Annotated in this window: 57 protein-coding genes, 1 tRNA gene, 1 pseudogene and 1 other annotated feature (1 of these 60 running past the window's edge); of the genes and pseudogenes, 29 read left to right on the forward strand and 30 right to left on the reverse strand. The window is 63.7% G+C overall.

What is annotated here, in order from left to right:
- Window positions 1-81: 81 nt before the first annotated feature.
- A complete protein-coding gene (locus tag B4F07_RS02375) occupies window positions 82-483 on the reverse strand; it encodes a MerR family DNA-binding protein (protein WP_293699488.1) in 402 nt (133 codons plus the stop codon).
- 41 nt (window positions 484-524) lie between these two features.
- On the opposite strand from B4F07_RS02375, the gene B4F07_RS02380 reads away from it, so the two are divergent.
- From B4F07_RS02380 to B4F07_RS02395, 4 genes are read left to right on the forward strand one after another with little or no spacing between them, the layout of a single operon-like run.
- Window positions 525-1,262, forward strand: a complete 738-nt coding sequence (locus tag B4F07_RS02380; protein ID WP_414711690.1) for a MauE/DoxX family redox-associated membrane protein — start codon at window positions 525-527, stop codon at window positions 1,260-1,262.
- A gap of 2 nt (window positions 1,263-1,264) precedes the next feature.
- Window positions 1,265-1,573 carry a hypothetical protein gene (locus tag B4F07_RS02385; RefSeq protein WP_293699494.1) on the forward strand — a complete coding sequence of 103 codons (309 nt, stop codon included), beginning with the start codon at window positions 1,265-1,267 and terminating at the stop codon, window positions 1,571-1,573.
- A gap of 48 nt (window positions 1,574-1,621) precedes the next feature.
- Window positions 1,622-2,959: a hypothetical protein gene (locus B4F07_RS02390; RefSeq protein ID WP_293699496.1), complete on the forward strand. Its 1,338-nt coding sequence runs from the start codon at window positions 1,622-1,624 to the stop codon at window positions 2,957-2,959.
- A gap of 56 nt (window positions 2,960-3,015) precedes the next feature.
- Window positions 3,016-4,581: an alkaline phosphatase D family protein gene (locus B4F07_RS02395; RefSeq protein ID WP_293699498.1), complete on the forward strand. Its 1,566-nt coding sequence runs from the start codon at window positions 3,016-3,018 to the stop codon at window positions 4,579-4,581.
- Here B4F07_RS02395 and B4F07_RS02400 read toward each other — a convergent pair.
- Both B4F07_RS02400 and mutL read right to left on the reverse strand, forming a co-directional pair.
- Window positions 4,578-5,375 carry a DUF1206 domain-containing protein gene (locus tag B4F07_RS02400; RefSeq protein WP_293699500.1) on the reverse strand — a complete coding sequence of 266 codons (798 nt, stop codon included), beginning with the start codon at window positions 5,373-5,375 and terminating at the stop codon, window positions 4,578-4,580. The genes B4F07_RS02395 and B4F07_RS02400 overlap by 4 nt on opposite strands.
- 65 nt (window positions 5,376-5,440) lie before the next feature.
- Window positions 5,441-7,258, reverse strand: a complete 1,818-nt coding sequence (gene mutL, locus B4F07_RS02405) for a DNA mismatch repair endonuclease MutL (RefSeq protein WP_293699502.1) — start codon at window positions 7,256-7,258, stop codon at window positions 5,441-5,443.
- A gap of 195 nt (window positions 7,259-7,453) precedes the next feature.
- Between mutL and B4F07_RS02410 the strand changes: the two genes are divergently transcribed.
- From B4F07_RS02410 to B4F07_RS02435, 6 genes are all read left to right on the forward strand, one after another.
- Complete coding sequence (locus B4F07_RS02410) at window positions 7,454-8,500, forward strand: rod shape-determining protein (protein WP_088441978.1); 1,047 nt, start codon at window positions 7,454-7,456, stop codon at window positions 8,498-8,500.
- Between the two features lie 282 nt (window positions 8,501-8,782).
- Complete coding sequence (gene mreC, locus B4F07_RS02415) at window positions 8,783-9,688, forward strand: rod shape-determining protein MreC (protein ID WP_293699509.1); 906 nt, start codon at window positions 8,783-8,785, stop codon at window positions 9,686-9,688.
- On the forward strand, window positions 9,685-10,209 hold the full coding sequence (locus B4F07_RS02420) for a rod shape-determining protein MreD (RefSeq protein ID WP_293699512.1): 525 nt from the start codon (window positions 9,685-9,687) through the stop codon (window positions 10,207-10,209). The genes mreC and B4F07_RS02420 overlap by 4 nt, the downstream gene beginning before the upstream one ends.
- 6 nt (window positions 10,210-10,215) lie before the next feature.
- Entirely contained in the window at window positions 10,216-12,126 is a 1,911-nt protein-coding gene (gene mrdA / locus B4F07_RS02425) for a penicillin-binding protein 2 (protein ID WP_293699515.1), read from the forward strand.
- Complete coding sequence (gene rodA, locus B4F07_RS02430; protein WP_293699518.1) at window positions 12,123-13,229, forward strand: rod shape-determining protein RodA; 1,107 nt, start codon at window positions 12,123-12,125, stop codon at window positions 13,227-13,229. Before mrdA ends, rodA begins: the two co-directional genes overlap by 4 nt.
- A 112-nt stretch (window positions 13,230-13,341) precedes the next feature.
- A tRNA-Lys gene (locus B4F07_RS02435) sits at window positions 13,342-13,417 on the forward strand.
- Between the two features lie 17 nt (window positions 13,418-13,434).
- Here B4F07_RS02435 and B4F07_RS02440 read toward each other — a convergent pair.
- The 14 genes and pseudogenes from B4F07_RS02440 to B4F07_RS02500 all read right to left on the reverse strand — a co-directional run bounded on the left by B4F07_RS02440 (window position 13,435) and on the right by B4F07_RS02500 (window position 26,641).
- Complete coding sequence (locus B4F07_RS02440) at window positions 13,435-14,538, reverse strand: tyrosine-type recombinase/integrase (RefSeq protein WP_293699521.1); 1,104 nt, start codon at window positions 14,536-14,538, stop codon at window positions 13,435-13,437.
- A 65-nt stretch (window positions 14,539-14,603) separates the two neighbouring features.
- A pseudogene (locus B4F07_RS17420) lies at window positions 14,604-14,753 on the reverse strand (helix-turn-helix domain-containing protein); the annotation flags it as partial.
- A 5-nt stretch (window positions 14,754-14,758) separates the two neighbouring features.
- On the reverse strand, window positions 14,759-14,983 hold the full coding sequence (locus B4F07_RS02445) for a DUF2274 domain-containing protein (RefSeq protein WP_293699524.1): 225 nt from the start codon (window positions 14,981-14,983) through the stop codon (window positions 14,759-14,761).
- Between the two features lies 1 nt (window position 14,984).
- The gene (locus tag B4F07_RS02450) at window positions 14,985-16,211 is read right to left on the reverse strand and encodes a TrbI/VirB10 family protein (RefSeq protein ID WP_293699527.1); all 1,227 of its coding nucleotides are present in this window, start codon (window positions 16,209-16,211) and stop codon (window positions 14,985-14,987) included.
- Window positions 16,208-17,035 (reverse strand): P-type conjugative transfer protein TrbG, encoded by an 828-nt coding sequence (trbG, locus tag B4F07_RS02455; RefSeq protein WP_293699530.1) that lies wholly within the window; start codon window positions 17,033-17,035, stop codon window positions 16,208-16,210. The genes B4F07_RS02450 and trbG overlap by 4 nt, the downstream gene beginning before the upstream one ends.
- Entirely contained in the window at window positions 17,032-17,883 is an 852-nt protein-coding gene (gene trbF, locus B4F07_RS02460; RefSeq protein WP_293699533.1) for a conjugal transfer protein TrbF, read from the reverse strand. The genes trbG and trbF overlap by 4 nt, the downstream gene beginning before the upstream one ends.
- A gap of 2 nt (window positions 17,884-17,885) precedes the next feature.
- Window positions 17,886-19,205 carry a P-type conjugative transfer protein TrbL gene (gene trbL / locus B4F07_RS02465; RefSeq protein WP_293699536.1) on the reverse strand — a complete coding sequence of 440 codons (1,320 nt, stop codon included), beginning with the start codon at window positions 19,203-19,205 and terminating at the stop codon, window positions 17,886-17,888.
- A 129-nt stretch (window positions 19,206-19,334) separates the two neighbouring features.
- A complete protein-coding gene (gene trbJ, locus B4F07_RS02470; protein WP_293699539.1) occupies window positions 19,335-20,054 on the reverse strand; it encodes a P-type conjugative transfer protein TrbJ in 720 nt (239 codons plus the stop codon).
- A complete protein-coding gene (gene trbE, locus B4F07_RS02475; RefSeq protein WP_293699543.1) occupies window positions 20,051-22,555 on the reverse strand; it encodes a conjugal transfer protein TrbE in 2,505 nt (834 codons plus the stop codon). The genes trbJ and trbE overlap by 4 nt, the downstream gene beginning before the upstream one ends.
- Window positions 22,549-22,818, reverse strand: a complete 270-nt coding sequence (locus B4F07_RS02480; RefSeq protein WP_293704490.1) for a VirB3 family type IV secretion system protein — start codon at window positions 22,816-22,818, stop codon at window positions 22,549-22,551. The genes trbE and B4F07_RS02480 overlap by 7 nt, the downstream gene beginning before the upstream one ends.
- A complete protein-coding gene (locus tag B4F07_RS02485) occupies window positions 22,815-23,183 on the reverse strand; it encodes a TrbC/VirB2 family protein (protein ID WP_293699546.1) in 369 nt (122 codons plus the stop codon). The genes B4F07_RS02480 and B4F07_RS02485 overlap by 4 nt, the downstream gene beginning before the upstream one ends.
- 1 nt (window position 23,184) lies before the next feature.
- Window positions 23,185-24,189: a P-type conjugative transfer ATPase TrbB gene (gene trbB / locus B4F07_RS02490; RefSeq protein ID WP_293699549.1), complete on the reverse strand. Its 1,005-nt coding sequence runs from the start codon at window positions 24,187-24,189 to the stop codon at window positions 23,185-23,187.
- The gene (locus B4F07_RS02495; protein WP_293699551.1) at window positions 24,186-24,608 is read right to left on the reverse strand and encodes a CopG family transcriptional regulator; all 423 of its coding nucleotides are present in this window, start codon (window positions 24,606-24,608) and stop codon (window positions 24,186-24,188) included. Before B4F07_RS02495 ends, trbB begins: the two co-directional genes overlap by 4 nt.
- Before the next feature lie 2 nt (window positions 24,609-24,610).
- A complete protein-coding gene (locus B4F07_RS02500; protein WP_293699553.1) occupies window positions 24,611-26,641 on the reverse strand; it encodes a conjugal transfer protein TraG in 2,031 nt (676 codons plus the stop codon).
- Window positions 26,642-26,953: 312 nt separating this feature from the next.
- Between B4F07_RS02500 and B4F07_RS02505 the strand changes: the two genes are divergently transcribed.
- Entirely contained in the window at window positions 26,954-27,514 is a 561-nt protein-coding gene (locus B4F07_RS02505; RefSeq protein ID WP_293699555.1) for a type 1 glutamine amidotransferase domain-containing protein, read from the forward strand.
- A gap of 326 nt (window positions 27,515-27,840) precedes the next feature.
- Here the strand turns inward: B4F07_RS02505 and B4F07_RS02510 are convergent, their stop codons facing one another.
- Window positions 27,841-28,494 (reverse strand): SOS response-associated peptidase, encoded by a 654-nt coding sequence (locus tag B4F07_RS02510; RefSeq protein ID WP_293699559.1) that lies wholly within the window; start codon window positions 28,492-28,494, stop codon window positions 27,841-27,843.
- 84 nt (window positions 28,495-28,578) lie between these two features.
- On the opposite strand from B4F07_RS02510, the gene B4F07_RS02515 reads away from it, so the two are divergent.
- Window positions 28,579-28,848, forward strand: coding sequence for a hypothetical protein (locus B4F07_RS02515; protein WP_293699561.1), 270 nt, complete (start codon window positions 28,579-28,581; stop codon window positions 28,846-28,848).
- Between the two features lie 8 nt (window positions 28,849-28,856).
- Here B4F07_RS02515 and B4F07_RS02520 read toward each other — a convergent pair whose 3' ends face one another.
- On the reverse strand, window positions 28,857-29,168 hold the full coding sequence (locus B4F07_RS02520) for a hypothetical protein (RefSeq protein WP_293699564.1): 312 nt from the start codon (window positions 29,166-29,168) through the stop codon (window positions 28,857-28,859).
- 63 nt (window positions 29,169-29,231) lie between these two features.
- Between B4F07_RS02520 and B4F07_RS02525 the strand changes: the two genes are divergently transcribed.
- From B4F07_RS02525 to B4F07_RS02570, 10 genes are all read left to right on the forward strand, one after another.
- Entirely contained in the window at window positions 29,232-29,606 is a 375-nt protein-coding gene (locus B4F07_RS02525) for a hypothetical protein (protein WP_293699566.1), read from the forward strand.
- Window positions 29,607-29,629: 23 nt separating this feature from the next.
- Window positions 29,630-29,779, forward strand: a complete 150-nt coding sequence (locus B4F07_RS02530) for a hypothetical protein (protein WP_293699568.1) — start codon at window positions 29,630-29,632, stop codon at window positions 29,777-29,779.
- A gap of 1 nt (window position 29,780) precedes the next feature.
- A complete protein-coding gene (locus B4F07_RS02535) occupies window positions 29,781-30,062 on the forward strand; it encodes a hypothetical protein (protein WP_293699570.1) in 282 nt (93 codons plus the stop codon).
- Window positions 30,059-30,490: a hypothetical protein gene (locus tag B4F07_RS02540; protein WP_293699573.1), complete on the forward strand. Its 432-nt coding sequence runs from the start codon at window positions 30,059-30,061 to the stop codon at window positions 30,488-30,490. Before B4F07_RS02535 ends, B4F07_RS02540 begins: the two co-directional genes overlap by 4 nt.
- Window positions 30,491-31,108: 618 nt before the next feature.
- Entirely contained in the window at window positions 31,109-33,805 is a 2,697-nt protein-coding gene (locus tag B4F07_RS02545; RefSeq protein ID WP_293699576.1) for a TrlF family AAA-like ATPase, read from the forward strand.
- A gap of 40 nt (window positions 33,806-33,845) precedes the next feature.
- Complete coding sequence (locus tag B4F07_RS02550; protein ID WP_293699579.1) at window positions 33,846-34,490, forward strand: hypothetical protein; 645 nt, start codon at window positions 33,846-33,848, stop codon at window positions 34,488-34,490.
- A gap of 48 nt (window positions 34,491-34,538) precedes the next feature.
- A complete protein-coding gene (locus B4F07_RS02555; RefSeq protein ID WP_293704494.1) occupies window positions 34,539-35,276 on the forward strand; it encodes a Shedu immune nuclease family protein in 738 nt (245 codons plus the stop codon).
- A 423-nt stretch (window positions 35,277-35,699) separates the two neighbouring features.
- Entirely contained in the window at window positions 35,700-37,526 is a 1,827-nt protein-coding gene (locus B4F07_RS02560) for an ATP-dependent nuclease (protein WP_293699584.1), read from the forward strand.
- Between the two features lie 9 nt (window positions 37,527-37,535).
- Window positions 37,536-38,192, forward strand: a complete 657-nt coding sequence (locus tag B4F07_RS02565) for a DUF2971 domain-containing protein (RefSeq protein ID WP_293699587.1) — start codon at window positions 37,536-37,538, stop codon at window positions 38,190-38,192.
- Entirely contained in the window at window positions 38,155-39,060 is a 906-nt protein-coding gene (locus B4F07_RS02570; RefSeq protein ID WP_293704496.1) for a DUF2726 domain-containing protein, read from the forward strand. Before B4F07_RS02565 ends, B4F07_RS02570 begins: the two co-directional genes overlap by 38 nt.
- Window positions 39,061-39,228: 168 nt before the next feature.
- On the opposite strand, the gene B4F07_RS02575 is transcribed toward B4F07_RS02570, so the two are convergent.
- From B4F07_RS02575 to B4F07_RS02585, 3 genes are all read right to left on the reverse strand, one after another.
- Window positions 39,229-40,725 carry a SulP family inorganic anion transporter gene (locus tag B4F07_RS02575; protein WP_293699593.1) on the reverse strand — a complete coding sequence of 499 codons (1,497 nt, stop codon included), beginning with the start codon at window positions 40,723-40,725 and terminating at the stop codon, window positions 39,229-39,231.
- A 60-nt stretch (window positions 40,726-40,785) separates the two neighbouring features.
- Window positions 40,786-40,841: a sequence feature (sul1 is cis-regulatory element that is thought to sense ions involved in sulfur or methionine metabolism; They are found in Alphaproteobacteria), on the reverse strand.
- A 20-nt stretch (window positions 40,842-40,861) separates the two neighbouring features.
- On the reverse strand, window positions 40,862-41,026 hold the full coding sequence (locus tag B4F07_RS02580; protein ID WP_293704497.1) for a hypothetical protein: 165 nt from the start codon (window positions 41,024-41,026) through the stop codon (window positions 40,862-40,864).
- A gap of 105 nt (window positions 41,027-41,131) precedes the next feature.
- Window positions 41,132-41,887 (reverse strand): SDR family oxidoreductase, encoded by a 756-nt coding sequence (locus tag B4F07_RS02585; RefSeq protein ID WP_293699596.1) that lies wholly within the window; start codon window positions 41,885-41,887, stop codon window positions 41,132-41,134.
- 137 nt (window positions 41,888-42,024) lie between these two features.
- Here B4F07_RS02585 and B4F07_RS02590 point away from each other — a divergent pair, with 137 nt between their 5' ends.
- Together B4F07_RS02590 and B4F07_RS02595 are read left to right on the forward strand one after the other, a co-directional pair.
- A complete protein-coding gene (locus B4F07_RS02590; RefSeq protein WP_293699599.1) occupies window positions 42,025-42,912 on the forward strand; it encodes an AraC family transcriptional regulator in 888 nt (295 codons plus the stop codon).
- Between the two features lie 617 nt (window positions 42,913-43,529).
- A complete protein-coding gene (locus tag B4F07_RS02595; protein ID WP_293699602.1) occupies window positions 43,530-43,706 on the forward strand; it encodes a hypothetical protein in 177 nt (58 codons plus the stop codon).
- Between the two features lie 114 nt (window positions 43,707-43,820).
- Here the strand turns inward: B4F07_RS02595 and B4F07_RS02600 are convergent, their stop codons facing one another.
- Window positions 43,821-44,897, reverse strand: coding sequence for a winged helix-turn-helix domain-containing protein (locus B4F07_RS02600; protein WP_293699605.1), 1,077 nt, complete (start codon window positions 44,895-44,897; stop codon window positions 43,821-43,823).
- A 77-nt stretch (window positions 44,898-44,974) separates the two neighbouring features.
- On the opposite strand from B4F07_RS02600, the gene B4F07_RS02605 reads away from it, so the two are divergent.
- Both B4F07_RS02605 and B4F07_RS02610 read left to right on the forward strand, forming a co-directional pair.
- On the forward strand, window positions 44,975-45,526 hold the full coding sequence (locus B4F07_RS02605) for a hypothetical protein (RefSeq protein ID WP_293704499.1): 552 nt from the start codon (window positions 44,975-44,977) through the stop codon (window positions 45,524-45,526).
- Between the two features lie 812 nt (window positions 45,527-46,338).
- Window positions 46,339-46,623 (forward strand): hypothetical protein, encoded by a 285-nt coding sequence (locus B4F07_RS02610; protein ID WP_293699610.1) that lies wholly within the window; start codon window positions 46,339-46,341, stop codon window positions 46,621-46,623.
- Window positions 46,624-46,939: 316 nt separating this feature from the next.
- Here the strand turns inward: B4F07_RS02610 and B4F07_RS02615 are convergent, their stop codons facing one another.
- From B4F07_RS02615 to B4F07_RS02625, 3 genes are all read right to left on the reverse strand, one after another.
- A complete protein-coding gene (locus B4F07_RS02615) occupies window positions 46,940-47,386 on the reverse strand; it encodes a hypothetical protein (protein ID WP_293699613.1) in 447 nt (148 codons plus the stop codon).
- Between the two features lie 193 nt (window positions 47,387-47,579).
- Complete coding sequence (locus B4F07_RS02620) at window positions 47,580-47,957, reverse strand: VOC family protein (protein WP_293699616.1); 378 nt, start codon at window positions 47,955-47,957, stop codon at window positions 47,580-47,582.
- Between the two features lie 447 nt (window positions 47,958-48,404).
- Window positions 48,405-48,710, reverse strand: a complete 306-nt coding sequence (locus B4F07_RS02625; protein WP_293699618.1) for a hypothetical protein — start codon at window positions 48,708-48,710, stop codon at window positions 48,405-48,407.
- Window positions 48,711-49,875: 1,165 nt separating this feature from the next.
- Between B4F07_RS02625 and B4F07_RS02630 the strand changes: the two genes are divergently transcribed.
- From B4F07_RS02630 to B4F07_RS02640, 3 genes are all read left to right on the forward strand, one after another.
- Window positions 49,876-50,763, forward strand: coding sequence for an ROK family protein (locus B4F07_RS02630; protein ID WP_293699621.1), 888 nt, complete (start codon window positions 49,876-49,878; stop codon window positions 50,761-50,763).
- A 144-nt stretch (window positions 50,764-50,907) separates the two neighbouring features.
- Window positions 50,908-51,285: a nuclear transport factor 2 family protein gene (locus tag B4F07_RS02635; protein ID WP_293699624.1), complete on the forward strand. Its 378-nt coding sequence runs from the start codon at window positions 50,908-50,910 to the stop codon at window positions 51,283-51,285.
- Between the two features lie 114 nt (window positions 51,286-51,399).
- Window positions 51,400-52,059 carry an alpha/beta hydrolase gene (locus tag B4F07_RS02640; RefSeq protein ID WP_293699626.1) on the forward strand — a complete coding sequence of 220 codons (660 nt, stop codon included), beginning with the start codon at window positions 51,400-51,402 and terminating at the stop codon, window positions 52,057-52,059.
- Between the two features lie 52 nt (window positions 52,060-52,111).
- Here B4F07_RS02640 and rlxS read toward each other — a convergent pair whose 3' ends face one another.
- From rlxS to B4F07_RS02660, 4 genes are all read right to left on the reverse strand, one after another.
- Complete coding sequence (rlxS, locus tag B4F07_RS02645; RefSeq protein WP_293699629.1) at window positions 52,112-54,079, reverse strand: relaxase/mobilization nuclease RlxS; 1,968 nt, start codon at window positions 54,077-54,079, stop codon at window positions 52,112-52,114.
- 343 nt (window positions 54,080-54,422) lie between these two features.
- Window positions 54,423-54,779 carry a hypothetical protein gene (locus tag B4F07_RS02650; RefSeq protein WP_293699632.1) on the reverse strand — a complete coding sequence of 119 codons (357 nt, stop codon included), beginning with the start codon at window positions 54,777-54,779 and terminating at the stop codon, window positions 54,423-54,425.
- 212 nt (window positions 54,780-54,991) lie between these two features.
- Window positions 54,992-55,558 carry a lytic transglycosylase domain-containing protein gene (locus tag B4F07_RS02655; RefSeq protein ID WP_293699997.1) on the reverse strand — a complete coding sequence of 189 codons (567 nt, stop codon included), beginning with the start codon at window positions 55,556-55,558 and terminating at the stop codon, window positions 54,992-54,994.
- Between the two features lie 26 nt (window positions 55,559-55,584).
- On the reverse strand, window positions 55,585-55,836 hold the final stretch of the coding sequence (locus tag B4F07_RS02660) for a S26 family signal peptidase (protein ID WP_293699634.1). The gene runs 255 nt beyond the window's last position; the window shows 252 of its 507 coding nt (coding positions 256-507); its start codon lies off the right edge, out of view; the stop codon is at window positions 55,585-55,587.

Here is a 55,836-nt window from a genome sequence, read left to right on the forward strand (position 1 = left end):
CACCTCCCCATGGCTTCGCCACAGCGAGGATCATACAGCCGCGGTCGTTCGCTGCTGCCGTTACGATGAACAGACGCGCCGCTAAGGCTCGAACGCCGCCAGGATCGGACACGGCCCCTTGTCGCTCGCCGCGCACTGGTCCGCCAGCCGCGCCAAGGCAGCCCGGGCCTCGGTCATTTGCGCGATCTTGGCGTCCAGCGCATCGATCCGCTGACGCGCCAGCGCCCGGACCCGCGCGCGGTCGTCGCTGTCTTCCAGCGCCAGCAGTTCGCCGATTTCTTCGAGGGTGAAGCCGGACGCCTGCGCCGACCGAATGAATTTCAGGCGGCGCAGATCATTCTCGTCATAGCGGCGCACCCCGCCGCCCCAGCCGTCGCCGCCGCTGCGTGCGGGCGTCGCCATCAGGCCGCGGCGCTGATAATAGCGGATCGTTTCGACGCCGACGTCGCCTGCGACGGCTAATTTTCCGATGGTCAATTGCATCGCTTGACTCCGTACCATGGTACGGAGCCTATATGGGTTGCATGACAAGCCAAGCAACCCTCCATCGCATGGTCATGCCGGGGCACACCTGCCCCTATGGCCTCAAGGCAAAACATCTCCTGAAACGGCGCGGCTTTGCGGTCGACGACCGCTGGCTGACGACGCGCGCCGAAGTGGATGCGTTCAAGGCCGAGCATGGCGTCCAGACGACGCCGCAGGTCTTTATCGATGGCGTCCGCATCGGCGGCTATGACGATCTGCGCCGCCATTTCGGGCTGACGGTCGCCGATCCCGATGCGGTAAGCTATCGCCCAGTCATCGCCTTGTTCGCGATGACCGCGCTGATGGCACTGGCGGCGAGCTTTGCGGCGTTCGGCGACGCGTTCACGGTGCAGGCGAGCGAATGGTTCATTTCGTTCAGCATGATCGTCCTCGCGCTGCTCAAGCTGCAGGACATCGATAAGTTCGCGACGATGTTCCTCAATTACGACCTGCTGGCGCGCCGCTGGGTGCCTTATGCGACGATCTACCTATTCGCCGAGGGGCTGGCGGGGGTGTTGATGACCGCCCACGCGCTGCCGTGGCTGTCGATCCCCGTCGCGCTGGTCATCGGCGGCATCGGCGCGGTGTCGGTGTTCAAGGCGGTCTATATCGACAAGCGCGAGCTGAAATGCGCCTGCGTCGGGGGCAGCAGCCGGGTGCCGCTGGGCTTTGTGTCGCTGACCGAAAATCTGGCGATGGTCGGCATGGCATTTTGGATGCTATGGATGCTGGTGTGACGATGATCCGCCATCTTTTGCTTGCCCTGTTCCTGATCGGCCTGTCACTGCCGTCGGTGACGGCGCCGGTGCAGGCAGAGGCCATGGTGACCGACTGCCATGGCGCGATGCCGATCGAACCGTCGCACCACCAACCCGATGCCGACGGCGGCAAAGCCGCCGCGCATGTCTGCATCGGTTGCGTCGCCAGCACTCCGGCGGTCGCGGCTGCTGCACCAATGCCGCTGCCCGCACTCTTGCCGCCGATTCGACCTATGGCGACACTAACGGGCGCCAACGCGCCGCCCAGCGTCCCCCCGCCCCGACACTGACAGCCGCCAAACCGAACCCCGATTTTCCGATCCTGTCAGGACGATATTATGTTGAAAACGCCTTTGCTGGCGGGCGCCGCTGCGCTCGCCCTCCTCCCGCTGTCCGTCGCGGCGCAAGACCATAGCGGGCATGATCCGCACGCGGGGCATGTGATGCCCGCCGCCGAACCCAAAGTCGCCGACCCCGTCGATCATAGCGCGATGGGTCATGGCACCATGGACCATGGCGCGATGGACCACAGCAGCCCGGCCACTCCCGCCGAAGGCTCAGGCACCGCGCGCCTGCCCGGCAACGAGGGCGGCCACTCCGGCCTGCACATCGACGCGGGCGACGACTGGATGGTGATGACCCACGGCTTTGCCTGGGGCGTCTATACCGACCAGTCGGGGCCGCGCGGCGACGACAAGGCCTATATCCAGTCGATGCTGATGCTGTCGGGCGAAAAGCAGACCGAATGGGGCCGCATCCAGCTGAAATCGATGATGAGCCTTGAGCCGCTGATGTCGAATTTCGGCTATCCCAATCTGTTCGCGACCGGCGAGACGGCGGGCGGTGAACCGCTCGTCGATCGCCAGCATCCGCATGACCTGTTCATGGAGCTGGCGGCGCGGATCGACGTCAACGTCGGCGATAATGCGCGGCTGTTCGTCTATGGCGGCCCGGTCGGCGAACCCGCGATCGGCCCCAGCGCCTTCATGCACCGCAGCAGCGCGCGCTATAATCCCGAGGCACCGGTCACGCATCACTGGTTCGATTCGACGCACATCACCTATGGCGTCGCGACACTGGGTTACACGACCCCGCAGTTCCAGGTCGAAGGATCGGTCTTTACCGGCCGCGAGCCCAATGAGGAACGGTGGGGCATCGAAACGCCGCGCTTCGACAGCTGGTCGCTGCGCGGCACCTGGACACCGTCGCGGGCGCTGGCGATGCAGGTTAGCCACGGCTTTCTGAAAGAACCTGAGGCGATCCATCCTGGCGAGAACGAGCATCGCACCACCGCCAGCATTCATTGGAACAACGGCGGCGGTCTGTCGGCGACCGCCGCGTTCAGTGCCAAGAACCGCGACCCCGGCGCCACGCTGACCGCATGGCTGGCCGAGGTGAACTGGGACATCGACGATCATCACACGCTGTTCGGGCGGATCGAAAATGTGAAGAATGACGAGCTGTTCCCCGATCATGACGACCCGCTGCACGACGTGCCGTTCCGGGTGTCGAAATTTCAGGCGGGCTATGCCTATCGTCTGCCGATCAGCGGGCCGCTGAACCTTGCGCTGGGCGGCAGCATCGCGGCATTCGACAAGCCGCTGGCGCTCGACGCCGCCTATGGCAGGAACCCGATCGGCGCGACGGTCTTTGCCCGATTGAGCATCGGTCATTGATGTAACTTATGGCTGGGCTATCGAAGGTTAGCGATTCGCGCCAACGGAGCCCAGCCATGTACAACCGCCGCCACTTCCTTGCCGGGGCGACCCTTGCCGGGCTCGCCGCGCCCGCCATCGTCCGCGCGCAGGGCATTTTGCGCGACTTTCCGTTCAAGCTGGGCGTCGCGGCGGGCGATCCGGCGAGCGACGGTTTCGTCATCTGGACCCGGCTGGCACCCGAGCCGATGGAGCGTCACGGCGGGATGCCGCTGACCAATGTGCCGGTCGAGTGGGAGGTCGCGAGCGACACGGGGTTTCGCGACGTGGTGGCCAAGGGCACCGAATTGGCGCGGCCCGAACTGGCGCACAGTATCCATGTCGAAGTGGCGGGGCTGCAGCCCGATCGCCCCTATTATTACCGCTTTACCGCCGCGGGCGAGCGCAGCCTGCGCGGCCGCGCGCGCACCCTGCCCGCCCCCGGCGCCAGGGTCGATGCGCTGAAATTCGGCGTCGCCGGGTGCCAGCATTTCGAGTCCGGCTTTTATGGCGCCTATCGGCACATGGCGCGCGAAGACCTGGCCTTCGTGTATCACTACGGCGACTTCATCTACGAGTATCAGCAGAATTATCTGTTTGACGACGGCCTGCCGATCCGTCCGGTGCGCCGCTACGAACAGCGCGCGCTGATCGACGTCACCGACTTCCGCGCCGCCTATGCGCAGACGCTGATGGACATCGACCAGCAAGCGGTGCGCTCGGTCCACGCGCATCTGTCGAGCTTCGACGATCACGAGATCATCAACAATTGGGTATCGGATGCTGCCAACTGGAAAATGGACCTGCCGGGCAATGATCCCGATGCCGCACCGGCCGACGTGTTCATGCTGAAAAAACAGGCGGCGCTTCAGGCGTGGTATGAACATATGCCGGTGCGCAAGGCGTTGCTGCCGCGCGGCGGCATGGTCGCGATGAACCGCGAGTTCCGCTATGGCGACCTGATGGCGATGCAGTTGCTGGACACCCGCCAGTACCGGACCGACCAGCCCTGCGGCGACGGATTCAAACCCGCCTGCCCCGACGTGTTCGCGAAAGACCGGCAGGTGCTGGGCAAGGCGCAGGAAGAATGGCTGGGCCGTAACCTGGCGCGCGGCGGCGCGACGTGGAACACGCTGGCGCAGCAAGTGACGATGATGTCGCTCGACCGGCGCCGTCGCCCCGAGGAAACGCAAAAGATCGTGAACATCGACAGCTGGGCGGGCTATGAGGAACCGCGCCAGCGCATATTGTCGCGTTTTGCGGGGCTGGAAAACTGCATCGTGCTGACCGGCGACGAGCACCAGAATTTCTGCGGCGACCTAGTGTTGAAGGACAAGGTCGTCGGTGCCGAATTTGTCGCCACCTCGATCTCGAGCGGCGGCGACGGCAGCGACAAGCGCAGCGGTACCGACGAGTGGTTGGCGCGCAACCCCGAACTGAAATTCTCTAACGACCAGCGCGGTTATCTGGTGTGCGAGGTCGGGCGCGAAGCGTGGCAGACGCATTTCATGGTCGTCGACAAGGTGACGACGCCGGTGAACACGCTGTCGAAACGCGCGACCGCGGTGGTGGAGAATGGCGTCGCCGGGATCAAGATGACCTAACGCGCGGCGGCTTTCAGCCGCGCGACGACATCCTCGTCGCGGATGCGCCTCCACTTCGCTTCAACAAAGCTGTGGACGCCGAACAGGAACAGGCCGGCGGCGACGAGCAGATACAGTTCGGCATGTTCGGTCAGCGCCGAGAGCGCGTCGCCAAGCCCTTTGACCTCGCCTGCCGAGTCGAACCAGCCCGCACGGATCAGCGACACACCGATGACGGCGAACACCACCGCGCGCGCAGCGAGACCGGCGCGGCCGACGGGGACGACCCATGCCGGCGCATCGGCGGCAACGCCCTGCATAAACTCGGTGGTCCAGGCCTTCATCGCCTGATGCGCGGCCGCGGCGAGAAAGCATAGTCCAATGGCGCCGAGCAGCGTGCCGCCCAGCGGCATGTCGAGCAACATCCCGGCGGCGGCTTGTTCCTGCTCGCCGTTAGCGGCTGCGGCATGGCCCGAGGCGAGCCGGACGGCCGCCCATGCGAGGATGAAATGCGCGATGCCGCTCGCCGCATAGCCGATGCGGATCGCAATGCCCTTGGCATCGTCGCCCTTGCCCTCGCTGTCGAGTGCGGCGCCATAGAGGCGATAGGCACCGTAAAGCGCAAGGCCGATCGCCAGCAGCGCGAGAAGATAGGGCCCCCCCGACATCTCTTTCACCGCACGAAACACGCCTTGCGGGCTGGCGTCGGACGCGTTGGCGCTGGTCAGCGCAAAAAAGGCAAGCAGGCAATAGACGACGCCCCGCGCACACCAGCCGGCACGGGCAAAGGTTTCGAGGCGGCGCAGTCGGTTCATCGGGGTAGGCTCCTGTCGGGATGTCGTCAGGCAACGTCCCGGCGCGAGCGCAGTTCCCTGGGCGGCTATTTCCGGCCGAACAGCCGCTCGACATCGTCCATCGCCAATTTGACCCAGGTCGGGCGGCCATGGTTGCACTGGCCGCTGTGGGGGGTGACCTCCATCGTGCGGAGCAGCGCGTTCATTTCGGCGACGCTGAGCGTGCGACCCGCGCGGACCGAGCCGTGGCAGGCCATGGTCGCGGCGACGAGTTCGAGCTTTTCGTTGAGGCCCAGCGCGGCGTCATAGCCCGCCAGATCATCGGCAATGTCGGTGACCAGTTTGCGGCAGTCGATCGCGCCGAGCATCGCCGGGGTCGCACGGACCATCACCGCGGCGGGGCCGAAGCGTTCGAGTTCGACCCCGAGCGTCGCGAGCTGCGCCGAGGCGGCTTCGAGGCGGTCGCAGGCGGGCTCGTCGAGTTCGACGACTTCGGGGAGGAGCAGGCCTTGCGACGGCACCGCCTGCCCGCTCATCCCGCGCCGCAGTTGTTCGAGCACGAGGCGTTCGTGCGCGGCGTGCTGATCGACGATCACCAGCCCGTCCTCGGCCTCCGCAACGATATAGGTGCGCGCAATCTGGCCGCGCGCGATACCCAGCGGGTGGGCATCACCCTGCGGTACCGGCGCGGTCGCCGCTTCGGCGCGGCCCATCGGCAGCGCGTCGCGCGGCGGCGCAAAATCGACGACGCGGTCGCGGAGCAACGCATGGGTGGCGGAATCGCCATCGGCGCCGAACAAATGCGTCGCCGGGGCGTGCGGATAGGGCAGATGCGCCGCGAACAGTGTTTGCGCGGGCGGCGCCACGGGTTCCTGCTGCCACGCCGCCAGCGCCGCCTCTGCCGGGCGCTGGACGCTGCGAAAGCCATGCTCGTCGAGCGCACGCCGCAAGCCCCCCACGATCATGCCGCGGATCAGCTGCGGGTCGCGAAAGCGCACCTCGGTCTTCGCCGGATGGACGTTCACATCGACCTCGCCGCCGGGAATGTCGAGGAACAATGCGACGACGGGATGACGATCGCGCGCCAGCAAATCGGCATAGGCACCGCGCAGCGCGCCGACGAGCAGCCGGTCCTTCACCGGGCGGCCGTTAACGAACAGATATTGATGGTCGGCGATGCCGCGATTGTAGGTCGGCAGGCTGATCACCCCGCCGATATGGACGTCGCCGCGATCGAGATCGATCCCGATGCTGTTCGCGGCCAGATCGCGCTGGGTCAGCGCCGCGACGCGGCTGAGTTGATCCTGCCCGCCCTGCACGTCGAGCGCGCGGCGCCCGTCGTGCTCGACGATGAAACCGACGTCGGGCCGCGCCATCGCCAGCCGCTTCACCACATCGAGGCACGCGGCATATTCGCTGCGCGCGCTGCGCAGGAATTTGCGGCGGGCGGGGATGCGCGCGAACAGATGTTCGACGACGACGCGGGTGCCGTTCGCCAGCGCCGCCGGGCCTTCGGCGGCCACCACACCATTGTCGACGACCCGCCGCCAGCCGTCGCCGCCCGCGACGCGGCTTTCCAGCGTCAGCCGCGCGACGCTGGCAATCGATGGTAGCGCTTCGCCCCGAAAACCGAGCGTTGTGACATCCTCGATCGCGTCATCGGGCAGCTTCGACGTCGCATGGCGTTCGAGCGCCAGTGCCATGTCGGCGGGGGTCATCCCGCAGCCGTCGTCCTCGACCTCGAGCCGTGAAATTCCACCGTCAGCGATTCGCACCGAGATGCGCGTCGCACCGGCGTCGACGGCGTTTTCGACCAGTTCTTTGAGCGCTGCGGCGGGTCTTTCGACCACTTCACCGGCTGCGATCCGATTTACGAGCGTTTCAGGCAGGCGACGTATTGACATGGGGGCTGTCCTAGCGCAGTCGAGCGCAAATCGCGACCCACCCGCACAGCCTTATCATATTGTCCAGCCCGCCCCCGTCGGCCGAGCCGGAATCTCTCCCTGATTGGTCCTGTCGCCGGCCGGGCGCGCAGGTGTAACGACGCGGCGGCGTGGTCCTTCCCCAGGACCGGCGCCGAGGACAGGGAAGCAGTATCGATGTCATTCTTTTCTCGCTGGTTCAAATTCAACTCCCAGGACATGGCGATCGATCTCGGCACCGCCAATACGGTCGTCTATGTGCGCGGCAAGGGCATCGTCCTGAACGAACCGTCGGTCGTTGCGGTCGAAACGATCAACGGGATCAAGCGGGTCAAGGCGGTCGGCGACGACGCGAAGCTGATGATGGGCAAGACCCCCGACAGCATCGAGGCGATCCGCCCGCTGCGTGACGGCGTCATCGCCGACATCGATGTCGCCGAACAGATGATCAAGCATTTCATCACCAAGGTCCACGGCGGAAAGCCGAACGCGTTCCGCAGCCCCGAAATCGTCATCTGCGTCCCCTCGGGCTCGACCAGCGTCGAACGCCGCGCGATCCGCGACGCCGCATCGAACGCGGGCGCCAGCGAAGTGTGGCTGATCGAGGAACCGATGGCCGCCGCGATCGGCGCCGACATGCCGGTGACCGAACCGATCGGGTCGATGGTCGTCGACATCGGTGGCGGCACCACCGAAGTCGCGGTGCTGTCGCTCCGCGGCCTCGCCTACACCACCTCGGTGCGCGCCGGCGGCGACAAGATGGACGAAGCGATCGTCTCTTATGTGCGCCGACACCATAATCTGCTGATCGGCGAAGCAACCGCCGAGCGGATCAAGAAGGACTTCGGCATCGCGCGCATTCCTGCGGATGGCGTCGGGCTGACGATCCACATCAAGGGCCGCGACCTCGTCAACGGGGTCCCCAAGGAAATCTCGATCAACCAGGCGCAGATCGCCGAAGCTTTGTCCGAACCGATCGGCACGATCGTCGAGGGCGTGCGTATCGCGCTGGAAAACACCGCGCCTGAACTGGCTGCCGACATTGTCGATCAGGGTATCGTCCTGACCGGTGGCGGCGCGCTGATCGCCGAGCTGGACGAATTGCTCAAGGAAGCGACCGGACTGCCGGTGACGGTTGCCGACGATCCGCTGACCTGCGTCGCGATCGGCACCGGCCGCGCGATGGAAGATCCCGCGTTCCGCGGCGTACTCCAGCAAGCCTGAGCGAGCGTATCTGCAAGGCCGAAAACCCCTGACTGACGCGCTCGAGGTTTGAAGCGATTTTGTTCAGGGCTAGAAGGCGAGGCGCAGGCATATGATAACATTCCAAGGCTCGCCGACGCAGCCATGGACAAAATCGGTCAAATCCCGAAGGGACGTCGAAATGGCTTCGATCTCGCCGCCGCGCGGCCTTGCAGATAGAACCACTATCCGCAGCGGCCACGCGACCGCGACATCTTTGCCATTTCGACGCCTCGAGCGTGTCAGTCAGGGGTTCTCGGCCTGATGGTCCGCCCGGTACATCGACGTCCGGGGCAATCCCGAAAGGCCCAATACAGCCTGTTCGCGGCCTATGTCATTGCGGTGACGGGCGCCGTCGCCGGGCTGATGCTGGCGATCCTGTCGGTCGTTGACCCCGTCGGCTTTGCCCAGCTTCGCGTGGCAAGCCAGGAAATCACCGCGCCCGTCGCGCGCGTGTCGCGGTCGGTCATCGGATCGATTTCGGGGATCGACGATACGGTCGGTGCCTATGTCCGCGCCGGGTCGCAGAACCGGCGGCTGCGCAGCGAGCTGGCCGACACGCGCCGCGAACTGGTCGCGACCAGCACCTTGCAGGAAGAAAACCGCCAGCTGAAAGCGCTGCTCAAGCTACAGGAAACCGACAAGACCGCGCTCGCCAACGGCTATCTGCTCACGTCGACCTCGACCAGCAGCAAGCGCATCGCGCTGCTCAGCATCGGGCGCAATTTGGGAGTTGCTGCGGGCCAGCCCGTGCGCGGTGCCGACGGCCTGATTGGGCGCGTCCTTGGCTCCGGACCTTCGGTGTCGCAGGTGCTGTTGCTGACCGACGTCGACAATATCGTTCCCGTCCGCCGCGCGCGCGACGGCCTGCCCGCGCTCGCCTATGGCCGCGGCAATGGCGATCTCGACATTCGTACCCTCAACATAGCCAACAATCCGTTCAAGCCCGGCGACATATTGGTGACGTCCGGCACTGGCGGCCTCTATCCGCCGAACATTCCGGTCGCGATCGTCGTGCGGCGACAGGATGACGGCGCCCTCGCCCGCCCCCTCGCCGACCCGGGCAAGGTCGATGCGGTGTCGGTGCTGCGGCCGTACACGCCCGACAATATCGAGGCGCAGCCCGCCCCCGCGCCGCCGCCGCTGGCACCGGCAGGCGCCACCCCATGAACAATCGCGCCGCGCCGCGCCTCGGCGAACCGGCCTCGCTGTGGCGAATGCGGATCGTGCCGGTGGCAACGGTGATGGTCGCCTCGGCGCTCCCCCTGATGCTGCCGCTGGTCGCCAATTCGCCGGTGCTGCCGCCGCTCGGCCTGCTGTTCTTTTTGTGCTGGCAATTGCTGCGCACCGAAATGTGGCCGGTGTGGATCGGCCTGCCGCTCGGGCTATGGGACGATTTGTTCAGCGGCCAGCCGATCGGCACCGCGGTCGGGCTGTGGACGCTGGCCAGCATCGCAATTCATTATTCGTCGCAGCGCATCTATTGGCGCGGTTTCCTGCACGACTGGGTGATCGCTGCCTTGCTGATCGCAATCATTCAATCGCTCGCCGCGCTGATCGCCCACCCCGACGCTGCGACCGACCGCGTTCTTGGTCTGGTGGTGCCGCAGATCGTCATGTCCATCCTGCTGGTCCCATTGTTCATGCGCTTGACCGGCAAGTTTGACAATTTCCGACTGAAACGCCGATAGTTCCTCATGGCACGCGGCAAAAGCCCCCCCATTACCGAAGCCTGGAGGGGCATCACCTTCACCCGCCGCGCGCTCGTCGTCGGCGGTGCCCAAGCCGCGGTCGGCGTCGCCCTCGCGGCGCGCATGGCCTATATTTCGGTGGTCGATAATGACCGCTATGTTCTGGAATCCGAAAGCAACCGCGTCAATCTGACGCTTATACCGCCCCGCCGCGGCTGGATCGTCGATCGCAATGGCAAGGCTTTGGCGAACAACCGTGTGTCGCTCCGGATCGACATCATCCCCGACCGATTGCACAATCGCGACGTCGTGCTCGGACAATTGCGCACCCTGTTGCAGCTAGACGGCGACGCGATGGAGCGGATCAACCGGGACCTGAAGGCCGCCTCGGGCTTCCAGCCCGTCGCGGTCGCCGAGGACATGAGCGAGGCCGAATATGCCTCGATCCTCGTTCGCCTGCCCGAAATGCCCGGCATCGCCCCGCAACGCGGCTTTGCCCGCAATTATCCAACCGGCGCTGCGGTCGGCCACCTGATCGGCTATGTCGGGGCGCCCAACGCCGAAGAATATCAAAAGGCCAAGGATCCGCTGTACATCACGCCGGGGTACAAGATCGGCAAGGATGGGCTGGAGAAGTATTTCCAGCCGATGTTGAAGGGCAAACCCGGCGCGCGGCGCGTCGAGGTCACGGCGCGCGGCAAAATCGTGCGCGATCTCGACACGCAGCCTGACGTCCAGGGCAAGACCGTTCATCTGACGATCGATGCCGACCTGCAAGAATTTGCCGCGCGTCGCATGGGCCGCGAATCGGGAGCGATCATCGTGATCGACTGCCTGAACGGCGACATCTTGTCGTTCGTCTCGATGCCAAGTTTCGATCCCAACAGCTTTTCGGACGGGATCAGCAATAATGAATATAGCTGGCTGCGCGCCGACGATCACCAACCGCTGATCAACAAGGCGACGCGTGGGCTTTACCCTCCCGGTTCGACGCTAAAGCCGATGGTCGCGATCGCCGCGGTCGAGCATGGCGTCGATCCAAGTGAGCGCCACACCTGCATCGGCGGTTACCGGCTCGGCAACCGCTTCTTTCGCTGTCTCGGCACGCACGGCAGCGTCGACATGCCGACCGCGATCGAAAAAAGCTGCAACAGCTATTTCTACTGGCTCGCCCATCGGCTCGGCTATGATGCGATAGCTCCGACGGCCAAACTATTGGGTCTAGGCGAGGAATTTCAGCTGGCGGGCAGCAACCAGCGGTACGGGACAATTCCCGACAGCGCGTGGAAGATGCGCCGATACGACCAGAAATGGTCAGCGTCGGATTCGCTGAACGCGGTGATCGGACAAGGCTATGTCAGCGTCAATCCGCTGCAACTGGCGGTGATGACGGCGCGGATTGCATCAGGACGGCGGCTGTACCCGCGCCTGATCAACCGCGAATTTCGCAACGAGCCGCTGCCCTTTTCGGCCGAGGCGCTGGCCGTCGCACGCGCCGGGATGGACCGCGTCGTCAATGGCGCGGGGACAGCGGTACGCAGCCGCCTGCCGCTCGACGGAATCACCATGGGCGGCAAGACCGGGACAGCACAGGTGCGCGGCCTCGCCTCGGGCTCGCGCGGGCAAAGCGGAGCGTGGAAATATCGCGACCATGGCCTGTTCGTCTGCTTCGCGCCGGTCGAAAATCCGCGCTATGCTGCATCGGTGGTGATCGAGCATGGCATGGGCGGATCGCGCGCCGCCGCGCCGATCGCCAAGGACATCTTCACCTTTCTCTACGACCGCGAAAAAGCGATGGAAGCGCTTGAGATGTTCGAGGCGGGCTGGGGCGGCACGATCAAGGAACGCATGGACCGTGACTATGCCGCCTGGAAAGCAGGGGCGTCGAGCGACCCCAATCCGGAGCTGCCGCAATGATCGTCGTGCCGCCCGCTATCCAGCGCATTCCGTGGAAACTGATCGCGCTGCTGACCGCCATCACCGGCTTTGGCATCCTCGTGCTCTATTCGGCGGCGGGCGGCAGTTTCACGCCGTGGGCGATGCAACAGACTATTCGCTTCCTTGTGTTTCTGACCGTGGCGATGGTCATCGGGCGCTTTCCGCTCCGGATTTTCGAGGATTTCTCGTACATCGCCTACATCGGCGTATTGGTGCTGCTGATCGCGGTCGAGCTACTCGGCTTTGTCGGTGGGGGCAGCCAGCGCTGGCTCAATCTCGGCTTTATGAACCTCCAGCCGTCCGAGCTGATGAAGGTCACGATCGTCGTCGCGCTCGCGCGCTTCTATGCGCAATTGCCGCCGGGCAACACGCATAGCTGGACGGCGCTATGGCCAGCGCTGGTGATGATCGGGATTCCCGCCGCGCTCGTCATGCTGCAACCCGACCTTGGCACCGCGCTGTCGATCTGTATTGGCGGTGTGGTGGTGATGTTCGTCGCTGGCCTGCCCTTCTGGTGGTTCGGCAGCACCGCTATCGCCGGGGCCGCCGCGCTGCCCGTGCTCTTCTCGTTCCTACACGATTATCAGCAAAAGCGTGTGCTCATCTTTCTCGACCCGGAAAGCGATCCGCTTGGTGCCGGTTATCACATCAGCCAGTCGAAAATCGCGATCGGATCGGGCGGCATCGGCGGCAAAGGCTTCCTCAACGGGTCGCAAAGCCACCTCGACTATCTGCCCGAAGGCCACACCGACTTCATCTTCGCGACCATGGCCGAGGAATGGGGACTGATCGGCGGGCTGGCGCTGCTCTTTGCCTTCTTCCTGCTGCTGCGTTGGGGGACGCGCGTCGCGCTGAAGGCGCGCACCCGCTTTGGCCAGCTCACCGCCGCGGGGCTGACGATGACAATCTTTTTCTACATCGCGATCAACCTGATGATGGTGATGGGGCTGGCGCCCGTCGTCGGCATTCCCCTGCCCCTCTTCTCATACGGCGGGTCGTCGATGCTGACGATCATGACCTGCGTCGGCATCATCCTGGCGATCGAAAACGACAGCAAAACCGGAACGCGCCGCCTGCATTGAGAAAAATCTTCGGTGCAAGCATTGCGTTCCCGAGATTGGCATGATAGCGGGCCGCTCGCTTCGCAGCAAAGAGGACAACTCGCCGCAACGAAGCGCGCCGCAAACCGGCAGTGGACGCATAGCTCAGTTGGTAGAGCAGCTGACTCTTAATCAGCGGGTCCTAGGTTCGAGCCCTAGTGCGTCCACCATTTCTTTTCCTTCATACTCAATGACTTATGTCGGTACCGGCCACGAGTTTGAGCCGCGGGCGGCTCTCACTGTGACCATTTTTGTGACCTTCGGCTAAAACCGCGAATGGCGGTTGTCCGCCATTCCCGAGTGTGACCGAAAAAGTCAGCTGGTCGGCATAGGGCGCCAGATGCTTCGTCGACATATGCGCGTAGCGGCGCACCATCGTCTCGGACTTCCATCCGCCCAGCTCCTGAAGCACCCAGGTGGGCACATCATTCTGCCTAAGCCAGCTCGCCCAGGTGTGGCGAAGATCGTGCCAACGAAAGTCGGTGATCCCTGCCCGCTTGAGCGCGTCCCGCCATGTCTTCGTGTTCACCTGGCCGAGGGGTCTGCCCTTGAAGGTGAACACATGTTCGTGCTGGATCCCCATGCGCCGCCGGAGAACCGAGACAGCAAGGTCATTGAGCGGAACGCCCAGTGCCTCGTCATTCTTGGTCTCGCCGTGCCCGATCGTGACGATACGGCGGGAAAGGTCGACCTGCTCCCAGGTCAGCCGCTTGATATTTCCCTGCCGCAGGCCCGTGGCGAGCGCGAACAGCATCATGTCCTGCTGGTGTGCCGGTAGTTCCTGCAAGAGACGCTCGGCCTGTGCGTGGGTCAACCAGCGCACGCGCGGCTTCGCTTTCCTCACATAGGTCTTGAACGCAGGGATATGCTCGAGCCACTCCCACTCGCGCATCGCTTTTCGGAAAATGGCGCGAATGAGCGCCACATAAAGATCCTTGGTGCGATCGCTACGGCGGGCAAGCTGGCGCGAGACGATCCCGTCGATCATGTCCCGGCTCACCTGATCCAGCATCTTGCCGCGCAGATACTTCGTAAACCATCGGATCCGGCTTACATCGTCCCGGTAGGACTTCTTGTGCGCCATTTCCTGAAGCCAGCGAAGCGCCGCTTCGTCCCAGCTACGCCGGGGCTTTTGCTTCAAGCGGGCAAGATCCCACAGCTCGGCCTTCAGTCTGTCGTGATATTCCTGGGCCTTTTTCCTGTCGGACGTTCCAGTAGAGCGTCTAATGAGACTTCCGTCAGGCGCTGTGATCTTGACATAGTATATTCTTGCACGTTTCCAGAGTGCCATAGTGCCTCCTTATTGTCGGCACCCAGATGCATCCGCGCGCACTCAGAATACCGAAGGCGCAGCCACGCGACAAGATCCTCGTCGACGAAGCGCCAGTCGCGTCCGATCTTGGCGCCGGGCACGATCCCCCGCCTGACGTGGGTTCGCAGCGTGTTCGGATGGATGCCCAGCCGGGCGGCGGCCTGCTTTAGCGTCAGCAGCCGGGAGTCCGCCACGGTGCCTAGGACGCCGGATCGCCGCGGCGGGTGCGCGCAAAGGCGCGGTCGCTGTCGAGAAAGACAGTCAGCATCGCGGGAATGAGTTCGGCGATGGGTTCGGCCGTCCCATAAGCGTCGGCATAGGCGGCCGCATAGGCCTCGAGCCGGTCGTGAAGCTCGGGCAGGACCGCGATGCCGATCTTGATCGGCGTGCGATCGGGCAGCTTGGACAGTTTGAGCGCGGCCATGTCAGTTCTCCACAGACCGCCAGGGCCGCAGGACGATATCCTTGTGGACGATGATCCGCAGCGGCCAGCCCGGACGCACGCGGAGCGTCGGCTGCACATCGAGACTGCGGCCAACCAGCTGATCGCCCGTCCGGGCGCCGTTTTGCTGCGCCGATTCCCGCACCGCGCGCACCAGATCGCTTTCGCTGCTGCCCCACCCCAGTTCGCTACCGACCCCAAGCAGCGTCGAGAGCGCGACCCCCTTCAGCAATTGCCAGGTGTGGCGATCGATCCGATCGGAGAGCCCCGCATAGCCCTGAGTGTCGCTCGCGGGCGCATTGTCGATCCGGATCGACGAACCGTCGGGCAGGATGATCCGCTGCCAGACCACGAGCGCCCGGCTTTGGCCGAAGGCGACGACATTGTCGTAGCTCCCGATCAGGCGCGAGCCCTGCGGGATCAGCAGGTGGCGCCCGGTGACGCTGTCGTGCACATGGGCGGTGACCTGCGCCGTCACCAGCCCCGGAAGATCCGAGTTCAGCCCGGTTATCAGGCTCGCCGCGATCACGCTCCCGGCTTGCACTGTCCATGGCGACGTCGGCGGCGCAAGGCGATGCGGGCTGACATCGTCGCCCGTGTTCGCTTGCATGGCCAAGGCATTCTGCCGGGGCTGCGCACTTGGGTCGCGGTTCGCGACGGGGCCGTCGACGGGCGCGTCCACATGGGCCGCAGCCGCGGCACCATTCACCGCGGGCGCAGCGCGCGCCGCGGGGTTCGTCAGCTGGAGCATCACCGCGGACTCGCGGGCCGCGCGCTGTTCGGCAGCGATGCGCTGGCGCTCGGCCGCAGCGGCCTCGACCGCGCTCGCCTGTTCGTCGCCGCTCGCGCTGGCCGGCGGCGCCAATGCCATGTCGCGCTGCTGATTGAGGATCGGCCGGCCTAGATCGCCGGGCAGCGGCGGACCGAGCCGGGGGACATCGTCATAGCCGGTTGGCGCATCGGCAAAAACATCGGCCTGTCCCCTGGCCGCAAGCGGCGCGCGCTCCCCGGGGAGCGCGATCGGCCCCGTGCTGCCGCGTCCGAGCGCCAGCCAGGCGGTACCGGCAAGGGCCAACGCGCCGACGCCGCTGACGGCGATGACGACGCTGCGGCGGAACCGGGTGGCGCGCCCGGGACTGCCGCGCAGCACGAGGGTTTCGGGATCGACCTTGCGGGCGGGCGTTTCGGTCTGGTCAGCGGCTTCGGTCATTCGCCCTGCCCCGGCTGAGCGACGGCAGCGCCAAGCCGCGTGATCCGGACGATCTTCTGCTTCTTCGCGCCGAGCCGAAGCTCGGCGGCGCCAAACAGCCGATCGACGATATAATAGCGGCCCGACACCCGGTAGTTCACGAGTTCGGCCTCGCCATTATCGCCGAGGATGAACAGCGGCGGCGCCTCGCCGACCGCGAGCGTCGGCGAGAATTCGATCCAGGTCTGGCGGCCGTCGTCGAAGGCGCGCAGCGGCCGCCAGGTCGGCTTGTCCCCCGAAATCCGGTAGTGAAAGTTCAACCGGTCGACCGCCACCGCGGCCGAGACCGGTGCCGCTGCCGCGGCGGCGGCGCGCTCGCGCGCTAGCGCCTGCATCTCGTCGGCGGGATAGGTCCAGCTGATCGCGCTCATCGCCGCGCTCGCGCGGCTGGCGAGCTGGATCCGATAGACGCGGCGGTCGGTAGTGATGACGAGGTTGGTCGCCAGACCGGCACTGAACGGCTTGACCAGGATATGGGTGCGCTTGCCTTCCCCACTGCCGCTGGTCGTGTCGCCAACCGTCCAGCGAACCGTATCGCCGGCGGCGACCGAGATCAGCGCCTCGCCGGGTTGCAGCGCGATATCGCTGATCCGCTCGGGTGCCGTATAGAGCCGGTAGAGCACCCCGTCGGCAAAAGGATAGACCTGAACCGCGTTGACGAAGGCCGCGGCCGCCGGTTCGCGCAGTGCGGCCTTGTTCGCCGCTGCAATGCCGCCGGGCGGCTGGGCCAGTGCCGACGGCGCGAGCGCCGCAAGACTCCAGGTCAGAATCCATGTCCGGATCATCGTGCATCTCCTTGTAAAGCTTGGTTCGCAGGTCCGCCGTCGCCGAGACCCGGATCGAGCGGCGACCCCAGCGGCAGGTTGGCGGGGGCCGACCAGGCTGACTGGTCCGGCGCGGCGGGAGGCGCAGCGCGCGGCGACGACTGCGCGATCGCCGGCAGTGCCGGCGTGTCAAGTTCGCGGCTCCAGTCGAGGGCGTCGACATAAAGCCCCAGCGGGTTCTTGCGCAGGATATCGGCCGAGCGCGGCGGCTGCAGCTTGATCGTCGCCACCGCCGTCCAGCGCGACGTGCCGGTGAGGCTGCCGCGCTCATAAGCTTGTTCGGTCCAGTTGATCCGGAACGAACTGTCCGAAGCGCGCACGACGCTCGTGACCTGCACTGCCACCGTGCGCCGCCCGACTTCGGCGAACGGATTGGCGCTGCGCGCATATTCGCCGAGGAACAGGGCGCCGCGCGCGGTCGCGAAATCATAAGCGGCGAGCCAGTTCTCGCGCATCAGCACCGCGTCGAGCGAGCGGGCGCGAACATTGGTGATGAAGCGCGCGAGGTGCCAGGCAATCTGGGCGTCGGTCGGCCGATATTCGGCGACCGCGGGCGTGACAGCCTGCGCTGCGCCGAGCTTGTCGACCTCGACGACATAGGGGACGACGCGGCTCTGCATCGACTGCCAGACGAGCGCCGACGCCAGACCGATCGTCAGGGCTAGCCCGCCGAACGCCATCAGCCGCCAGTTCTTCGCCTGCACGCGCGCTTCGCCGATGCGCAGATCCCACTGCTGACCGGCGCGTTGATAGGGGGTCTCGGGTTCGGGCGTCCGCCCATAGCGCTGCACGGCACGTCTAAATCGCATGATCAGTCCCTTTCCTTGATATCGGGGGCGGCACCTGCTCCGCCGCGGTCGCCGTCCTTGATGATGTGCATCGCGCTCTGGCGGCGATGGCGGGCGGTTTGCTGGTCCTGGAGGCGCTGTGCCCACACTGGCGGCGCCGCGGCTGCCAAAGCGGTGTCAGCGGCCGCCAGCGGCGGCGCCGCAGTGCCTGGGCCGCGCGTCGTTCCCGCATTCCATGCCGCGGTGCGCCCGCGCTCGGCGGCAGCGCCGAGCCCGGCAGCCGAACGCAAGCGGCGACCCGATGCGCCCTTGGCAGCGGTGGCGATGCCGCTGAGCCCGGCGCCGACGCTCGCCGAGCCCGCGGTTTCCTGGCCGAGCTGGTAGGACGTCGATGCGGCGCTCCCCATGGCGGTACCCGCGCGGATTGCGCCCATCCCCGCCCCGCCCAGGCCGCGTGCGGCAGCGACCGCGCCAGCGCCGCCCATCGCGAGGCCGCCTGCGGCAAGCGCCGTCGTCGCCACGACCGAACCGGCGCCAAGCTGCGGCGCACCGGCGACGAGCCCCGAGGCAATGCCGGGACCGAAAATGGCCAGCCCGAACAGGGCCAGGCTCGCCAGCATCAGCGACACCGCCTGCTCGATCGTCACCGCCTCTCCAGTGAGCGCGCTGGTGAAGTCCGCGAAATAGTTGGAGCCGATGCCGACGATCACCGCGAGCACCATCAACTTGATCCCCGACGAGACCACATTGCCGAGCACGCGCTCGGCAAGAAAGGCGGTGCGGTTCCACAGCGCAAAGGGCACGAGCACGAAGCCCGCGAGGCTGGTCAGCTTGAACTCGAGGATGGTGATGAACAGCTGGATCGCGAGGATGAAAAAAGCGGCGATCACGATCAGCCAGGCGATCACCAGCACTGCGATTTCGATGAAATTGTCGAAGAAGGCGATCGGCCCGACCAGTTCTTTCGCCTGCTCGAGCAAGGGCCAGGCGGCCTCGAAGCCGGTGCCGGCGAGACGGCCCGGCATCAACAGATCCTGCGGCCCAATCGCGCTGCCGCCCGCGGTCAGCCCGAGGCCCGCAAAGGAGCGGAAAATGATATCGGAGAGCGTCTGGAAGCTGTTGAGGATCAGCGCAAATACACCGACGTAAAGGATCTTCTTCAGAAACTTGGCGATGACATCATCCTCGCCGCCCAGCGCCCAGAACAGCCCGGCGAGGGTGATGTCGATGCCGATCAGGATGGTGGTGAGGAAGGCGACATCACCGCCCAGCAGCCCGAACCCGCTGTCGATATAGGCAACAAAGGCCTGCATGAACTGGTCGATGACGTTGAGATCGTCCATGGCGCACATCCTCGGTAAGTTTGTCGCGGGGGCCGGCAGCCAGGATATGGTGGCCGCGGCCCCCGCAACGGGGCAGCCTTGGGCTCGGGTCAGCGGTTGCGGCCCGTCCTGCCCCAATCGGTACGGCGGCTATCGGCGGGGCGGCGTCCAGGCGCTGCCGTCGCCAAGGAAACGGCGCGTCGATTCGCGCGCTTCGCGCGCGATCTGCCCGCGCGCCGCCCGTTCGCGCGTTTCCTCGCGGAACTGCGCCGCCATCAACTGCTGGATCTGGAATTGCTGCTTGGCCGCCAGCGCAAGCAGCTGGTTGGTCGCTTGCTGCGCCTGCAAACCGCCCTGGGCGCCCTGGCTCCGCTCGACGATAGCCCCCAGCGCCTCGGCGTCGCTGCGGACATTTTCGACAATCCCGCTCTGGACGCCCATCGCATGCCGAAAGGCGGTCATTTCGGCCTCGAGCCGCGCCCGAGCCGCCGCGATGCGCGCGTCGCGCCGGGCCAGATGATCGAACTGGCTGGGAAACGCGCTGCGGAACTGGTCGTCGAGACGGTCGACCCGAAAATCGATGCCTTGTGCCTGCCCCATCAGCCGGTCGATCTGCTGGAGCCGCTGCTCGAGCGCCGCCAGCTGCGGAAAATCGATCGTCGCAAGATTGCGCTGCTGGTTGACGAGCATCTGCGCTTCGTTCTGGAGCGACTGGATCTGCTGGTTGATCTGCTGGAGGGTGCGCGCCGCGGTCAGCAAATTCTGCGAATAGTTGGCGCTGTCGAATACCGGCATGGCGGCGGCCGCGCCGGCGCTCCCCGCGAGCGGGGCGAGCGCGGTGGCCAGCAAGGCGATAGCAATTCTTTTCATCTGACGTCTCCTTCGGGGGTGGGGGTTTCGGGCGGGGCGGCGCCAGGAAATCCGGCGAGCAGGTCGGCGGCCCAATCCAGGTCGGCGTCGCGCAGGAACTCGGCCGCAAACGCTGCCGCGCCATGCTGGGCGACGAGCGCGTCGATGCGCTTTTGCGCCTCGGCGCCGGAGGCACCGCACAGCGCCAGCGCAATGGGGCCGAGGCCAAGCTCGAACAGCCGGTTGCCGCGGGCCGATTGCAGGTAATAATGGCGCTTGGGGGTGGCGCGCGCGATCAGCTCGATCTGCCGGTGGTTGAGTCCGAAGCGCGCATAGGCCGCCGCCGACTGCGGCTCGATCGCGCGATCGTTGGGCAGCAGGATGCGCTGCGGGCAGCTCTCGATGATCGCGGGGGCAATCCGGCTGTCGGCGATGTCGGCGAGACTCTGCGTCGCGAACACCACCGACACATTCTTCTTGCGCAGCACTTTCAGCCATTCGCGGATGCGCGCGGCGAACAGCGGATGATCGAGGAAGACCCAGGCTTCGTCGAGGATGAGCAGGGTCGGTCGCCCATCGAACCGGTCTTCGAGCCGGTGAAACAAATAGGTGAGGACGGGCTGGACGGCGCCCGCCTGCCCCATCAGCGTCTCGGTCTCGAAACATTGCACGTCGGCGATCGCGAGCTCGTCGTCGGCGGCGTCGAGCATCTGTCCGAACGGGCCTTCGAGCGTGTAGGGCGCGAGCGCGCGGCGCAGCGCCGCCGACTGGAGCAGCAGCGACAAACCGGTAAGTGTGCGCTCCTCGGCGGGGGCGGTCGCCAGATTGCCGAGCGCCGACCACACCGCCTCTTTGACATCGGGGGTGGGATCCACCCGCTCATTGGCGAGCAGCCCCGTCACCCATTCGGCGGCCCAGGCGCGCTCGGCCGCGCGATCGATATGGCGCAGCGGCTGGAAGGCCAGACCCCTGCCCCGCGCCGCGGCGGCACCGCCCGCGGCTTCACCGACGTCGGCCTCGCCGCCAAGGCCGAGCGCGTGGTGGGCGCCGCCGCACGCGAGCACCGCCGCGCGCGCCGAATAACCCTTGTCGAAAATATAGACCTGCGCCCCGGGATAGCGGCGAAACTGCAGCGCGAGCAGGCCGAGCAGGACCGACTTGCCGGCGCCCGTCGGCCCGACGATCATCATGTGCCCGACATCGCCGACGTGGGTCGACAGCCGAAACGGCGTCGCGCCGCCGGTTTCGGCGATCATGAGCGGCGGTCCGCCGAGATGATCGTTGCGCGGCGGCCCGGCCCAGACCGACGACAGCGGCATCAGGTGGGCGAGGTTGAGCGTGTGGACGAGTGGCTGGCGGACATTGGCATAGACATGCGCGGGCAAGGATCCGAGCCAGGCTTCGACCGCATTGACGCTTTCGCGGATCGCCGAGAAGCCAAGCCCGGTCACGATCCGCTCGACGCCGCGCAGCTTTTCGTCGACCCGCGCCCGGTCGCGATCGGCAACCGTGATCGTCGTCGTCAGATGGCCGAACGCGACGTCATCGCCGCCGAGCGCCTGCAAGGCGAGATCGGCGTCGTGCATCTTGTTGTCGGCATCGCTGTCGAGGAGCTGCGCTGGCTGGTTGTACATGACTTCGCGCAGCAGCGCGGTGATCGATTTGCGCTTGTTGAACCACTGGCGGCGCAGCCGGGTCAGCGCCTTGGTCGCGTCGGTCTTGTCGAGGGTTATGAAGCGCGTCACCCAACGATAGGAAAAGCCTTGATGATTGAGCGCGTCGAGCAGCCCGGGCCGACTGAGATTGGGAAAACCGATAAGCGTGAGGGTGCGCAGATGCGTCTGCCCGAGCATCGGCTCGAGACCACCGACCAGCGGCGTGTCGGCGAGCAGCGCGTCGAGATAGAGCGGCGTCTCGGGCACCGCGACATCATGGTGTCGCTCGGAGATCGTGCCGTGCAGATAGGTCAGCATTTCGCCGTCGCCGAGCGCGCGCACCGCGGGCATGAACCCCGCCATCAGGTCGAGCGCGCGATCGGTCTCGGCGATGAAGCCGGCCAGCGCCTGCCGCCAGTCGCGCCCTTCGCCCGCTGCGCTCCGCTCGACCAGGAACCGGCCCGCGCGGTCGGTGCGGTCGGCATCGGCAAGATAGGTGAGCGTCAGATAATGACGGCTCTCATAATGCGCCTCGGCGCTTTCGAAAGCAGCGCGGCGCTCCTGATCGACGAGCCAGCTGGCCGCGTCGGGGAAGTCGCTCGCGGGATAGCCGAGCGCTTCGCGGCGCGCGGCCTCGATATGAAGCGCCCATCCCGATCCGAACCGCTTGAGCATATTGTTGGCGCGCGCGGCGACCGACACGAGCTCGGCCTCGGTCGCCGATTCCAGATCGGGACCGCGAAACGCCAGCACCCGGCTGAAACTGCCGTCCTTGTTGAGAATGACCCCGGGCGCGACGAGCGCCGCCCACGGCAGGTGGTCAGCAAGCCGGTCGGCGCTGGCCCGATATTCGCGCAGGTTCAGCATGCCAGATAGCCTCGCTGTTTGAGATGTCGCAGCAGCACCGGCGCAAAGTCAGGGTCGCGCCGTGCCGCCATGACGGCTGCCGTGTGGCCGAGCGCCCAGAGACCGAGACCGGCGACCCATTGCTGGAGCCCGAGCCCGAGCGCCGCGGCGAGCGTGCCGTTGAGGATGGCGAGCGCCCGCGGCGCGCCGCCGAGCAGGATCGGCTCGGCGAGCGCGCGATGCACGGGAACCTCGAAGCCTTCGATCGGAGCGGACCCGGTCATGCGATCAGCGCTCCGCCGCCGAAGCTGAAGAAGGTCAGAAAGAAGCTGGAGGCCGCAAAGGCGATCGACAGACCGAAGACGACCTGAATCATCCGCCGAAAGCCGCCGGCGGTGTCGCCGAACGCCAGCGTCAGGCCGGTGGTGATGATGATGATCACCGCGACGATCTTGGCGACCGGACCCTGCACCGATTCCAACACGCGCTGCAGCGGTTGTTCCCAGGGCATGCCCGAGCCGGCGGCGTGCGCGGCAGCGCTCCAGCCAAGGACAAGTCCAACCGCGACGCTGGCCGCGGCGATGGTCAGCAGCGCCGGCGCGCGCGAGCGCGCCTTGGCAAATGGCAGGTGGACGGCAGGCACATTCATATCAGGCTCCTTCAGAGGCAGGGGGTTGGGACATGAGCGCGTCGACCAGGTAGCCGCCCGCCGGATCGAGGCCCGCGACGCGCACCACCGTCTCGATGCGCCGCGCGAGCCCGCGACCCGAGAGGAAGACGATGCAGTCGATCGCCTCGGCAATGAGGCGCTGCGGCACGGTGACCACGGCTTCCTGGATGAGCTGTTCGAGCCGGTAGAGCGCCGCGAGCGCGCTGTTGGCGTGGACGGTCGCAATGCCGCCGGGGTGCCCGGTGTTCCACGCCTTGAGCATGTCGAGCGCCTCGCGCCCGCGCACCTCGCCGACGATGATGCGGTCGGGCCGCAAGCGCAGCGTCGAGCGCACAAGGTCGGCCATGCTCACCGCCCCCTCGCCCGCGCCGCTCGCCGCCCGCGTCCGTAGCGCGACGACGTCGCGCGCGGCGCATTGCAGCTCGCGGGTATCCTCGATCAGGATCACCCGCTGATCGAGATCGGCCATCTCGGCGAGCAGCGCATTGGCAAGCGTCGTTTTGCCCGACGACGTCCCGCCGGCGACAAGGATGTTCTGCCGCGCACGGACTGCGGCGGCGAGCTGCGTCGCGGTCGCGGTCGGCATGATACGGTCAGCGACATAATCGCGCAGCGTGTAGATCTTTGCCGCCGGCTTGCGGATCGACAAACAGGGCGCGCGCGATACCGGCGGCAATATGCCCTCGAAGCGTTCGCCTGCCCCCTGCCCGTGCGGCGGCAGTTCGGCCGAGACGATCGGCGCCAGCGCATGCGCCTCGCTGCGGGCATGCGAGGCCACCAGGCGGATGATCCGCTCGACCTTGGCGGGATCGAACATGACGCCGCTGTCGCGGCGGCCCTCGCCGAGCCGGTCGATCCACAGGCGCCCATCGGGGTTGATCATGATTTCGGCGACCTCGGGATCGGCGAGCGCGGCCGCAATCGTCGGCCCCATCGCGGTGTGCAGCATCGCGCGGCTGCGGGCAGCGGACAGGCTCTCGCTCATCGCCGCGTCTCCCGCTCGGCGGGCGTACCAAGCGTTCGCCTGCCGCTCGCCATCGCCTCGCCCACCCGCTCGACAAACGCGTTGAACCGGTCGCGGCCGACCGCGCGCGCCGCCTCGTCGCCGTCGGCGAGCGGCGCCTGGACCATCAGCTGGTAACGGACGAAGAGCGCGAGGCTTTCGAGCAGGATATGGCCGTCGCGCTCGATCCGCCCGAGCGCCATCGACATGCGGTCGAGCCGCACGCTGAACCTCGTCTCAAGCTCCGACACCGCCTGCCGGTTCAGCCAGGCCGTCAGCGCATCGGCAAGGATCGCCGACTTGGCGGCGCCGGGGGCAGCAGCCAGCGCCTCGAACCGCTGACTGAGGTCGTGCGGCAGAAACAGCTGGTAGCGCACTTTATGGTCCTTGCGGCGGCCCATGATCAAAAGCTCGGCAGGCTGTCGTCGCCCTGCCCCTGGTTGATGGCATGGGCGCGCTGGACGTCGGCCAAGGAGCCGCTGGCTCGATCGATGGCGCGTTTGTCGGCGGCGGGATCGACATCGTCTTTCTCGAGACCGAGCGGATCGATGTCGGCGGGCGGAGCGGGTGCGGGCAGCGGTGTATCGGGCAGCTCGGGGGTGCGTTGCTGCTGGAGGCCGCCGTCGTCGGCGCCGTCGTCGGGCGCGATTGCCGCCGCGAGCCGGGCATCGACGCGCCGCGCGAAGCTGCCCCAGTCGTCGGGTCGCGGCGCCGGACGATCGCGCAAGTTGCCATCGCCGAGCGCCGGCGGCGGCAGCAGCCGCACGGTAAATTGCGGATCGGTATAGTAGCGCAGCTTCTTGGCGCGGATCGGCGCCATGCCGGAGACCAGCACCAGCTCGTCGTCGGGATCGAGCTGCATCACCTCGCCCTGGGTCAGCAGCGGCCGCGCGGTTTCCTGGCGACTGACCATGACGTGCGCGAGCCAGGGCGCGAGCCGGTGCCCGGCATAGTTGCGCATCGCACGCTGTTCGGTCGCGACGCCGAGCGCGTCGGAGATCCGGCGCGCGGTCCGCTCGTCGTTGGTCGCGAAGGCGACGCGGACATGGCAGTTGTCGAGGATCGAATTATGCTCGCCATAGGCTTTTTCGATCTGGTTGAGCGACTGGGCGATCAGAAAGGCGCGCACGCCATAGCCGGCCATGAAAGCGAGGCTCGTCTCGAAGAAATCGAGCCGCCCGAGGGCGGGGAATTCGTCGAGCATCATCAGCAGCTGGTGGCGGCGCACCGCCGAACCACGATCGTCGAGCTTTTCGGTGAGGCGGCGGCCGATCTGGTTGAGGATGAGGCGGACGAGCGGCTTGGTCCGGCTGATGTCCGACGGCGGGATGACAAGGTAGAGCGACAGCGGATGCGCCCCGTCGACGAGATCGGCGATCCGAAAATCGCAGCGCGAGGTAACGGCGGCCACGGTGGGATCGCGGTAGAGACCGAGGAACGACATCGCGGTCGACAGCACGCCCGAGCGCTCGTTTTCGCTCTTGTTGAGCAGCTCGCGCGCCGCCGAGGCGACCACCGGGTGGACCTGCGGCGCGTCGGGGCTGCCGATATGGTTGGTCGTCATCATCTGCCGCAGCGTCGCGGTGAAGGCGCGCTGCGGATCGGAAAGGAAGGTCGCGACGCGCGCGAGCGTCTTCTCCTCCTCGGCATAAAGAATGTGGAGGATCGCCCCGACGAGCAGCGCGTGTGACGTTTTCTCCCAATGGCTGCGGCGTTCGAGTGCGCCTTCGGGATCGACGAGAATATCGGCGATATTCTGGACGTCGCGCACCTCATGGAGGCCGCGGCGCACTTCGAGCAGCGGATTATAGCGGGCCGATGCGACATCGGTGGGGTTGAACATCAGCGCATGGCCGAAACGTGCGCGCCAGCCGGCGGTCAGCTGCCAGTTTTCGCCCTTGATATCGTGAATGACCGCGCTGCCGGTCCAGCTGAGCAGGGTCGGCACGACCAGGCCGACGCCCTTGCCCGAGCGCGTCGGCGCGAACGCCATGACATGTTCGGGTCCGTCGTGGCGCAGATAATGGGCGCGGTGACGGCCGAGAAAAACCCCCGCATCGCGCGTCAGGCCGGCGCGGTCGATTTCGCGCGGGGTCGCCCAGCGCGCCGATCCATAGGTGGTAACGTGGCGCGATTGCCGCGCCCGCCACAGCGATCCCGCCACCGCGGCCGCGCAGCCCAGAAACCCGCTCGCGGCGGCCAGCGTGCCAGCCTTGTCGAAGACATGCGGCGCATAGGCTTCGTAATGATACCACCAGGGGAAGATCTGCCAGGGGCGGTAAATGGGCACCCCGAACAGATCGAACCAGGCCGCGCCGAGCTGCGCCTGATAGCCGAGCATCGCGGCGGCCCACTGGGTCGCCGCCCACAGGCCGGTGATCATGATCGCGAAGACCAGACAGATCTGACCAATGAGCAATTTGGTGGGCGTCATGCACTGCTTCCTTCGAACGCGCCGGACTGGGCCGGCTGACGAAGCGAGAGTCAGCGAAATCCACGCTCGAAAACACTACAGTTACGCGGCATTTGGCGGCATTATGCGGCAATGACGCGGCCCAGGTGCGGCATATTCAGCTGCAAGTGGCCACCACCGCGCCCGAGTCGGCCATCGATTCGGGGTGATATGCGCCCGCGCCCGCCCGCGCCGGATTGCGGCCACCACCGCAATTTTTGCTCGGGTCGACCGGCGGGACGCAACAACCTCCCACGCCGCGGATTGTCCGAGGATAACCCAAGGAGATTCCAGATGGCCGACGCCAAGACCCTATCCCGCCGCCGCATCCTGATCATGGCGACCGACGGGTTCGAACAGTCCGAACTCGAAGTGCCGCTCGAACGGCTCGAAGCCGCGGGAGCGGACGTCGATGTTGCCGCCCTCACCGACGATGACATCACGGGCTGGGACGGCGACGATTGGGGTGATGAGGTCGAGGTCGATCTCACGCTCGCCGAGGTCAAGGTCGAAGATTATGACGCGCTCGTGCTGCCCGGCGGCCAGATCAACCCCGATCTGCTGCGCGTCGAGGACAAGGCGATCGCCATAATCCGCGCTTTTGCGGCGGCCGACAAGCCGATCGCGGCCATCTGCCATGCGCCGTGGCTGCTGATCGAAGCCGGGCTCGCCAAGGGCAAGCGCATGACGAGCTACAAGTCGATCCGGACCGATGTCGCGAACGCCGGCGCCGAACTCGTCGACGAGCCGGTCGTGATTGACGGCAACCTCATCACCAGCCGCTGCCCTGACGATCTCCCCGCCTTTTGCGATGCGATCATCGACGCCTTCGCGGTCGCCGAAGCCGCCGCCTGATCGCCGCGCGCCCTGCTGACCGACAGCAGGGCGCCAGAAAACGACAAACGGCGATTTGGCGAGGCATGCCGGGAGCGGCCCGCGCTGCTCTGCGCGGCAAGATGGTCGGGCGCCATGGCCAAGGCTGCTGATGGCTCCGTTCGCGGCGCCGTTGTCAAAGCCCCCGCATATCGTCCGGCCTAGCCTGCCCGCCTCCCGTTCGGTTCAATCTCCAAGATAAGGATAGATTGCGGTGAACGCGATGAAGGCGAGCGAAGCGAGCAAGCCCCAAAGCCACGCCGGGTGCTCGGGCTCGGTGTCGCGCGGGTCGGGCCAAAGCCGAGGCATCAGAGCAGCGCCGGATGGTCCGGCAACGCCGCTTTGCGCTTGAACCAGGGCTCGTCGGTGCGCTCGACCAGCAGCTGGTCAGGCGGATATTGCGTGACCAGCGCGATCGCCTCGTCGGCATCGGCGCGCAGCCAGGCGTCGTGCGCATCGGCCGGAAGGATGACCGGCATCCGGTCATGAATGTCCCAAAGCTCCTTGGTCGCGTCGACCATCACGCCGGTATAGGCGTCGCCCCACGCGTCGGTCGGCCGCCAAAGCCCTGCCCATGCCGCGATCGGCTGATCGGCGACGCTGATCCACGTCCGCGTCATCCTTCCCTGCGGACCTTCCGCTTCGGCAAAAGCGGTAAACGGGATCAGGCAACGCTGCGCGGGGTCGGTGAACCATTGGCGCCAGATCGTCCATAATTTGTCGTCGCGGGCGTTGTTGGTCGCGGTCGGCTTGTTCGGCTTCCCCGTGCGTTTGTTGACCGAATGCCGCGGAAAGCCCCACGTCATCTGCTGCAGCACGCGCTGGCCTTCCACCTCGCGGACCACGATACCGGGATATTGCGGATAGACGTCGGCAGGCGCGTTAAAGCCGTAGGTCGCCGGCGTCCCGAAGAGGTTCGCCATCTCCTGCACCGTCGATTTGTTGGTGTATAGATTGCACACCAGCCGATCTTGCCGCCCTCGCACCGCCTGTCAATCGGCAACCAGCTGGTTGCGCCCGCGTTCGTCAAGCGAAGGAGATGCCGGATGACCCAAGAATATGATGCCGCCAGGACCGCTCCCGTCGAACGCGTCGCGCGCGTGCTGGCGGGGCATGCGCTCAGCCGCAATGCCGAGGGCGATATGGAATCGGCGGGCACCGCCGTCGACGATCTGTGGCCGGACTACGCCCCTGCCGCGCTGGCGGTCCTGCGGACCCTGCGCGAACCCAGCGGCCGCATGATTGCGGTTGGCGACGCGGAGATCTGGGAGCGGATGATTATCGCCGCGATCGAAGACGAAACGCTCGCCGACTGAGGCGATCGCTATCGCCGCCGTCTGAGTTCGCGTTTCCATTCGGTGATATCGGGCATTGGCAGCTGCCGGTTATGATCGACGCTCACCAGCTCCAGCGTTGGCAGGGTGCGCTTTCGCTTCGCATAATAGCATTGCAGGCACCGCATGCGCTTGCGCACTTCGGGCAACCGGTCGTTCCAGCCCTTGCGCTCGAACAGGTGCCAGAGCGCGTGCGGGTCGAAGATGCCGACGTTCCCGCACTGGCATGACACCTGCACGGTATGATGGCGGCACGCGACATCGAACAGGCTGCTGATCGGGTTAACGAGAGTGCGACTCATGACTCGACAAAAGAGAACGAAAGAGGAACAATGAGCAAGAGGGATTCGAGTCGGAGTGTGAATATGGAGACGATCGACCGCAGCTATCGCGGGCTTGAGATATGGGACGTCGATGACGTTGCGCCCGCGATCAGGGACGAAGCGACGGCTGCCGCGTTAGCCGTGCTCGATCTCGAAGGCGTGTCCCCCCTCGAGGCCCGCGTTGCGCAGTTCACGCTGGAAGGAATGGACGACAAAGGCGTGCTCGACCGCGCCGACCCAGCAGACTTCGGTCTCAACATGGCGCATTTGAACGCGTGTCGGGAAGCAGAAGTCGCCGCCCGCCGCGTGATCGAACGGCTCGCGCCGAACCGCGCCGAACCCTATCTCATGCTGGGCGTTGCCGATTGGGCGCTGGGCGAATGGCAGGCCCATGATACGGACCCGACCAAGATATGACACCGGGACATAATGGGAAGCCCGTGGCCGATCGCATCGCCGACTATCTGGAAGGCAAGGCGGAGCGCTTCAACGATCGCGCAGGGCGGACGGGAGACATGGATTTGCGCACAAGCGCCTCAACGCTGAACGCTGCGGCCTCCGACATTCGCGCGCGGCTGTTTGACGACTGACATGCACCGGGTTGACCGCGATTATCTCAGTACCTGCATCTATGTCGCCATCAAGACGATGCGCGCCGGCAAAAACGGCAAAGCGAAGCATCCGGTGCCCGAGCTGCGCGACGACTGGAATGTGCAAAAACTGGTCGGCGTCGTTCTGAACCAGGTGGACAATGACAGTATGTTTGTCTGCCGCGCGGGTCCGTCGCCGACCGATCTCGCCTACACGCCTTCACACCAGCCGCCCAAATTCGGGATCGACGAGCCCTGGCCCGATGGTATCAAGCCGCGATGATCCTCTCGCTCATGCTCGCCGCGTCGGTGGTTCCTGCCGGACAGTCCTTCGCCTGCACCCCGATCGCGGTCTGGGACGGCGACGGACCGATCTGGTGCGCCGAAGGCCCGCACATCCGTCTCTCGGGCATCGCTGCCCGCGAGATGGACGGCAGTTGCAGTGCAGGACACCCCTGCCCCGCCGCTGACGCGGTGGCGGCACGCGGTCATCTCGTTGCGTTGCTCGGCACGCGTCGCGGGGCGCGGCCGACGGGTCATATCATCGTCGCCGGACCGCCGCTGCGCTGCCGGTCGGCGGGCGCCGCGGGCGGCAAACGCACCGCCGCCTTTTGCAGCTCGCCGCGATCGGGCGACATTTCCTGCGCGATGGTGCGGAGCGGCCTCGCGGCGAAATGGGATCGATATTGGCAAGGCCATCGCTGCGACTGACCAGCGCCTCGCGACAGCGCCACCGGTGACAGTTCCGGTTCGCCTCGATCATTCCATTCAACCGATTTATGCCATGGAAAGCCGACGATTTCCCTCACCCGCTTGTCGGTAAAAATCCTACCCTGTCCATCATCCGTAGCGCGAAGCGGAGCTGCGGCTCCAGTGCATAACATGTTTGTCCCCGACTGCGCCGTCGCAGCAAAGCCGCCTGTCAGCAATGCGCCTCATCTAAGCCGTTCGGCCGAATAATTAGCGCTCCTAGAAGCGGACATTCAGATCATGGCTGGGCCTGAGATTTACTGCCATTCCGATCAGCCTCCTCGAGCGACGGTTTTCGCTAAAAAGCGGACGAGGTCTGCCATGCGAAGAGAAGGCTTCGAAGCCTGAATCGGCCCAGGTTTGCCGGAGGCTACAGTCGGCGCGGCCACGGCCGGCGGTCGCATATCGTTGCAGCCGTGAATCGGCTAGCCTGAAGCAAGGCCGCGTCATGGATAACATGCAAGAGAGGCAAGAAGAGATCCTGTTCGCTACCCTGATCGAAATACAGTAACGAGAGCTGATTGGTGCTGACATCCAAGGGGGTTTGTTGGTGGCGAGAAGTTACGACGAGGGGGTCAGGTGGTTACCGAAACACTAGCGACTTTGAGCAGCGGAGCGAAATTCTTCCGCGGCGACTTGCACATCCACAGTTTCGGGGCGTCGCACGACGTGCGTGATGCGACGGCGACGCCGGCTGCGATTGTAGAGACGGCACGCGCCGAAGGCCTTTCGATCATCGCGCTGACCGATCACAACGAGATCATGAATGTCGCGGCGGCGATCGAGGCGGGTCGCGACGCAGGCATCTATGTCGTGCCCGGGGTCGAACTCTCGACGCCCGAGGGGCATCTGCTGTGTTTCGCGCCAAGCGCTGACGCGCTGGAGCGGTTCTTCAATCGGCTGCAGATAGCGGATCGACGCACGAGCCAGTGCCGCTGCCAGACGGGCGCACTCCAATGTCTCGAGCTGATCGCTGCGGAAGGCGGGTTCGGGGTGATGGCCCATGTCGAGCTCGAGGGGGCCTTCGAGACGAACATGCCGCGCTTCACGCCGGCGAAACTCGACATATTGTGCCACCCAGCGCTTGAAGGGATCGAGGTGACGCGCGCGGATTGCCCGATCCTCTACAATCGCAGCGACAACGATGCTGACCGGCGGAGTGCTGCGGTCGAGCGCATCCGTCGGCTCAGCCTAGGCAGCGAGCAATACCTCGCCCGGATCCTCAACAGCGATGCCCATTCGCTCAACGCTGTCGGCCGCAACGCCAATCGCGATAAGCGCATCACGCGCTACAAGATGGAGACGCCAAGCTTCGAGGGTTTGCGGCTCGCTTTCAGGACTGCCGATACCCGCGTGCGCATCGAAGAGGGATTGCCCGCGGTCGTGCCCGTCGTTCAGGGCGTGCATTTCCAAGGGGCCTTTCTGGATGGCGAGGCCATCACTTTCAGCCCCAACCTCACCTGTATTATTGGCGGACGCGGCAGCGGCAAGTCGACCGCCTTCGAGAGCGTTTGCCTGATCGGCGGACCGCCGGACGAGGATGTGACCGTGATCGACAGCGACGTGTGGCCCGATATCGTGTCGCTGGTCTATGTCGACGAGACCGGCCAGGGGCACAGCCTTGCGCGCAGCAAGTATGGCGATGTCGAAAATCTGGACGAACCCGCCAGTGGCTCGACCGCTTTTCCGATCGAAAGCTATCGGCAGGGTGCAACCAACGAGATCAGCAAGCGCGTTCAGGATGATCCGCTGGCTTTGCTCACTTTTCTCGACAAGCTCGTGCAGGTTGAGCGGGAGATAGCGGCAGAAGATGAGGTTCGCGGCGATCTGGCAGAACTGGCACCGAAGATCGCCAAGGCCGCCGCGAACGTCGCGCGCATCCCGGAACGCGAGAAGGAATTGAAACTCAAGAGCGATCAGCTGCAGCGACTGCGCGACGACAATGGCGAGGAGGTCATCAAGCTCCAGCGGCAACTGGAGGGCGAGAAGCGCGCCCGTCTGGGAATTGAGGCAGCGCTCGCGAAGCTGGCGGGTGCGATCACAAACGAGGGGATCACGGCGATCACCGCCGATATCCGAGCGTCGATCACCGACGATGTGATCGAGCTTGGCGCGCCCGAAGCGACCAAGATCGAGGCCGAAACCGGCACATATGAGACCGCCGTGTCAGGATCGACGCAGGCGCTTCGCAAGGTCACGCAGGACTATGTGGCCGCGGTCAAGGCGCAGATCGCCGAATGGAAGAACAAGGAGGGCCAGACCTCGGCCCAGATCGAGCAGAAGAAGCAGGATTTGCTCAAGCACGGCATCCGGCTCGACATGCCGTTCATCCAGAAACTGGTATCAGACGAGGCCCGCGCCAAGGAGAATGTGAAGAACCTCAAATCTTGGGTTCCCGAGCTTGCGCGGCTGCGCAAGGACTATGGTGATCTGCTGAAAGCGCGCTGGGCTGCGCGGCAGGTCGTGGCGCGCCACCGCTCGATGTTCGCGTTGCGCGCGTCAGAGGCCCTGAAGGGGACCTTGTCGGATCTGTTCGTAACGCTGAAGTTCGACGAAAACGCTCTGGCCGCAGACGCTGAGCGGCTGATCATCGACGCGATGGGATGGCGCACGCTGCAGCAGCTGAAAGCGCGGGCGCTGATCAACATGCTCACCCTGCCCGCCTTGCTCGAGTGCCTGCGCAAGCGCGATACCAAGCCGATTCTCGCTCTTCGTAACAGCGATACCGGCGGCGCGATCTTCGCGCAGAACGAGGCCGAGTTGTTGCTGGAGCGGATCGCTGAGCCGGACCTGCTCAGCCAGCTGGAAACGGTCGCCGTCCATGATCGCCCGCGGCTCAGCGTCACTAAGCGACTGGAGGGGGCAGGCGGCCAAGCACGTTTCGTACCGCGTGACTTTCGAAAATTGTCGCTGGGCCAGCAGCAATCGGTGCTCTTGGCGCTGATGCTGACCAGCGAGAGTCGCGCGCCGCTGATTGTCGATCAGCCAGAGGATAATCTCGACAGCGAGTTCATCTACAAGACGCTGGTTCCAGTGATCAGGGCGGCAAAGGAGCGCCGGCAGGTGATCGTGGTCACGCACAACGCCAATATCGCGGTCCTTGGTGATGCCGAGTTGATCGTCGCTCTGAAAGCGACCGCGGACAAAGCTCAGATCGTTACACGCGGTTCGATCGATCATTCGAAGACCTGCGAGGCCGCTTGCAACATCCTGGAAGGGTCACGCGAGGCGTTCGACCGGCGCGCCGCCGTCTATGGGATTGCCCGGCGTGGTTGAGGCTCGCCCATTTCAAATCTCAGCTCGGGGGCTCTAGGCAGTGCCTTCGGTGCGTCCCTCTGTATTCAATCAGCGCGCACGGGCGGATGGCGGCCCTTTCCTGCTGATCGAGGCTTGTGAGGAGGAAGAGGGCTTCAGTGTGGACGTTCTATTCACCGACACGCCGCCTGCCGAGCGAACCGGCTCCTACCCCCTTGCGCGCCTGCTGAACGTCTCGCCGGACATGCTACGGATCTTCCCGCTCAACGTCCGGCCCGATCGGCCCGATTATCTGCAACCGCGCTATGGGACGCTGGAGACGATCGCGGTCAGCGGGAGGGTAAATGCGCCCTATGCGCTTCCCGAGACGACCGAGGACGTCGAAGCGCTCCTTGCGAACCTGCCCGAGGGATTCGCGAAGGACTTCCGATTCGGGCTCGGCCTACTGTGGGAATATCGGTCGATCTGCCAAGCGCTTGGCGAACAGGGGCAGATCGGATTGCTGGTCGTCCATCAGGGCGAGGAGGCGAGCTTCGATCCACCCATGTTCGTACTGGGCATCAGGCGCTTCCATGCGATCCGCAACGAGATCAACCGGATCAGCGCGCGCTATCAGCGAGACGCGCGACGCGACAAAGACCACTTAGCCTATCACGAACTTTTTTATGCAGCAGACCCGGCGCGCTTTCAGAGATTGTCAAAATAGCTGCGCGCCGACACATTGTTTGAAGCCACGCGTGGTGGGCGTGACCGCGTGACCCTGTCGAAGCGGGACCGCCAGGCTGCGGTTGGTCTGGTGCGCACGAACATCGAAATGCTCTCTGAAACGGAGACCAATGCGCTCCTCTCGCTCAAGAGCGAGATTGAAGAGGTTACGCTGCAACAGCTGATCGCGCGCTTTGCCGACATGATCGACAAGGCACTGCCCGAGGCGCGATGGCAGAGCTTTCTGATGCAGAACTCTTTCATCCTCAGCCTCGCCTTTGCGGTACCGGCCCTGATGGTCGAGGGGCAGGCTTATGCCGGCGGCAAAAGGTTGAGCGGTCGTGGCGGCGCCGTCACTGACTTCCTGTGTGCGTCCGCCTCGACCGGCAGCCTCGCGATCGTCGAGATCAAGCGGCCCTCGACGGAATTGCTCGGCGCGAACCCCTATCGCGGCGACGATGTCTTTGCGGCGTCGGCTGAATTATCCGGAACAATCGCTCAGCTTCTCGACCAGAAGCTAAAGCTGCAGCGCGAGTTGCCGATACTGAAGGAAGCAAGCGAGCGTTACGATATTCACGACTACGGTATTCGGGGCATCATCGTTGCGGGGCGAACGCCGGAGGGCAATGCCCGTCGAAGGTCGTTCGAACTGCTGCGAGGCGCCATGACCGGCGTGGTCGTCATCACATTCGATGAACTGCTCGCCCGACTCGAGGAGATCCACGCAGCACTTGGTGCGCGCCCCGAATGTACTCCAGTCCCGACTCCGGCTTCATCGATCATCTGATCGAGGCCTAACTGGAACCAGCTACTGCGGACCGACGCCCCGCAACGCGGCAAGGTGTTCAGAAATCTATTCTTCCATGCCTAGGCCCCAAGCCTGGCTCTCCTGCAGGCGTTCTCCTCGGAATACGGAAAGAGCCAAACGTAGATGCGAAGGCGACGGCTTCGATAGAGGTCGCTCGTGTCCTCAACGTGCTCGACGGAAAGCTGAAGCGCTACGGCTGCGCAGCTGCCAACAGAGACCGATGATTACCTCGTTGATCGTTCACCTTTTGCGTCGTTTGTTTCAAAATACAATTCAGAGCATATAGGGCGGTTCAAACTGCACGGCTGAAAGCGCGTAGCGTCGATCCGGATCAATTCGACCTGTCGTCGACACCCGTAGAGCGGTAGTTGAAAGTTCACGGGTTGGAGCGGGGACGGCAGGATGCGAATTCGAAAATTGCGTGTGAAAGGGTTTCAGTCTTTTTCGGATTCCGGAAAGATTGAGTTTGAAGACGGCTTTAATCTGGTCATCGGCCAAAATAACTCCGGGAAGAGCGCTCTGCTCCGCGCAATGCTACCCGGATTAAAGGACGAGCGGCACCGGTCGCTCGATCAATGGGAGAACCTCAAGCTTCCTCAACCCGAGGTCGAGTTTGAGCTGCAATTCTCCGGGCGCGAGGTGGCCGACGCGACCCTACGCGCGGGCAACGCGATCCACTTTCCAATTCACGAAAGCTGGCAAACGTCGCCGCGGGCAAAGTTTGATGCCTTCATCGAAAATCCAAACATCATATTAGCAGTCACCGGATCACCCGCGACGACATTCAAAGCCCCTTATCCTAGCCATGCGTTGTTCGCGCACGGACAGAATAAAGTGCAAATCATGCTCAAGGTCGAACCGCGAAACGGCAGTCTTGACACCACTGCAGGTCCAATGTTCGATTCTAGCGATAATGTCGCGGAATGTGTGTGGAGGGCATGGAATGACCGCATGTTCTACTTTGCGGCTGAACGCTTCAATGTCGGCGAGTGTGGCCCAACCCATGCGGCGCGACTGGAACCAAATGCCTCCAATCTTCCTGCCGCGCTCAACACGATGGCTGGCGAAAAGGGCGACACGTTCGAAAAACTGGTCAATCATATGCGGGAGATCTTCTCGACAGTCGGCAATCTGAGCATCCGGGTCAGGCCCGAAAATGGAAATTTGGAAATTCGGGTTTGGCCGACGCGCGCAAGACCGGATGTTGACCTGAGTTTCCCGCTGCATTCCAGCGGCACGGGGGTGGCCCAGGTCATCGCGATACTGACCGCGATCATGACCGTCGACAATGCGGTCATCATCATTGATGAGATCAACAGCTTTCTTCACCCCGCGGCCGTGAAGACTCTGCTCCGAATTTTGCAGACCGAATATCCGCACCACCAATATATCATCTCGACGCACGCCCCCGAAGTGATCGGATTCAGCAACCCGCGCACCGTCCACCTCGTCAACCGAGATGGCTATGAATCGTCGGTGCGGCGGCTCGATCTTGCGAACATCGAGCAGTTTCGTGAAGTGGCCGGTCATATCGGAATCTCGATGGCAGATGTTTTTGCGGCAGACCGCGTGATCTGGGTCGAGGGACCCACGGAGGAAATCAGCTTTCCATTTATCTACCAAGCATTTGCGGGCCAGGCGCTCCCCCGCGGCACGCTAATATCGTCGGTTGCAGCAACGGGAGACTTCAATCGTAAACGCGACCGTGAGATCGTCTACGAGGTTTATCGTCGACTGAGTGGAGCGGCGTCACGGCTGGTGGTTGCTACGACATTCAGCTTTGACTCCGAAACGCTTTCCGAAGCCGACAAGGCGAAGATGGTGGCTGACGCCGGAGGCCAGCTCAGCTTTTTGCCGCGTCGCCATATCGAATGTTATCTCCTAGCGCCGGATGCGATCGCCGCATTTATCGCCGAGCGCGATCCGCAATCAGAAGATGTCGTGACATCGGAGGCAGTGGGGGCAAAGTTCGACGAACTCGCCGGCACCCTCGAATTCAAGATTCCGGAATGGACAGGAAATCGCTCCAATCCGGCATGGCTTGCCGGCGTCGACGCTGCGAAGCTCATCGCGCGCACCGTCGCAACGCTGACGGAGCAGCGGGTAACATTCAACAAGAAGGAGGACTCGCTGATGCTCATTCAATATATTGTCACGAACGACAAGGAGGCCCTCCGCCCCCTCTTCGAATATGTGGCGGGTCTCGTACAATCGGTCACCGCAGACTGACGCGCGGGGATGCGCGTCTATCATTTCATCGGAGAAGAGTTCGGACTCTCCGCGATTGGACTTCGCCGCCTCAAAATCTCGCGCCTCGACCAGCTCAACGATCCGTTCGAGATGTTTGCCGGGACGCAGGGCGATCCCGCCACCCGGCTCGCTATGCGCTCGCTTCGTGAGGCATTTGCCAAGCATCTCGGGATTTTATGCTTTAGCCGGGATTGGCACAATCCTGTGATGTGGGGTCATTATGCTCAAAGCCATCGGGGTCTTTGCCTAGGCTTCGACGTCGACGAATCCGTCGCCATGCCGGTGCGATATGTTTCGAAGCGAATTCCGCTCGATCATTATCTCGACCCATCGACGAGCGAAGCGGAAGTTCGCGCGCTCGCAGCCAAATTCGCCTCCACGAAATATGCGCATTGGCGATATGAGAAGGAGATACGATGTTGGGCATCGCTCGAAACCGACGGACCCGACATTCAATTTTTCGACTTCGGAAACCAGCTCCGTCTCCGTGAAGTCTTTATCGGATTTCAATCGTCGATTACCCGCCAGATGGTGATCGACGCACTTGGCGATGAGCTTGAACCTGCCGTCACCGTTAGGAACACTCGCCTCGCATTTCGCACCTTCCGTGTCGTCACCCAGCGAAATCGAAAGCTCTGGCGGTAACGACGATATGCTCAGGCTGCTGAACCGCTACGAGGAAATCGTCTTCGACCAGATTTCAGCGGTAAGCCGCAAATATGGGTTGTCGGTCTACCCAAAGGTCCGGGTCGCGGACGTCATCGACCTCGATGCGCTGCTAATCGACTATTCTCACAAGTCATTCGGGTTGCGCGCCCATTTCGATTTCCTCATAGCGCGCGAATATCAGCCGCATTACGCGATCGAGTTCGACGGCCCGAGCCACGCGACGGCGGTGCAGCAGGAGCGCGACGAAAAAAAGGACCGATTGTGCAAGTTGGCGGGGTTACCGATCCTCCGAATCAATAGCCGCCACCTCGCCAAAGATTATGGCACGCTCACTCTGATTGCATGGATCATTGAGACCTACGAGTTGCAGTGCGGCTTCCACGAGGCGCAGGAGAGCGGTCAAATCCCTGCGGACGAGATTTTCGACCCCTTTTCCCTGATGGAATTCGAGGCAGGGAGAATCACCCATCCCCTGTGGCTAAGTCGCAACCATCGACTGGAAATACGCCGCTTGCATGAACAGGGGAGATTGCAAGATTTCGCATCGTCGGGACTAATCGGCGAAAATTTCGGCGGAACGATGCGTGGCATAGAATATATCCGCGTTAATGCCACGCATGGTCTCAGCGTGGAGACTGCGATGCGGCCGCAACAGTTTCCGATCTTGTTCAGCGATCTTCTGGGCGAGATACTGGTAATTCAGTTGACGAGCCGAATCTCCGCCTATCTTGCCGGGGAAGCGAGCCTTGAGCCGCTCTCGCGTATCGACGACCGCATTGAGCTGATCCAGGCTAACTATCGGATGCGATGCAGCCATTTCCTGAGCTCGCCAACCTTGGCCTGACCGCGGCGAGGGAACAATGTTGCCGCTATGGGGTTCGCGTCGCAGCGCCTATCCGGTGAAATGTTCGTTCTATGGTGCAGATCGATGTCGGCTTTTCATGTCCGGAACCTGAAAGCTGCCAGTCCGCTAGCGGCCAGCAACAGTAATCGCGAGCCGTAGATCAAGCCATCAATGCGGCGCTATCCCGATTTCTACACCCGTCTTGTCGTGAAGCGCGAACTTGTCGATGATGTCCGCGCTGGCGCGGTTGTACCCCACGACCTCGACGCTCCGCCCCTCGCGCCGCAGCTTGGCGACGATCTTGTCGAGCGCTCCAACGCCCGAAATATCCCAGAAATGCGCAGCTGAAACGTCGATCAGCACAGTGTCCGTCTGATCCTCGGTTTGGAACGCGCGGGTAAAGCGATCGACCGAGGCAAAGAAAATCTGCCCGGTGACGCGATATGTCGCCGTCGCGCCGTCAGGTGATACGTCGCGCTCGACCGCGAACATCCGCCGCACCTTCCCGGCAAAAAACACCCCCGACAACAATACGCCCGCCAACACGCCGAGCGACAGGTCATGCGTCGCCACCACCACGATCACCGTCGTCAGCATGACGATCGAGGATGTCGGCGGATGGCGGCGCAAATTGGGAATCGAATTCCAGCTGAACGTCCCGATCGACACCATGATCATTACCGCGACCAGCGCGGGCATCGGCACCTGGCCGACGAACGGACCGAGCACTGCCAGCAGGAACAACAGGAAGGCACCCGCGGTGAAGGTCGATAAACGACCCCGTCCGCCGGACGTCACGTTGATCACCGATTGGCCGATCATCGCGCAACCGCCCATGCCGCCAAAGAAGGCCGCAACGATATTTGCCCCGCCCTGCCCGGCACATTCGCGCTGCTTGTCGCTGTCGGTGTCGGTCATGTCATCGACGATCTGCGCGGTGAGCAGGCTTTCGAGCAGCCCGACCGCAGCCATGGTCAGCGAATAGGGCAGGATGATCTGAAGCGTTTCCCACGTCAGCGGCACATTCGGCAACGCGAAGGTCGGCAGCCCCTCGGGCAATTTGCCCATGTCGCCCACCGTATTGACCGGCAGTCCGACACCGATGCTGATCGCCGACAGGATCAGGATAGCGACCAGCGGCGACGGCACCGCTTTGGTCAGGCGCGGCAACAGATAGATGATCGCCAGCCCGCCCGCGACCATCGCATAGGTTTCCCAGCCGACGTTGGTCAGTTGCGGCAGCTGCGCCATGAAAATCAGGATCGCCAGCCCGTTGACGAAACCGGTGATGACCGACCGCGACACGAACTGCATCAGCAGGTCGAGCCGGAGCAAACCGGCAACGATCTGGATCAACCCCATCAGGATCGTTGCCGCGAACAGATATTCGACGCCATGATCGCGCACCAGCGGGATCACCAGCACCGCGACCGCGGCGGTGGCGGCAGAGATCATGCCGGTGCGCCCTCCGGTAAAGGCAACGACCATCGCAATCGCGACCGACGCGTACAGCCCGACGCGGGGGTCGACCCCGGCGATGATCGAAAAGCCGATCGCTTCGGGAATCAGCGCCAGCGCAACGACGATCCCGGCGAGGATTTCGCGGCGCAGCGACGCGCCGTCGGTGAACCACTGCTGGCGATACGAAGACAAGGAAACAGACATTGGAATTCCACAACAAGGCACATGGCGCCAGCTTGGGCGCGAACAGGATTTCATGTGTGATGTCGTCCGGCGGATCGGCGGCCGGAATAGCCACCCGGATTTGCACCGGGTCCATGCGAGTGCGCTGCCCCTACCTTTACGGGCGGTTCATTGCAAGACGGCCATCAGCTGGCTGTGTCTTGAGATATCCAGCCACCGAAGAGTAGATCGCTGCTTCGATATTCCCGAAATTAACGTCGGCTTTCGAATGGTTGACGCCTAAATGCCGCCAGTCTGGAATCGGCCAATGGTCGACTGTCATGTGGCGCGACTTTCTCACAGGACTTAAATCCTGATCGCCGGAAAACCATAAATAGCAGCGCGCCGGTGGAGCTTGTTCCAACGGCGCGCTGTCGTTTGAAGCGGCCTAGATTCCTTGACCGCCCGATACCTCGATGCGCTGGGCATTGATCCAGCGGTTTGCCTCGGTCAGCAGGCTAGCAACCATCGGCCCGATATCGTCGGGCATTCCCACGCGGCCGAGGGCGGTCATGCCGGCGAACTGATCGTTGAGATCGGGCGTGTCGCGCACCGCGCCTCCAAGAAAATCGGTCTCGATTGCGCCCGGCGCCACCGTATTGACCGCGATGCCACGCGCGCCGAGTTCCTTCGCGAGAAAGACGCTGAGCACCTCGACCGCACCCTTGGCGGCCGAGTAGGCCGCAAAACCGGGAGCCGACACCCGGGTCAGACCGGAGGACAGGTTTACGATGCGCCCGCCGTCGGCGAGGAGCGGCAGCAGCGTCTGCGTCAGGAAGAAGACGCCCTTAAAGTGGACGTTCACAAGCGCGTCGAACTGGGCCTCGGTGGTGTCGGCAATCATCGCGAACTCGCCGTGACCCGCATTGTTGACCAGGTGGTCGAAGGTGCTTCGCTGCCAGGTGTCACGAAGCGCAGCCTGCAGCCGGTCTGCAAAATCGCCGAAGCCAGCGACGGCCCCGCAGTCGAGCTGAAGCGCGACCGCATTGCAGCCCATTGCCTGAATCTCCGCAACGACGGCGTCGGCATCGCTAGAACGGCTGTGGTAGGTAATGATGACATCGCCGCCGGCGCGGGCGATGCTGAGAGCGGTGTTGCGGCCGAGGCCCCGGCTAGCACCGGTAATGAGCGTGATCTTGGTCATGGTCGGTCTCCTGTGCCGTGAGTGGCCACACCGATATGCAGCAGCCGCACCCCGAGAGGTTGCCGGCACCTCGCTTATCTTTGCCTAATCCTCCAAAAGCGTGGCGACGGCTGGTCTCCTGCGCTATACAGGCGGGCATGAACGACCTGCTCACTGCCGTTAGCCGCTACGCCGATGCCCACGCCGATGCGAACGGCGTCGCCGCCACCCCGATCGCGGGCCTGTCGACCATTCGCGCAACCGCGCCCAGCGATCTCGTCTATGCGATTTCGCGCCCGCTGGTCGCGGTCGTGGTGCAGGGCAGCAAGCATGTCACTATGGGCACGACTGGATTCGCCTTTTCGGGAGGCGAATCGTTACTTATCGCCGCGGATGTCCCGACCGTCAGCCAGGTCACGCGGGCGAGCATCGCCGCGCCCTATTATTCGCTCGTGCTCGAACTCGACACGGCCATCGTGGCCGAGCTGGTTGCCGAGATGAAGCCGCGGCTGGTCGATGACCATGCCCGCGTGAGGGTCGACCCGACCGATACGGAAGTGGCCGACGCGGCCCTGCGGCTGATCCGCCTGCTCGATCGCCCGGCGTCCATCCCTGTGCTCAAGGCGCAGCTCCTGCGCGAGATGCATTATTGGCTGCTGGTCGGCAGGCACGGAGCCGCGATACGCCACCTCGGCTGGCCCGATAGTCATGTCCAGCGTGTAGCCCGCGCTGTCGCCATCCTGCGCTCCGACTATGCAAGGCCGCTGCCGGTCGAGCGGCTGGCGGCCGCAGCAGGCATGAGTCCGTCCGCTTTCCATCAGCATTTTCGCGCCGTCACGTCGCTTTCTCCGCTCCAGTTCCAGAAGCATTTGCGGCTCGTCGAGGCCCATAGGTTGATGCTGTCTGACGGGAAGAATTCCAGCAACGCGGCCTTCGATGTGGGATATGAAAGCGTCTCCCAGTTCAATCGCGAGTATAGCCGGATGTTCGGCCAGCCCCCGGTCAGAGACATAAGGCTGGCTCGCAGCAGGGCCGTCGCTGCCTGACGATCCAGAAAGATGCTAGTCTCATCGAGGCGATACTTGGCAAGGCGCTGATGATGTCGCCTTTACGTCGCGTCGAACTCAAAGCTGATTGTCGGCTATCGGCCAGCCATGGTTATCGGCGAGAGCATCTCGTTTACACCGAGAGGTTCGGCGGTCGAACGTCCGCTTTGCCACGGACGCGCCCGAAAGCTGCCCGACCGCTAGCGGCCAATCCCGGTTGCGAGCACCATGAAAATTTCAAGCGCTGGAACCGAGATACGGATCAGTGAGTATTCTCGCCGAGCTTCAAAACACAAAGGATTGAACGCTTTCCACCGGGCCGCGCTCTGGCGCGGTCCGGACTAATCGCGTTGCGATTTCCACGTCTCCCGATGTGCGTTTATTGATCGCGTTATTCCCCAATGGGCCGGACTCTTTGTAGAGAAACCACGCCATCCTTCCGCGCGTTGTCGATCACACCGCTTCTGCATTGCGAAAGAAACAGCCATGTCTCTGGAAGAGGAGCTCTTCGAAATCGAGCGCGGTTTCTGGATCGAGGGAGCCGACTATTTCGCGGCGCACCTGGCCGAGCGATGCCTGCTCGCCTTTCCGCAGTCAATCGGTGGCGGGAGCTTGAGATGAGCGATCAGCAGCTTTTGAAGCTGTCCGACGATGCGGCGATGATCAGCTATAAGGCCGACGTGACGCGGGCGGATGGTGTCGCTTATTCCGCGCTGATCGGATCGGCCTATGTGAGGCGGTCGAATGTCTGGCTGCTGGCCTCGCACCAGCATTCGCCGGTAACCAAGGACTGAGAAGACGAAGGTCGGCGTGTAGGGCAACGGGTCGGTCCGGCACGCCCGCTGGCAAGAACGTCGGAACATAGCGTCCGCTAGCGATCCGCATCCATCTGATGGGGGGCGCCAATCTCAAGCGGGCTTCATTGGCCAATTTCGCACCGCCAAGAGGCCCGCTCCAATCGACAGAATGAAAATTTGACTTTCGGCAGCGACAGTTAGCCCGATTGCGGTCCTAGTGAGTCTAGGCTCTCCGGTCTCCATGCCTATTTTTGCGAGGTTGAGTTGGGTTCCGGTAAGGCCTTGCGCAAGGGCTTGCAGCGAGCCAGCCAGCAATGTCCCTCCGGAGAAGAAAATGAGGGCAGCCGCGCCAAAGCCTGCGAGCACGCAAACGGCGAAGACCGTCCGACGCGTGCATCCTGCCAACGCGGTCCACGCCACCAAACCCGCAGCGGTGCCGAGCACGACGCCTTCGAAGGGCCCGGTCACATTCACGATGGACACCCCCGAAAGCAGCCCGACGCCCTCGCGTCCAAGGAGGTTGCCCAGAGCACCTACGGCAAGGCCGCCGATTGCGGTGCAGGCCACCACCCATCCGTCGACACGTCCGCGCCATGTCAGAGCCGCAGTCATTCCCGCGCCGAGACCCGCCCCGGCGAGCAGGCCGAGCGCGCCGATCATCGCCGCAAGGACCAGCACCTGCGCGCCGCCGCTGGTCGCTGCAATCATGCCGTAGATCAGTCCGGCCACGGCACCTGACGCAAGGCCTGCCAAGGTGCAGGCCCCGGCGACATGCGATCCTTCCGGGCTCGGCGTTAGTGGTGCCTGCGCTGTTTTATCGGCAATAAAGCGATAGCCATGTTTAGGCACCGTTTCGATAAAGCGCGGATTGGCAACATCGTCTCCCAAGGCTCGGCGCAACGTCCGGATGCACTGCGTCAGTGCTTCGTCCGTAACCGGAATCCCGTGCCAGACCTGATCCATGAACGAATCTTTGGTGACGAGCTCCCCGCGGCGCGAGACGAGCAGGGCCAGCGCGTCAAAATAGCGGCTTCCCAGCTCGATCGGAAGGCCGTGCTTGCGCAACTGCCTGTTGTCGCAATCGAGCTGAAAAGCGTCGAAGTGCAGAATGCGAGGCTGTGTCTCCATGGTCTCGAGGTCTGGTGCCATCGCGGGGCGGTGGCAAGCGTTGAGCACGGTTTCAGCCATTGCTCATGAATTGCTCATGCCTTTCACATGGGGGCGAACCATGGTCCGCAGAAGGAAAAGCTTATGGAGACCCGATCATGAACGACATTTCTGCGCGCCGCGCCCCGCTTCTCAACGGATGGCGAGTTGCCGGCTGGGGCAGCCTTTTAGCGCTGCTGATGCTGCCTGCACTGGCGATGCAAATAACCGGCGAGGTGAACTGGACTGCGGGCGATTTCGTTTTCGCCGCCATTCTTCTCGGCTTTGTCGGGACGGTGGTTGAGCTGGCGGTGCGCTTTGCCCGGCCCGGTGCACCGCGCATCGGTTACATCATTGCCGGCTTCACCGCCTTCTTCACCTTCTGGTCGAATGCCGCGGTCGGCATCATCGGTGACGAGGATTCCGTCAACGTCTTCTTCTTCCACATGGTTCTAGGGGCGATCGTTGCCGCGATGGTCGTCCGGTTCCGGCCCGGCGCGATGCGCTGGATCACGGTGTTGCTGGCCATCGGTCAATATGCCGTCGGCATTGCGGCGCTCAACATGATGCCGGGACACGCCGTCGAATGGGGTTTTCTCACCATTTTTGCCTTGTTGTGGCTCACGGCGGCATGGTGCTTCCACCGTGCTGTTGTCAAGCGGACCGGTTAGTCGAAGACGTGGTCGGAGTTGATGCTCCCGTCTACGTCGATCGCGTGGACAGCGCGCGCCACACGGGCCGAGCCGCTTGTGCTAGCGCCGGGCTGCAAACAATATGACCGCGCCGCCAATTGCCATCACCGCGGCACCAGCGACGGCCCATAGCATCGATGGCCCTTCGAGAGGCTTGCATTCCCCGACACATGCGATGGGGGCAACTGTCAACAAACCAGTTCCTTGCAGAAACCACAGACTCCCTAAAGCGAACAGGAGTCCCCCCAGGATAATTATGATCCATTTCATGTGCCATGCTCCCATTTTCGACCCGCGAAGGCTGTAAGCCTCTTGTCTTCGGACGCACAGCCTTGTTCACGTTAGCATTGATCATTGTTCCCTACCGCAGCATGTTTCCAAGCGACCAAGCTTCTCCAACGAGCGCTACTTCAAACTGATTGCCTGCCAAGCGAGCCCGCTGGTGGCGGCGCCAAAAGCGGCCTTGGGAAGCTGTTCTGACGACTTCCCACACTTTTCAATCCAAAGCGGCCTGACCGCTACCGGCCCACTCCCGCGGTAGCCAGCGCCTGAGCGGCTTAGAGCAACTTCCAATACCCGCAATTGGTCGATTGCGCGACATAAGGCGGATACGCGCGTGCCGTGCCGCCACACTGAGCTCGGAGCGATCAGCTTCTTGGCGAAAGTTCGATTCCATTAGCATGGATCAACTTCGCGCGATTCTTGTAGGGATACGGCTCACCAAGCCGGAACATGCCGATCTGCGCCGCGTTTCTTCGACCAGCCCCTTTGGGCTGTGAAGGAGTGACGACATGGAACAGAATGGACAGAATGATCGCGACGGGACGCAGAACGGACCCGGCGAACAGATTCGCGCGCAGGACGATCAACGCCAGCAGGAACAGCAGAGTCAGAACCAGCAGAGCGGGCAGCAAGACCAGAGCCAGCCGGGTGCGCAGCAGGGAAAAACAGCCGATAAGCAGTCGGCGCGCGGGCCCGACGGCAACGGCCAGAACGCTGGCGGCGGTGTGGCGGAGCTGGAAATCGAAAAACTCGGCGGCATCGGCGAGGGGCAGCAGGACGAGCTAGGCGGTTAGCGCGGCCAAACCGGCGAACAGAAGCCCGCGACCGATCGCGACCCAGGCGCGCCCACTCCGGACGGCGCGACGAAAGAGCTCCGCGGAGACCGATAGACCGATAGACCGAACACGACATTTGCCGGTCCAGCGCGCAGTGGCAAGCCGGTCTCACAAAAACCCCTCGCCGCGGAAAACGTGGCACTTGGCCCCGCCGCGCGGGTCCATTTTGTGGCGTGCGCCGCAGTTGCGTCGTCGACGAACGCTCGCTGCGCAGAAATGAACGCGTTGGTTCGAATTCGAAAGCGCGGCGATGGATCACACGAGCTGAACCAAACTAGGTGCGGCAGCCGCGCAGAATACGCCGCTTGTGCTCGACTGCGGCGAGGATAAGCTCGGCGCGGGAGAGCTGGCTGAACAGGCGGATGAATTCGGGGTCGGCGATACTTTTGCAGGCATTCAGGGTGAGCCAGTCCGCGGCCGCCGTCCAGTAACTCTTCCGTCCTGTCAGCGCATCCGATACGGCATCCAGATCGGCGCCAGAATCTTCGATGGCTGCACAGCGCCGACGCAGCTCCGCTTCGACCGCGGCGAGTTCCGCGCGCGACAGCAAGGGCCAACGATCATGAAAATCGGGCCAGTCGGGCACGGCCATGGTCCAGGGGATATTGGCGACCACCCAATCGGCGATTTTGCCGGTGCGATCGCGTTGCCGCCGGGTCTCAGCGATGTCGCCCAGCGGAACTAGATGTTCGGGATCCGCTATGCGCTGCAGATTTGCCATCGCTGCACCCTCTTTCGCCTCCGTCGGTCCCGTCGCTGCTCAACGCAGCTTCAAGCCTGAAGTTCCGCATTCGGCCGTTTGCTCTACCTTTCGGAGCAAAGGCATGGTCGGACCTGCCGGTTGAACTCTTCGGGCGATGGGTCTGGGTGCGGCCTTACATCGCGTACTTGCCCCGCATGCGCGCACCATGCCTTCAGCTAGCGGCAAAGGTTAGCGTTTCAATCTTGTTTCCGTCAGGATCACAGACAAAAGCAGCGTAATAATTTGCGTCATATTCAGGCCTCAGGCCGGGCAGTCCGTTGCTCGTGCCGCCGCTTGCTAATGCCGCTCGGTAAAAGGCGTCGACGGCGACGCGACTTTCCACTTCAAAAGCAACATGGACGCCGTTGCCGACGCTTGCCTGCTCCCCATCGGCGGGGATGTTGAGGCTGAATACAGTTATGCCCGCGCCATAGCCGACGGCCTCTTCGACATCGAGCGTCCTGCGAAGGCCAAGCACATTCATGACCGGATCATAGAACGCGCGTGCGCGATCCAGATCGGATGTACCTAAGGAGACGTGATGCAGCATTACCTATCAAATCTCCGATCCGGAAAGGGTTCCCCGAACGACATTTGCGTCGACCGGTCGATCAGCCGCCGTCGGCCATATTACTGGTCGCCGACCATGTAACGACGGCGACACCGCGACGTCGGCTTTTGCTCGCCACGCAAATCGAAGCTGCCAGTTTGCAACCGATCAGCAGCATCACTCAGATTGAGACATCTGTGACCGTTAACCCGCGCCGAATGTCATGTCTTTGGGATCGATCCGCATCTCTTGGCGAGTTCATGCAAACTGGAGGAAAAACTGGCGCCGGTCCGTTCCGCCGCTCGGCCTCGAGCTTGCCAATGGGTCACCCGCGAACTGCGCATTCATGCACTTGCGTTCATCGCCGTCGATTATGACCACCAACCAATCTGGTAAGCGTCACGAATGCATGATGTCTGCGCCACAGGCTTAACCGGTTTCAGATCATCACTCGGCACCACGCGGCCCCTCGTCTTCGTCCCCGCCGGGACCAAGTTGGCCCGGCTCGTCATCGTCACTGCGTTCGCCCCTGTATGCGTCCATGTCGATCCGACCTGAGCGTTCCATCTGATGCATATGATCAACCACGTCTTGCACGTCGTCCGTCTCTTCTCCAGTCTTTGGCTTGTCGCTGTCGGCCAACGGGCGCTCAATGTGTGCAGCATCGGCAACTGAGTGCGCTTGCGTTTCCTCGTCATCTTGCTCGCGGTTCACGGCTTCAGGCGCGGTGGTTTGCTTGGGATCGGCAATCATGGCTCGGGCTCCTACCTTATCGAAACGCAACGCGGACCGGGTCGCCGCGGTTCCGCAGCGCGTGCCGTCGGCGACAGGCGCCAGTCAATTGACCACGCCCGCGTAGATCCCGATTGCCGAAAGCAACGTCGCCGCCGCTAGCAGTGCCCAGCGCCAGACCTCGCCGTCCGGCTCCTGGCCGGTTGGATCGGGCGCTGCGGGCGGCATGTCTCAGGACTGAGCCATGGGCGCGTTCTCCTTGCCCCGGTTCGAGGACATCGCCGCTCGTCTTGGCGGTGATGAGGACGTTTAGTGTAAAGGCGCTGGCACCGATGACCAGATGCAAATAGGTTTGCGTGTCCCAAATCGGAAAACTCGGCCCGCACGGCAGATTGACGCGCGGCGGAATCGGCGTAGCATCGCAACAACTTTGGCAGTTCTATTGACCCAGAAGCTGTCGAGGGGCTGCATCGAATATGCCGGAAAGGCCGCGTTCCACTGGCGCGGCCTTTTTGCGGCGCCACAGCCGATTGCGGTCACCCAAGCTCTCCTGCCTTGAGCCCCACGCAAATCCCCGTCCGTGCCTTTCTAGCCGCCTAGGGCAAGACGGGTCAGGTCACGGGCGTTATTGCATGAAGTCGATACTGACGTGATCCGTCAGCGACGCGACCGGGCGGGGCGGCCGCGGAACGAACAGTCATTTTGCCCAAAGCTCTGTTACAGCGACTGCGGCTGAGTCCAACGCCAGCGACCTCCCCGACGATTGTGCCACTGTCGCCGCGGACGTTACCCAACGCGAGCGAACTGCTCACTCGGCTGACGGCTGTGCATTCCCAAGATCTCAAGCCCAGACCGCCTGCCCCCGGCAGACCCTTATGCAGGGGACAATATTGAACAATGTTAAGTTGCTGTCACCGGCGTGCCCAACACTGCGCAGGTAGACATGCTTTTGGCGCGTGAATTGATCATCGAACTGTCCTTGCTAGCCGGCAACCGATCTGATCCTCTGGGAATTATCCTTATGGACGAGTGACTATTTGAACAAATCAGGCTGCACTCACTTGAGCGGCCGCCAACTGCGTCGGGCTGTGCAAAATTGGGCCATTGTCAGTTCCGCTGTGTGCTGATTCGGCGGGGTTTGCGTCGGCTGCACAACGGGAAAAACGACATAAGGATTATCGAGGTCATGGACGGCAACATTGCACTCATCGAGGCGGGAGGTACCAAATTTATCGTGGGGGTGGGAGATGTGTCGCGTCGGATTTTGGCGCGGACCCGCATCGATACCACCCGTCCGGAGGAGACGATCCCGGCGGCCATTGACTGGCTTCGGCAGCAGGGCGGCAATTTTTGCGCGGTGGGGATCGCGAGCTTCGGCCCACTTGACCTCGACCCCGCCTCGCCGACCTGGGGACATATCAACAGGACCGCCAAGCCCAACTGGAGTGATACCGATATTGCGGGGCCTTTCGGGCGTGCGCTAAGTTGTCCCGTTGCGATCGATACGGACGTGAATGGCGCCGCGCTTGGCGAATGGATGTGGGGTGCTGGCGCAGAAACAAACTCGTCACTCTACATTACGGTTGGGACCGGCATTGGTGGCGGGGCGGTTGTCGGCGGGCATTTAATTCACGGTGTCAGTCACCCCGAAATGGGGCATATTCGCATGCCGCGCCACCCCGCCGACAGGGATTTTGCCGGTCTTTGCCCATTCCATGGCGACTGCCTTGAGGGACTGGCTGCGGGTCCATCGATCAAGGCGCGCTGGGGGGCGTCGCTATCCGACTTGCCGTCCGATCATATCGGCCACGAAATGATCGCCTGGTATCTCGCGCGGGCGGTAACAACCTTTCAGGCCATCCTGGAGCCCGCACGCATCATATTGGGGGGAGGCGTGATGGCGACGCCAGGATTGATCGAGCGTGTTCGCACGGAGGCGGTCGCCGGATCGAACGGATATTTCGCTGGCGATGCGCAAAAGATCATTGTCGCCCCCATGCTCGGTGACGACACCGGCCTGCTTGGAGCATTAGCGATTAGCAGGAGAGACTCTTTGGCTCTTCGTCCGATCTGATCGATTTCGCCCCGTTTCAGACGGGTCGCTACCGGCCAGGCAGTCAAACGAAATGGTCGTGGCGCAGTCCCATTTGCATAGTTTAACTGACGTAACCGCAGAAACCGTCATTATGCCGGATCGTAAGCATCATGGAGATCCGTTTTGCCATCAACAGAAACCGTTGCTCGCTTTACGAACCAAGTTCTCAGTGGCGATCATGCCGGAGCGATCCGCGACTGGTACACTGCGGACGCCACCGTTCAAGAAAACCAATCCCCGCCGAAACAGGGGCGCGACCTATTGCGCGCGCGCGAGCAGGCCACGCTCGATCGCATGGAACGCGTTGACACCGAACTCCTTGCGCCGCCGTTGATCGACGGCGACACCGTCGTGATCCGATGGAGGTTCACCTTCTATCCCACAGGTGGCGGCAAGCTGATGATGGAAGAAGTCGCATGGCAAAGCTGGCGCGGGGACCAGATCGCAAACGAAACATTCTTCTACGACCCCGCCCAAATGAAACCTCCGCCGATTGCCTAGTGGCTGTCGGACCAGCGGCATTTTGGTTAAGTGGCGGTCCCCTTCGTCGATGCTCAATAGGGCTGATGTTATCCTCGGCCGATCAGGGCCGAGCCAGGCAAGAAAGAACACTCCTTGGCCAAAATCGTCAACGGTGCCAGCCTCAAGCCTCGCTCCGGCGGCCCGCCTAAAAACATCGTCTTGCTGTTACACGGCTTCGGCTCGAGCGGCACGGACATGATCTCGCTTGCTCCGCAATGGCAGGAATCTCTTCCCGACACCCTGTTCCTGGCCCCGCACGCGCCGCAGCGTTGTGGAATGATGGGTGCCGGTTATCAATGGTGGGGGCTATCCGGGTTTGCGCCGTCGGCGCTGGCCGCGGGCGCAGCATCGGCAGCGCCTGCTATCGATGCGTTCATCGACCGTAAGCTCGCGCAATATGAATTAACCGAGGCCGACCTCGCACTGGTCGGTTTTAGCCAGGGAACGATGATGGCGCTTCATGTCGCGCTGCGCCGACCAAGAACTGTGGCAGCGGTAATTGGCTATGCGGGGATGCTCGCTGGCACTGCCGGCCTGGCCGATCACCTCCCAAAGCCGCCAGTATTATTGGTGCACGGGACCGCCGATCCCGTGGTCCCGATCGCGGCGCTTCATATGTCGGAAAGCGAGCTCAAACGACTGGGCGTGGATGTCACGACCCATGTCTCTTACGGTGTGGGTCACACCGTCGACCCCGTCGGCTTGCGCCTGGGCTGCGAATTTGTCGCCAAAGCCTTTGCGCAGACGGTGTAACGGCTCGCCAACAGACACGTCGCGAGCAGCCTGGTGCAAACCAATAACCGCCTCATGAGATGGTCGGCCCGCTGCGCTGCCGACCCAGCGACCAGTTGATCCCGCTGTCGCGCAATATGCCTGCGACCGGCTTTCCGATACGGCGATCGAGAACCGGTCGCCAAGGCACCAGCGTGAAGTCGCGCGACCGCTCGACCAGGGCATAGCGGGCGCTGGCCATATCGACCGGTCGTATCAAACGGCCTTCGATACGCTCGCCAACTTTTGCTTCGGCAAATGATTTGCCAAGCTCGTCTGCGATCTGACGTGCCACACGGAGCAGTTCGCGGCGTTGCAGCGTGTCGAGCATCGTGCGGCGATAGATTGTCCGCCCGTCCCTCTCCTCCGCTAGTTGCTCAGCCATCAGCCACTGCCTCCGCAGGGCTTGCGCTGCCCGAACCTCGCGGCCAAATCCCGCATCCCGGACAGGCTGCGGCGCCGCCGCAATCAGTTCGTGATCCAGCCATGTTGCCGCTTCCATCGACGGCAATTTTTCGACGGGCGCAGCGGACAAGATTTCGACCGTCACGGGCCGGTCGCCGACCGCCCGCTGTTCATACGCTTCCACCTTATCGAGATGATCGCTGGCAATGATCCAGCTGCCGTCGGGATTGCGATCGATGCCGCGCATCGCTCGCCGCATTGCCTCCAGGCGGCGGACATGCGTTTCGGCAAAGGCTTCACTGGCGGCAGGATCTTGGCGCAAATGGGCATCGACCGTATAAATGCCGCCGTTGTTTGCAGCAACCGCGGCGATGGTCCGATCGACGTCGCGGATACCGCCCGCGCGTGGGACGATCCTGACGATGGCTTCCTCCGGGGTCGGCGGGACATCGGCCCCCTGCCCGACCTCGACATAATGCGTCCGCCCATCTACCCCGTCGATAAGGAGATAGTGGCGATCGCGATGTTCGTCGGACAGTCCGCGGGCGACGACGCGTCCGATGACCGGTTCAGCGCCCGGTGCAGCGGGATCGAAGATCATCCGGTCGCCGGCCGCCCGCTCAAGATTTCGCGCCGTCAGTTCGCGCTGCATGGTGCGAATGATATCGCCGCGTTCGCCCATTTGCCGAAGCGTATGCGCGAGGTCGGGGGCAAGCCGCCAACTGCTGCCGCCCAGACTTTCCGCCACCCCCATGCGAGCAAGTTTGTGGAGGCGGCCTGCGCGGAGCGACTGGTGCAAAGGGTCGGCTGAGGTCGTCCGCACCACCCGCATATCGCTCATCTCGCGGAGCAAGACCCGATCGACCGCCGTCAGACGTTCGGCATTCATATCGGCGCGCAGCCGCGTCTCGATTTCGAGATCGGTTCGCGGCCCGAGATCGAGAGTGAGAATGTCGCTCGCGCGCGCACGACAGCCATGGGCAATATACTCACGGGCGATGACCAGATCGTCGCCGCGATCGTCTTTCCCGCGCAGCATGATGTGACTGTGAGCATGCCCGGTGTTAAAATGATCGACAGCTACCCAGTCGAGCTTGCTGTTCAGGTCTTCCTCCATTTGCGCCATCAACCGGCGCACAAATGGTTTGAGGTCCGGATATTGATCGCCATCTTCGGGCGCCACGATAATCCGAAACTGGTGACGATCTCCGCTTGCGCGCGCGAGGAACCCGGCCCCGTCGGCGACGTCCCTGTCGCTCGTGTAAAGCGCTCCCGCCATGCCCTCGCGCGTGACACCATCGCGCTGGATATATCGCAGATGCGCTTTGGCGCCGCCGAACCCTGCCCCGGCCAGTTTGACGGGCCGCACTTTCACGATGACGCGGCGCGCGCGTAATCCACTGTGCCGATCGCGCGACCGCAGCACCCGTGCCACGCTCGCGCCGCGTCCGATCCGGCTGCCGTCAAAGCGCGCGCCTTTAGGGCCGCGCTTGCCAAATCGCCGCGCGGCTTTGACGACCAGCGCCAGATAACGAGTTCCTTTGCCGCGACTGCGCATACGTCCAAGGCGCGGGGTGAAGTCATCATCGTCGCTCATACAGCGTTTCCGCAAGGTAAGACGCTGCCTGGTGCAACGTCATCGTCGGAACTGCGAAGGAATCCGATGGCGAGTCTCGCGCAACGGCCGACAAAAGCGCCGAAAACCGCGGTATTTGCCGTAAAGGTCTCGCACCACCACCAGTCGTCTCGTGGAATTCCCGAAAAAAGGATGTGCAGACAAAGACTTACAATATCGCGAGATATTGCTTCTATCTTGCTATCCCGCTCCCTCATCCGACCATCTCCATCAACCCGCCTGCTTCGGCGTCTTCGCAGCAGCGCCAGAGCAAAACAGAAGCGACGCCCGATGCGGGCGCCGCTTCTCTAAAAGGCGTCGGCCTTCACCCATCGGCGAAGGCGCACCGCGCTGCCTTTTCGCTCGCAAACCCGCGCCGACCGATCATCCCATGCGCATTGCCATCGCCATCGACGATCATCGTCGCGAGAAAATATTCGCCATCGAACTGGCCCCAGATCGCCACCCGATCGAGCTCGATATCGTCATCATCCAGGCTCGCATAAGCACCGAGCCAGCGCTCATCGATCCGCGCATCCCAGTGAAAATCGACATCCTCCGCGTCCAGAAAACGCTGCGCCAAGGCGGCGCCCGCGCCGCGTCCGAACTCGATCTCAAGCCCCGAAACCAGCGATGCAATCACGCGATCCGATGCGACTCCGATGTTTTGAAAAACGCCCATGACATGCTCCTTCGCTACGCCCCGAACCGTTCGAGGACCGACCCTCGACGACGGGCGCCGGAGCGGCTGTCAGGGCCGCCGGAGCGCAGCGGAGGCGCCGCGAAGCGGCGGCGGAGGAACCGATTTGCGCAGCAAATTGGAGGGGCCGCCGGCCTTGAAAGCCGCTTCGGCGCCCGTCATACTTGGCCTTGCCGAGACGACCCCTGCCCCCCTCACGGCTCGCCGCGACCGCGATGAATGAAGAACATATCCGATTGCTGGCGTGCCGATTCAGTGCAGCAAATGGCATCCGGACGCTGATGCGCATCACCGCGCCGCCGACTGGGAAGCATCCTGGCCGAATGGTTGGGGGCGACATTCGCAACGGCGCGCACATAGGCTTGCGTCTCGGCGGGAAGCCGCGAACGGCCCGCGAGATAGGCGGCATAGCGTCCCGGCCCGGCGTTATAGGCAGCAAACAATCCGGGGTAGCCGAACCGATCATACATCAGCCGCAAGTAGAATGTGCCTGCGAGGATATTATCGCGCGGTTGATGGGGATCGGCGCCCAGGCCAAGCCTGCCGCGCATCGCTGCCCACGTTCCCGGCATCAGCTGCATAAGCCCCATAGCCCCTGCTCGGCTCGTGATCGGACGGCCGCGGAGGGTCGTTCGTCCGCCGCTTTCGGCGCGCATGACGCGCTCGATCCACGCGACCGGAACGCCAAAGCGGGCCGATGCTTCGGCGATATGCGGTCGCCATTCGATCACCGGGTCGGCGCGCGCCGGGCTTGCGATCATAACCGCAGTTCCAAGCAGCGCCGCCCTCAGCGCAGCCACAGCGGGGTCGCCTTGCCGATGATGTCACGCCGCAAAGTCGATCCGAAATAGCGGCCATCGAATGAGAAGGGCGCGTCCATTACCAGCAAATAGTCACGCGGCCCAAGCTGTTTACAGCCCCGCCATCGCGGCATCGGGCGCCCCGCGCCATCGAAATGCCGCCGCACGCCCAGCGCGCGTCCGTTGACGAATAGCATGCCGCGCGAGGCGCAGATATGGTCGCCGGGTCCGGCGGCGAT

This window comes from Sphingopyxis sp. UBA6723 (genome assembly GCF_002454115.1).
Lineage (GTDB): Bacteria > Pseudomonadota > Alphaproteobacteria > Sphingomonadales > Sphingomonadaceae > Sphingopyxis.

Coding starts and splice junctions, on each gene's coding strand:
- rlxS (WP_293699629.1), bottom strand. CDS start 54,079: ATGAGCGACGATGATGACTTCACCCCGCGCCTTGGACGTATGCGCAGT.
- B4F07_RS02515 (WP_293699561.1), top strand. CDS start 28,579: ATGACCCAAGAATATGATGCCGCCAGGACCGCTCCCGTCGAACGCGTC.
- B4F07_RS02650 (WP_293699632.1), bottom strand. CDS start 54,779: ATGGGCGTTTTTCAAAACATCGGAGTCGCATCGGATCGCGTGATTGCA.
- B4F07_RS02595 (WP_293699602.1), top strand. CDS start 43,530: ATGAGCGATCAGCAGCTTTTGAAGCTGTCCGACGATGCGGCGATGATC.
- B4F07_RS02580 (WP_293704497.1), bottom strand. CDS start 41,026: ATGACAGTCGACCATTGGCCGATTCCAGACTGGCGGCATTTAGGCGTC.
- B4F07_RS02480 (WP_293704490.1), bottom strand. CDS start 22,818: ATGACCGGGTCCGCTCCGATCGAAGGCTTCGAGGTTCCCGTGCATCGC.
- B4F07_RS02615 (WP_293699613.1), bottom strand. CDS start 47,386: ATGGCAAATCTGCAGCGCATAGCGGATCCCGAACATCTAGTTCCGCTG.
- trbB (WP_293699549.1), bottom strand. CDS start 24,189: ATGAGCGAGAGCCTGTCCGCTGCCCGCAGCCGCGCGATGCTGCACACC.
- B4F07_RS02560 (WP_293699584.1), top strand. CDS start 35,700: ATGCGAATTCGAAAATTGCGTGTGAAAGGGTTTCAGTCTTTTTCGGAT.
- B4F07_RS02400 (WP_293699500.1), bottom strand. CDS start 5,375: ATGAACCGACTGCGCCGCCTCGAAACCTTTGCCCGTGCCGGCTGGTGT.
- B4F07_RS02410 (WP_088441978.1), top strand. CDS start 7,454: ATGTCATTCTTTTCTCGCTGGTTCAAATTCAACTCCCAGGACATGGCG.
- B4F07_RS02590 (WP_293699599.1), top strand. CDS start 42,025: ATGAACGACCTGCTCACTGCCGTTAGCCGCTACGCCGATGCCCACGCC.
- B4F07_RS02375 (WP_293699488.1), bottom strand. CDS start 483: ATGCAATTGACCATCGGAAAATTAGCCGTCGCAGGCGACGTCGGCGTC.
- B4F07_RS02380 (WP_414711690.1), top strand. CDS start 525: ATGACAAGCCAAGCAACCCTCCATCGCATGGTCATGCCGGGGCACACC.
- B4F07_RS02450 (WP_293699527.1), bottom strand. CDS start 16,211: ATGACCGAAGCCGCTGACCAGACCGAAACGCCCGCCCGCAAGGTCGAT.
- B4F07_RS02390 (WP_293699496.1), top strand. CDS start 1,622: ATGTTGAAAACGCCTTTGCTGGCGGGCGCCGCTGCGCTCGCCCTCCTC.
- B4F07_RS02485 (WP_293699546.1), bottom strand. CDS start 23,183: ATGAATGTGCCTGCCGTCCACCTGCCATTTGCCAAGGCGCGCTCGCGC.
- mrdA (WP_293699515.1), top strand. CDS start 10,216: ATGGCACGCGGCAAAAGCCCCCCCATTACCGAAGCCTGGAGGGGCATC.
- B4F07_RS02605 (WP_293704499.1), top strand. CDS start 44,975: ATGAACGACATTTCTGCGCGCCGCGCCCCGCTTCTCAACGGATGGCGA.
- B4F07_RS02620 (WP_293699616.1), bottom strand. CDS start 47,957: ATGCTGCATCACGTCTCCTTAGGTACATCCGATCTGGATCGCGCACGC.
- rodA (WP_293699518.1), top strand. CDS start 12,123: ATGATCGTCGTGCCGCCCGCTATCCAGCGCATTCCGTGGAAACTGATC.
- B4F07_RS02600 (WP_293699605.1), bottom strand. CDS start 44,897: ATGGCTGAAACCGTGCTCAACGCTTGCCACCGCCCCGCGATGGCACCA.
- B4F07_RS02540 (WP_293699573.1), top strand. CDS start 30,059: ATGATCCTCTCGCTCATGCTCGCCGCGTCGGTGGTTCCTGCCGGACAG.
- B4F07_RS02525 (WP_293699566.1), top strand. CDS start 29,232: ATGGAGACGATCGACCGCAGCTATCGCGGGCTTGAGATATGGGACGTC.
- trbF (WP_293699533.1), bottom strand. CDS start 17,883: ATGCGATTTAGACGTGCCGTGCAGCGCTATGGGCGGACGCCCGAACCC.
- B4F07_RS02500 (WP_293699553.1), bottom strand. CDS start 26,641: ATGACGCCCACCAAATTGCTCATTGGTCAGATCTGTCTGGTCTTCGCG.
- B4F07_RS02520 (WP_293699564.1), bottom strand. CDS start 29,168: ATGAGTCGCACTCTCGTTAACCCGATCAGCAGCCTGTTCGATGTCGCG.
- B4F07_RS02495 (WP_293699551.1), bottom strand. CDS start 24,608: ATGGGCCGCCGCAAGGACCATAAAGTGCGCTACCAGCTGTTTCTGCCG.
- B4F07_RS02625 (WP_293699618.1), bottom strand. CDS start 48,710: ATGATTGCCGATCCCAAGCAAACCACCGCGCCTGAAGCCGTGAACCGC.
- B4F07_RS02420 (WP_293699512.1), top strand. CDS start 9,685: ATGAACAATCGCGCCGCGCCGCGCCTCGGCGAACCGGCCTCGCTGTGG.
- trbJ (WP_293699539.1), bottom strand. CDS start 20,054: ATGAAAAGAATTGCTATCGCCTTGCTGGCCACCGCGCTCGCCCCGCTC.
- B4F07_RS02655 (WP_293699997.1), bottom strand. CDS start 55,558: ATGATCGCAAGCCCGGCGCGCGCCGACCCGGTGATCGAATGGCGACCG.
- B4F07_RS02565 (WP_293699587.1), top strand. CDS start 37,536: ATGCGCGTCTATCATTTCATCGGAGAAGAGTTCGGACTCTCCGCGATT.
- B4F07_RS02445 (WP_293699524.1), bottom strand. CDS start 14,983: ATGGCCGCGCTCAAACTGTCCAAGCTGCCCGATCGCACGCCGATCAAG.
- trbL (WP_293699536.1), bottom strand. CDS start 19,205: ATGGACGATCTCAACGTCATCGACCAGTTCATGCAGGCCTTTGTTGCC.
- mreC (WP_293699509.1), top strand. CDS start 8,783: ATGGTCCGCCCGGTACATCGACGTCCGGGGCAATCCCGAAAGGCCCAA.
- B4F07_RS02610 (WP_293699610.1), top strand. CDS start 46,339: ATGGAACAGAATGGACAGAATGATCGCGACGGGACGCAGAACGGACCC.
- mutL (WP_293699502.1), bottom strand. CDS start 7,258: ATGTCAATACGTCGCCTGCCTGAAACGCTCGTAAATCGGATCGCAGCC.
- trbG (WP_293699530.1), bottom strand. CDS start 17,035: ATGATCCGGACATGGATTCTGACCTGGAGTCTTGCGGCGCTCGCGCCG.
- B4F07_RS02385 (WP_293699494.1), top strand. CDS start 1,265: ATGATCCGCCATCTTTTGCTTGCCCTGTTCCTGATCGGCCTGTCACTG.
- B4F07_RS02585 (WP_293699596.1), bottom strand. CDS start 41,887: ATGACCAAGATCACGCTCATTACCGGTGCTAGCCGGGGCCTCGGCCGC.
- B4F07_RS02505 (WP_293699555.1), top strand. CDS start 26,954: ATGGCCGACGCCAAGACCCTATCCCGCCGCCGCATCCTGATCATGGCG.
- B4F07_RS02440 (WP_293699521.1), bottom strand. CDS start 14,538: ATGGCACTCTGGAAACGTGCAAGAATATACTATGTCAAGATCACAGCG.
- trbE (WP_293699543.1), bottom strand. CDS start 22,555: ATGCTGAACCTGCGCGAATATCGGGCCAGCGCCGACCGGCTTGCTGAC.
- B4F07_RS02630 (WP_293699621.1), top strand. CDS start 49,876: ATGGACGGCAACATTGCACTCATCGAGGCGGGAGGTACCAAATTTATC.
- B4F07_RS02535 (WP_293699570.1), top strand. CDS start 29,781: ATGCACCGGGTTGACCGCGATTATCTCAGTACCTGCATCTATGTCGCC.
- B4F07_RS02575 (WP_293699593.1), bottom strand. CDS start 40,725: ATGTCTGTTTCCTTGTCTTCGTATCGCCAGCAGTGGTTCACCGACGGC.
- B4F07_RS02395 (WP_293699498.1), top strand. CDS start 3,016: ATGTACAACCGCCGCCACTTCCTTGCCGGGGCGACCCTTGCCGGGCTC.